This window comes from Streptomyces sp. NPDC056734, from assembly GCF_042790455.1.
Lineage (GTDB): Bacteria > Actinomycetota > Actinomycetes > Streptomycetales > Streptomycetaceae > Streptomyces.
The window spans coordinates 214332-262910 of sequence record NZ_JBHTZD010000010.1; the positions used below are offsets into that span (position 1 = coordinate 214332).

The 48579-nt window shown below is 71.0% G+C and carries 37 protein-coding genes; 16 read left to right on the forward strand and 21 right to left on the reverse strand.

The window, feature by feature from the left end:
• The first annotated feature begins 135 nt into the window (after nucleotides 1-135).
• Nucleotides 136-3393: a BTAD domain-containing putative transcriptional regulator gene (locus ACFRFC_RS17710; RefSeq protein ID WP_382686245.1), complete on the forward strand. Its 3258-nt coding sequence runs from the start codon at nucleotides 136-138 to the stop codon at nucleotides 3391-3393.
• A 22-nt stretch (nucleotides 3394-3415) separates the two neighbouring features.
• Here ACFRFC_RS17710 and ACFRFC_RS17715 read toward each other — a convergent pair whose 3' ends face one another.
• From ACFRFC_RS17715 to panB, 3 genes are all read right to left on the reverse strand, one after another.
• Nucleotides 3416-4261, reverse strand: a complete 846-nt coding sequence (locus ACFRFC_RS17715) for an ABC transporter permease (protein WP_382686246.1) — start codon at nucleotides 4259-4261, stop codon at nucleotides 3416-3418.
• Nucleotides 4258-5283, reverse strand: coding sequence for an ATP-binding cassette domain-containing protein (locus ACFRFC_RS17720; protein WP_382686249.1), 1026 nt, complete (start codon nucleotides 5281-5283; stop codon nucleotides 4258-4260). Before ACFRFC_RS17720 ends, ACFRFC_RS17715 begins: the two co-directional genes overlap by 4 nt.
• A gap of 215 nt (nucleotides 5284-5498) precedes the next feature.
• Nucleotides 5499-6365, reverse strand: coding sequence for a 3-methyl-2-oxobutanoate hydroxymethyltransferase (gene panB, locus ACFRFC_RS17725; protein WP_382686252.1), 867 nt, complete (start codon nucleotides 6363-6365; stop codon nucleotides 5499-5501).
• 197 nt (nucleotides 6366-6562) lie between these two features.
• Here panB and ACFRFC_RS17730 point away from each other — a divergent pair, with 197 nt between their 5' ends.
• From ACFRFC_RS17730 to ACFRFC_RS17740, 3 genes are all read left to right on the forward strand, one after another.
• Complete coding sequence (locus ACFRFC_RS17730) at nucleotides 6563-8200, forward strand: MFS transporter (RefSeq protein ID WP_382686254.1); 1638 nt, start codon at nucleotides 6563-6565, stop codon at nucleotides 8198-8200.
• A gap of 164 nt (nucleotides 8201-8364) precedes the next feature.
• On the forward strand, nucleotides 8365-8997 hold the full coding sequence (locus ACFRFC_RS17735) for a TetR/AcrR family transcriptional regulator (protein WP_382686257.1): 633 nt from the start codon (nucleotides 8365-8367) through the stop codon (nucleotides 8995-8997).
• Between the two features lie 341 nt (nucleotides 8998-9338).
• Nucleotides 9339-10268, forward strand: a complete 930-nt coding sequence (locus ACFRFC_RS17740) for an endonuclease/exonuclease/phosphatase family protein (protein WP_382686464.1) — start codon at nucleotides 9339-9341, stop codon at nucleotides 10266-10268.
• 139 nt (nucleotides 10269-10407) lie between these two features.
• Here ACFRFC_RS17740 and ACFRFC_RS17745 read toward each other — a convergent pair whose 3' ends face one another.
• The 3 genes from ACFRFC_RS17745 to ACFRFC_RS17755 all read right to left on the reverse strand — a co-directional run bounded on the left by ACFRFC_RS17745 (nucleotide 10408) and on the right by ACFRFC_RS17755 (nucleotide 13582).
• Complete coding sequence (locus tag ACFRFC_RS17745) at nucleotides 10408-12162, reverse strand: NAD+ synthase (protein WP_382686259.1); 1755 nt, start codon at nucleotides 12160-12162, stop codon at nucleotides 10408-10410.
• 90 nt (nucleotides 12163-12252) lie between these two features.
• Nucleotides 12253-12906, reverse strand: a complete 654-nt coding sequence (locus ACFRFC_RS17750; RefSeq protein ID WP_382686262.1) for a DUF305 domain-containing protein — start codon at nucleotides 12904-12906, stop codon at nucleotides 12253-12255.
• Between the two features lie 10 nt (nucleotides 12907-12916).
• Nucleotides 12917-13582: a DUF3105 domain-containing protein gene (locus ACFRFC_RS17755; RefSeq protein ID WP_382686264.1), complete on the reverse strand. Its 666-nt coding sequence runs from the start codon at nucleotides 13580-13582 to the stop codon at nucleotides 12917-12919.
• 394 nt (nucleotides 13583-13976) lie between these two features.
• Between ACFRFC_RS17755 and ACFRFC_RS17760 the strand changes: the two genes are divergently transcribed.
• A complete protein-coding gene (locus ACFRFC_RS17760; protein WP_382686267.1) occupies nucleotides 13977-15338 on the forward strand; it encodes a glutamine synthetase family protein in 1362 nt (453 codons plus the stop codon).
• A gap of 307 nt (nucleotides 15339-15645) precedes the next feature.
• On the opposite strand, the gene ACFRFC_RS17765 is transcribed toward ACFRFC_RS17760, so the two are convergent.
• Together ACFRFC_RS17765 and ACFRFC_RS17770 are read right to left on the reverse strand one after the other, a co-directional pair.
• A complete protein-coding gene (locus ACFRFC_RS17765; RefSeq protein ID WP_382686270.1) occupies nucleotides 15646-16095 on the reverse strand; it encodes a VOC family protein in 450 nt (149 codons plus the stop codon).
• 49 nt (nucleotides 16096-16144) lie between these two features.
• Nucleotides 16145-16657 (reverse strand): pyridoxamine 5'-phosphate oxidase family protein, encoded by a 513-nt coding sequence (locus tag ACFRFC_RS17770; RefSeq protein ID WP_382686273.1) that lies wholly within the window; start codon nucleotides 16655-16657, stop codon nucleotides 16145-16147.
• A gap of 244 nt (nucleotides 16658-16901) precedes the next feature.
• Here ACFRFC_RS17770 and ACFRFC_RS17775 point away from each other — a divergent pair, with 244 nt between their 5' ends.
• Nucleotides 16902-19904 (forward strand): bifunctional [glutamine synthetase] adenylyltransferase/[glutamine synthetase]-adenylyl-L-tyrosine phosphorylase, encoded by a 3003-nt coding sequence (locus ACFRFC_RS17775; protein ID WP_382686275.1) that lies wholly within the window; start codon nucleotides 16902-16904, stop codon nucleotides 19902-19904.
• Between the two features lie 167 nt (nucleotides 19905-20071).
• Here the strand turns inward: ACFRFC_RS17775 and ACFRFC_RS17780 are convergent, their stop codons facing one another.
• Nucleotides 20072-20932, reverse strand: a complete 861-nt coding sequence (locus tag ACFRFC_RS17780; RefSeq protein WP_382686278.1) for a phosphatase PAP2 family protein — start codon at nucleotides 20930-20932, stop codon at nucleotides 20072-20074.
• Nucleotides 20933-21053: 121 nt separating this feature from the next.
• Nucleotides 21054-22088 (reverse strand): LacI family DNA-binding transcriptional regulator, encoded by a 1035-nt coding sequence (locus ACFRFC_RS17785; RefSeq protein WP_382686281.1) that lies wholly within the window; start codon nucleotides 22086-22088, stop codon nucleotides 21054-21056.
• A 403-nt stretch (nucleotides 22089-22491) separates the two neighbouring features.
• Here ACFRFC_RS17785 and ACFRFC_RS17790 point away from each other — a divergent pair, with 403 nt between their 5' ends.
• From ACFRFC_RS17790 to ACFRFC_RS17820, 7 genes are all read left to right on the forward strand, one after another.
• Complete coding sequence (locus ACFRFC_RS17790) at nucleotides 22492-23760, forward strand: extracellular solute-binding protein (RefSeq protein ID WP_382686283.1); 1269 nt, start codon at nucleotides 22492-22494, stop codon at nucleotides 23758-23760.
• A gap of 115 nt (nucleotides 23761-23875) precedes the next feature.
• Entirely contained in the window at nucleotides 23876-24880 is a 1005-nt protein-coding gene (locus ACFRFC_RS17795; protein WP_382686286.1) for a carbohydrate ABC transporter permease, read from the forward strand.
• A gap of 13 nt (nucleotides 24881-24893) precedes the next feature.
• Nucleotides 24894-25805, forward strand: coding sequence for a sugar ABC transporter permease (locus tag ACFRFC_RS17800; protein WP_382686289.1), 912 nt, complete (start codon nucleotides 24894-24896; stop codon nucleotides 25803-25805).
• A gap of 72 nt (nucleotides 25806-25877) precedes the next feature.
• Nucleotides 25878-27539: a glycoside hydrolase family 13 protein gene (locus ACFRFC_RS17805; protein WP_382686292.1), complete on the forward strand. Its 1662-nt coding sequence runs from the start codon at nucleotides 25878-25880 to the stop codon at nucleotides 27537-27539.
• A gap of 121 nt (nucleotides 27540-27660) precedes the next feature.
• Nucleotides 27661-29034 (forward strand): alpha-amylase family protein, encoded by a 1374-nt coding sequence (locus ACFRFC_RS17810; RefSeq protein ID WP_382686294.1) that lies wholly within the window; start codon nucleotides 27661-27663, stop codon nucleotides 29032-29034.
• A 333-nt stretch (nucleotides 29035-29367) separates the two neighbouring features.
• Nucleotides 29368-30663: a lanthionine synthetase C family protein gene (locus ACFRFC_RS17815; protein ID WP_382686297.1), complete on the forward strand. Its 1296-nt coding sequence runs from the start codon at nucleotides 29368-29370 to the stop codon at nucleotides 30661-30663.
• A 43-nt stretch (nucleotides 30664-30706) separates the two neighbouring features.
• Complete coding sequence (locus ACFRFC_RS17820; protein WP_382686300.1) at nucleotides 30707-31282, forward strand: GNAT family N-acetyltransferase; 576 nt, start codon at nucleotides 30707-30709, stop codon at nucleotides 31280-31282.
• 7 nt (nucleotides 31283-31289) lie between these two features.
• Here ACFRFC_RS17820 and ACFRFC_RS17825 read toward each other — a convergent pair whose 3' ends face one another.
• From ACFRFC_RS17825 to ACFRFC_RS17840, 4 genes are all read right to left on the reverse strand, one after another.
• Nucleotides 31290-31724, reverse strand: a complete 435-nt coding sequence (locus ACFRFC_RS17825; protein ID WP_382686302.1) for an NUDIX domain-containing protein — start codon at nucleotides 31722-31724, stop codon at nucleotides 31290-31292.
• A gap of 163 nt (nucleotides 31725-31887) precedes the next feature.
• Entirely contained in the window at nucleotides 31888-32883 is a 996-nt protein-coding gene (gene galE / locus ACFRFC_RS17830) for a UDP-glucose 4-epimerase GalE (protein ID WP_382686304.1), read from the reverse strand.
• Nucleotides 32884-33036: 153 nt separating this feature from the next.
• Nucleotides 33037-33240 carry a DUF397 domain-containing protein gene (locus ACFRFC_RS17835; protein WP_382686307.1) on the reverse strand — a complete coding sequence of 68 codons (204 nt, stop codon included), beginning with the start codon at nucleotides 33238-33240 and terminating at the stop codon, nucleotides 33037-33039.
• Nucleotides 33237-34133 carry a helix-turn-helix domain-containing protein gene (locus tag ACFRFC_RS17840; RefSeq protein WP_382686310.1) on the reverse strand — a complete coding sequence of 299 codons (897 nt, stop codon included), beginning with the start codon at nucleotides 34131-34133 and terminating at the stop codon, nucleotides 33237-33239. Before ACFRFC_RS17840 ends, ACFRFC_RS17835 begins: the two co-directional genes overlap by 4 nt.
• 227 nt (nucleotides 34134-34360) lie before the next feature.
• Here ACFRFC_RS17840 and ACFRFC_RS17845 point away from each other — a divergent pair, with 227 nt between their 5' ends.
• Together ACFRFC_RS17845 and ACFRFC_RS17850 are read left to right on the forward strand one after the other, a co-directional pair.
• The gene (locus tag ACFRFC_RS17845) at nucleotides 34361-34993 is read left to right on the forward strand and encodes an ATP-binding protein (RefSeq protein ID WP_382686313.1); all 633 of its coding nucleotides are present in this window, start codon (nucleotides 34361-34363) and stop codon (nucleotides 34991-34993) included.
• 705 nt (nucleotides 34994-35698) lie between these two features.
• Nucleotides 35699-38920 carry an alpha-amylase family glycosyl hydrolase gene (locus ACFRFC_RS17850; protein ID WP_382686315.1) on the forward strand — a complete coding sequence of 1074 codons (3222 nt, stop codon included), beginning with the start codon at nucleotides 35699-35701 and terminating at the stop codon, nucleotides 38918-38920.
• A 41-nt stretch (nucleotides 38921-38961) separates the two neighbouring features.
• Here ACFRFC_RS17850 and ACFRFC_RS17855 read toward each other — a convergent pair whose 3' ends face one another.
• From ACFRFC_RS17855 to ACFRFC_RS17870, 4 genes are all read right to left on the reverse strand, one after another.
• On the reverse strand, nucleotides 38962-39651 hold the full coding sequence (locus ACFRFC_RS17855; RefSeq protein ID WP_382686318.1) for a TetR/AcrR family transcriptional regulator: 690 nt from the start codon (nucleotides 39649-39651) through the stop codon (nucleotides 38962-38964).
• Nucleotides 39652-39784: 133 nt separating this feature from the next.
• Nucleotides 39785-40819 (reverse strand): PDR/VanB family oxidoreductase, encoded by a 1035-nt coding sequence (locus ACFRFC_RS17860; protein WP_382686321.1) that lies wholly within the window; start codon nucleotides 40817-40819, stop codon nucleotides 39785-39787.
• Nucleotides 40819-41784: a metal-dependent hydrolase gene (locus ACFRFC_RS17865; protein WP_382686323.1), complete on the reverse strand. Its 966-nt coding sequence runs from the start codon at nucleotides 41782-41784 to the stop codon at nucleotides 40819-40821. The genes ACFRFC_RS17860 and ACFRFC_RS17865 overlap by 1 nt, the downstream gene beginning before the upstream one ends.
• An 82-nt stretch (nucleotides 41785-41866) precedes the next feature.
• Entirely contained in the window at nucleotides 41867-43792 is a 1926-nt protein-coding gene (locus ACFRFC_RS17870; RefSeq protein WP_382686325.1) for a hypothetical protein, read from the reverse strand.
• Nucleotides 43793-43923: 131 nt separating this feature from the next.
• Here ACFRFC_RS17870 and ACFRFC_RS17875 point away from each other — a divergent pair, with 131 nt between their 5' ends.
• Nucleotides 43924-44325, forward strand: coding sequence for a hypothetical protein (locus tag ACFRFC_RS17875; protein WP_382686328.1), 402 nt, complete (start codon nucleotides 43924-43926; stop codon nucleotides 44323-44325).
• An 89-nt stretch (nucleotides 44326-44414) separates the two neighbouring features.
• Here the strand turns inward: ACFRFC_RS17875 and ACFRFC_RS17880 are convergent, their stop codons facing one another.
• From ACFRFC_RS17880 to ACFRFC_RS17890, 3 genes are all read right to left on the reverse strand, one after another.
• Nucleotides 44415-45926 (reverse strand): DUF1996 domain-containing protein, encoded by a 1512-nt coding sequence (locus tag ACFRFC_RS17880; RefSeq protein WP_382686330.1) that lies wholly within the window; start codon nucleotides 45924-45926, stop codon nucleotides 44415-44417.
• Between the two features lie 155 nt (nucleotides 45927-46081).
• Nucleotides 46082-46735, reverse strand: a complete 654-nt coding sequence (locus tag ACFRFC_RS17885; protein ID WP_382686332.1) for a LuxR C-terminal-related transcriptional regulator — start codon at nucleotides 46733-46735, stop codon at nucleotides 46082-46084.
• Nucleotides 46720-47988: a sensor histidine kinase gene (locus tag ACFRFC_RS17890; RefSeq protein ID WP_382686334.1), complete on the reverse strand. Its 1269-nt coding sequence runs from the start codon at nucleotides 47986-47988 to the stop codon at nucleotides 46720-46722. Before ACFRFC_RS17890 ends, ACFRFC_RS17885 begins: the two co-directional genes overlap by 16 nt.
• Between the last annotated feature and the right edge of the window lie 591 nt (nucleotides 47989-48579).

The window sequence follows — 48579 nt, forward strand, 5'->3', positions numbered from 1 at the left end:
TCGACGGCACGACCCAAGAAACGCCCACCCCGACCCACCCAAGGGGCGCGGGGAACTGCGCGACCAGCCCCCACCGGCCCGCACCCGCAAAACAACCGCCCGCGCCGAACCCCCCGCACCGGCGACAATGACCCCGTGCGCTATCGGATTCTCGGCCCCACCCAAGCTTTCCGCCCCGACGGAACGCCCATCCCCCTAGGCGGCGCACGCCTCCGCGCGCTGCTGACCACGCTCGCCCTGCGCCCCGGCCGCACCGTCCCCGTGACCCACCTGATCGACCAGGTGTGGGACGGCGACCCACCCGCGGACGCGACCGGCGCCGTCCAGGCCCTGGTGGGCCGCCTGCGCCGGACGCTCGGCGCGAACGCCCTGGAGTCGGCCGACGGCGGCTACCGGCTCGCCGCCACCCCCGACGACATCGACCTGCACCGCTTCGAGCGCCTCACCGACGAGGGCCGCCGCGCCCTGGCCGACGGCGACGCCGCCAAGGCCGCCGACGTCCTGGACGACGCCCTCGCCCTGTGGCAAGGCCCCGCCCTCGCCGACCTGCCCGACCGCACCGCCGAGGCCGCCCGCTGCGAGGCCCGGCACCTGGAGGCCCGCCGCGCCCGGCTCACCGCCGCCCTCGCGCTCGGCACCGCAGACCGGGCGCTGCCCGAGCTGACCGCCCTGTGCGACGCCCACCCGCTGGACGAGCCGCTCCAGGCGCTGCGCCTGCGCGCCCTGCGCGACACCGGCCGCGCCGCCCAGGCACTGGCCGCCTACGACGACGTACGCACGCTGCTCGCGGAGCGCCTCGGCTCCGATCCGGGGCCGGAACTGCGCGCGCTGCACGCCGAGCTGCTGCGCGCCGACCCACCCCCGCTGCCCGCCGCCGCCGCGCGCCCACCCGGCAATCTCCGGGAGCGGCTGACGTCGTTCGTGGGCCGGGCCCCCGACATCGAGGCGATCCACGGGGATCTGGCCACCGCCCGGCTGGTGACGCTGCTCGGTCCCGGCGGCGCGGGCAAGACCCGGCTGTCGCAGGAGGCCGCCGAGACCGTACGGGACGCGGCCCCGGACGGGGTGTGGCTGGCCGAGCTGGCGCCCGTGGACGACCCGGCGGCCGTGCCCGAGGCGGTGCTCACCGCGCTGGGCGCCCGCCAGACCGTGCTCTACGGCGGCGGCGCCGAGGAGATACGGGCGGCGGTCGGCGACCGGCACGACAGCCCCGTGGACCGGCTGGTCGAGCACTGCGGGCCCCGCCGGATGCTGATCGTCCTCGACAACTGCGAACATGTGATCGACGCCGCCGCCCGGCTCGTGGAAGAGCTGCTGGCCCGCTGCCCCCGGCTGACCGTGCTGGCCACCAGCCGCGAGCCGCTCGGCGTCCCCGGCGAGCTGCTGCGGCCGGTCGAACCGCTGCCCGAGCCGTACGCGCTGCGGCTGCTCGCCGACCGGGGCGCCGCCGCCCGCCCCGGCTTCCGCACCGAGGACGACCCGGAGGCCGCCGCCGAGATCTGCCGCCGCCTGGACGGACTCCCGCTGGCCATCGAGCTGGCGGCGGCCCGGCTCAGGATGCTCACCCCGCGCCAGATCGCCGACCGGCTGGACGACCGCTTCCGGCTGCTGACCGCCGGCAGCCGCACCGCCCTGCCCCGCCAGCAGACCCTGCGCGCGGTCGTCGACTGGTCCTGGGACCTGCTCGACGCCGCCGAACGGGACGTACTGGGCCGGCTGTCCGTCTTCGCCGGCGGCTGCGACCTCGCCGCCGCCGAGGCCGTCTGCGGCCCCGCCGCCCTGGAGGCGCTCGGCTCCCTGGTCGACAAGTCCCTGCTCGCCGCGGCCCCCGCCGATGGCGGCGGCATGCGCTACCGGCTGCTGGAGACCGTCGCCGAGTACGCCGCCGAACGCCTGGACGAGTCCGGACAGCGCACCGGCGCCGAACGCGCCCATCTCACCCACTACCGCGAGTTCGCCCGCCGCGCCGACCGGCTGCTGCGCGGCCACGGCCAGCAGGACGCCATCGCCGGACTCGAACGCGAGTACGAGAACATCCGTACCGCCCTGCGCCGCGCGGTCACCGCCCGCGACGAGCAGGAGGCGCTCAACCTGGTCCACTCGATGATCTGGTACTGGCAGATGCGCGACCTGCGGATCGAGGCCCGCAACTGGTGCGCCGAGGTGATGGCCCTCGGCCCCGACCCGTTCACCGAGCCCGTGCGCCGCGCCCTGCCGGTGTGGGAGCGGGTCACCGACGCCCCGCCACCTCTGTCCGGCGAGGCCCTGGTCGAGGCCCGGCGCGGCGTCCACCTCGCCCATGTCGCCTGTATGGACACCGAGATGGAGTCCTGGCAGACCGAGCGGGGTCGCCACAAGCTGGCGATCATCGCCCAGGTGTACGAGCCCGGCATGCCCCAGGTCTGCCGCAGCCCCGGCATGCTCTGGTTCTACGCCGTGATGCTCTCCGGCGGCATAGAACGGCTGCGCGGCATCATCGACGCGGCGGTGCACACCGCCCGTGAGACCCCCGGCTACGAGTGGGAGCTGGCCGGCGTCCTGCACGTACGCGCCAACATCCTCGCCAACCGCAGCGACTGGGCGGGCGACGCGGTCAGGGACGCCGAGGAGTCCCTGGAGATCCACCGCCGCCTCGGTGACGCCTGGGGCATCGCGGAGGCGCTCTCCTCCCGCGCCGAGGCCCGCGAGCGCGGCGGCGACCACCAGGCCGCCGCCGCCGACTTCGAGGCCGCCATCGAGCAGGCCGAACGGCTCGGCGCCCGCAGCCAGGCGGCCGTGCTCGCCGCCCGCCTCGGCGGCACCCTGAGCGAGGCCGGCCAGCACGAACGGGCGGAGGCCGTCCTGCGGGGCGTCCTCGCGGCCCCCGACCATCTGCTCGGCGAGGCCATGCCCGCCGCCCGGCTGTTCCTGGCCGGACTGCTCGGCGCGACCGGCCGCACCGCCGAGGCCCGCGACGAGCTGCGCACCGTCCGAGAGAACTTCCACCTCGCCCACTTCGTCGTCTTCGACGCCTTCATCGTGGGCGCGGAAGCCTGGCTGGACATGACCGACGGGCGCTACGAAGCCTGTCTGGACAACTCCCGGCGGGCGCTGGAGATGGCGGGCGATCCGCTGACCCTGGTCATCCAGCCGACCACGCGGGCCGTCTACCTCGTCGTCGCCGCCATCGCGCTCGCCGAGGGCGACGGCGGTCGCCGCGCCCGCGACGCGGCCCGCTGTCTGGGCGCGGCGGCGGCCCTGCTGCCGCCCGGTCATGTGGAGGCGACCACGGAGCGGCGGTCCCGGGAGCGGGCCGAGGCCGCGACCCGGGCCGCGCTCGACGACCGGGTGTACGAGGAGGCGTTCGCCGAGGGCGGCGGCCTCTCCCCGGAGGAGGCCGCCGCCCTCCTGTGACACCAGGGCCTTGCCGACGGACTCAGCTCTTGGTGCGGAACTTGTGGATCGCCACCGGCGCCATCACCGCCGTGATCCCGATCGACCAGGCCAGCGTCATCCACAGATCGTGCGCGACCGGGCCGCCCACCATCAGCCCGCGCGCCGCGTCCGCGAGGGTGGACAGCGGGTTGTAGTCGGTGAACGCCTGGAGCCAGCCCGGCATCGAGGACGTCGGCGCGAAGATCGACGAACCGAACTGGAGCGGGAACAGCACCAGGAAGCCCATCGCCTGCACGGACTGCGCGTTCTTCAGGATCACGCCCAGGGTCAGGAACACCCACATGATCGACGAGGCGAACACCGTGGACAGTGCCACGGCCGCGAGCAGCCCGGTCCAGCTGGTGATGTCGAACCCGACCAGCACGGCGACGACCATCAGCACGGCCGTCGCGAACAGCATCCGCAGCAACTCCACGGAGATCTTCGCGAACAGCACCGAGCCGCGCCCGATCGGCAGCGACCGGAAGCGGTCCATCACCCCGGTGTTGAAGTCCTGGCTGAAGCCGGTGCCCACGCTCTGCGAGAGCGTCAGGCTCATCATCGCCAGCATGCCCGGGATGACGTACTGGACATAGCCGTCCTGCCCGCCACCCAGCGCCTGTCCGATCGAGCCGCCGAAGACGTACACGAACAGCAGGGTGAAGACGACCGGCATCAGCAGTGCGTCGAACATCGATTCGGGGTCCTGGCGGATCCACAGCAGATTGCGGCGGATCAGGGCCCCGGTGTGCCGCAGATGCCCGCGCAGCGGTATCCGGGCGTCGTCCTTGAGGGCGCCCGCCCGGCCGGCGGGGTCCTTGAGGTCGGTGGTGACGATCGCGCTCATACGGCGACCTCCTCACGGTCGTCGGCGGGCGCGGCGTCCTGCGGGGCACTCGCCCGGCGTCCGGTCAGGGACAGGAACACCTCGTCCAGGCTGGGCAGTTCGGTGACGATCGAGCTGATCGTGATACCCCGCGCGACGACCGCGCCGGTCACCGCCGTGAGCTGCTCGTCGCTCAGGATCGGCACCAGCACGCTGCCGCGCTCGGTGTCGACGGTGGTGGCGGCGAGCCCGGTCAGGCCCAGCTCGTCCAGATCGCGGGCGAGCGGGCGCAGCTGGAGCGGATCGGCCGGCCTGATCCGCAGGGTGCGTCCGCCGACCTTCGCCTTCAGCTCCTCGATACCGCCGCCCGCGATGACCTTCCCCCGGTCGACCACGGTCAGCTCGGCGGCCAGCTGCTCGGCCTCCTCCATGTACTGGGTGGTCAGCAGCACGGTCACCCCGTCGCCGACCATGGTCTTCACCTCGGCCCAGACCTCGTTCCTGGTCCGTGGATCGAGTCCCGTGGTGGGTTCGTCCAGGAAGAGGACGGAGGGCCGCCCGATCATCGACGCGGCCAGATCCAGCCGGCGGCGCATCCCGCCGGAGTACGTGCTGACCGGCCGCCGGGCCGCGTCGGTGAGCGAGAAGCGCTCCAGCAGCTCGTCGGCGCGGGCGCGGGCGTCCTTGCGGGACAGGTCCAGCAGCCTGCCGATCATGTAGAGGTTCTCCCAGCCGGGGATCTTCTCGTCCACCGAGGCGTACTGCCCGGTGAGACCTATCACCCGGCGCAGCATCCGGGGCTGGCGCACCACGTCGTACCCGGCGACGGTCGCCTGCCCGGCACTCGGGGCCAGCAGGGTGGAGAGGATCCGTACGAGGGTGGTCTTGCCGGCGCCGTTCGGCCCGAGCACACCCATCACGGTGCCCTCGCGCACATCCAGGTCGACGCCGTCCAGCGCTTTGGTCTCGCCGTAGTGCTTGACCAGTCCCCTGACGCTGACGGCGATCTCTTCGCCGCGGGGCCTTGTGTCGGTTCGTGTCATGCGACCGAGCGTGGCAGCTGCCGCCGACAAAACGCCGACAGAGCACCGACAAGCCGCCGACCACCACATCGATCCCTCACCGCGACCATCAATTGAGCAACCCCCGCGGCGAGCAACCACATCCGCGAGAGCGGCGCCGGTTTAGGCGCAAAGAGGGGCGAACGGCCCGCCGACGGGGGATGATCGGCGGGCCGCTCCGGTGGTGCCGGTAATGGCTAGTGGACGGAGTGCTCCTCCGTCGGGAACACCCCGCCGACAACATCCTCGGCGAACGCCTTCGCCGCGTTCCCCATGACCTCGCGGAGATTCGCGTACTGCTTGACGAACTTCGGCACCCGCCCCCCCGTCAGCCCCAGCATGTCCGTCCACACCAGGACCTGCGCGTCGGTCTCCGCCCCCGCCCCGATCCCGACGGTCGGGATGTGCAGCGTGCGCGTCACCTCGGCGGCCAGTTCCGCCGGGACCAGCTCCAGGACCACCGCGAACGCGCCCGCGTCCTGGACGGCCTTCGCGTCCCGCAGCAACTGGGCCGCCGCCTCCTCGCCACGGCCCTGCACCCGGTAGCCCATGGCGTTGACGGACTGCGGGGTGAGGCCGATATGGGCCATCACCGGGATGCCGGACTCCACCAGCAGCTCGATCTGCCGGTGCGAGCGCTCGCCGCCCTCCAGCTTCACCGCGCCGACCCCGGCCTCCTTGACCATCCGGGTCGCCGAGCGCAGCGCCTGCACCGGGCCCTCCTGGTAGGAGCCGAAGGGCAGGTCGCCGACGATCAGGGCCCGCCGGGTGCCGCGCACCACGGCCGCGGAGAGCATGGTCATCTCGTCGAGGGTGACGGGCACGGTGGTCTCGTAGCCGAGGTGGCAGTTGCCCGCGGAGTCGCCGACGAGCATGACCGGGATACCGGCCTCGTCGAAGACGGACGCGGTCATCGCGTCGTAGGCGGTGAGCATGGGCCACTTCTCGCCGCGCTCCTTGGCGGCGGCGAGATCACGGACGGTGATACGCCGGGTGCTCTTGCCTCCGTACAGCGCCTTGCTGCCGTCGGAGGATGAGACACGGGCAGCCGAAAGCTGCGTCATGGCAACGGCTCCTTCAAGTCATCTCGTGGCGCCCTGACGGCGTCCCCGGATCCCCTCCATGGTGGCACCTCGTCCCGGCGAGGACCAGGGGACCCACGTCACGTCCCGCCGCCCCGGCCATGGCCCGGCGTAAGAGCCGGGTAAAAGATTTACGATACGGTACGGTCTCGTATCGTAAATCGCCTACGCTCTTCCGCATGACTACTCCTGCCGTCCCCGCCTCGCGCGTCCCGGCCGAGGTGCACCGGCGCCGCTGGGCCATACTCGGCGTGCTCATGATGAGCCTGCTGATCGTGGTGCTCGACAACTCGATCCTGAACGTCGCCATCAAGACCATCTCCACCCCCGCCCCGACCGGCCTGGGCGCCACCCAGGGCGAGCTGGAGTGGGCGATCAACGCCTACACCCTGGTCTTCGCGGGCCTGCTCTTCTCCGCCGGGCTGCTCGGTGACCGGCTGGGCCGCAAGCGGGTCATGCTCGGCGGGCTCGTGGTGTTCGGCATCGGCTCGGCGCTGGCCGCCACCGCCGGATCGCCGGGCGAACTGATCGGCTTCCGCGCGCTGATGGGCCTCGGCGCCGCCTTTGTGATGCCGGCCACCCTCGCCATCCTGATGAACGTCTTCGAGCGTGACGAGCAGCCCAAGGCCATCGGCATCTGGGCCGGCGGTGTCGGTCTCGCCATCGCCATCGGCCCGATCACCGGCGGTGTTCTCCTCGACCACTTCTGGTGGGGCTCGGTCTTCCTGATCAACGTCCCGATCGTGATCGTGGCCGTCTCCCTCATGCTGTGGATGGTCCCCGACTCCCGTGACCCCGAGCCGGGCCGGATCGACCCGATCGGCGTGCTGCTGTCCGTCGTCGGACTGGTCCTGCTGGTCTACGGCATCATCCGGGGCGGCGAGCTGGCCGACTTCACGGACCCCGGCGTCCTCGCCTCCGTCGGCGGCGGACTCGCGGTGCTGGTCGCCTTCGTGCTGTTCGAGAAGCGCAGCGACCATCCCTCCATCGACGTCGGCCACTTCAGGAACAAGGTGTTCTCGGCCGCCATCGCGGTCATCGCGCTGGTCTTCTTCGCCCTCATGGGCGTCACGTTCTTCTCCGTCTTCTACACCCAGAGCGTGCGCGGCTACTCACCGCTCCAGACCGGCCTGCTGCTGCTCCCGCTGGCCATCGCCCAACTGGTCTTCGCGCCGCGCGCCCGGCTGGTCGTCAACCGGATCGGCATCCGGGCCACCACGACCGGCGCCATGCTCCTGATCGCCGCGACGCTCGGCGCGTTCGCCACGCTCGACGCCGACACGCCGATCTGGATCCTGGAGATCATCTTCTTCCTCATGGGCACCGGCATGGCCCACATCATGACCCCGATCAGCGTCGTCATCATGCAGGCGCTGCCCCGTGAGAAGGCGGGCTCCGCCTCCGCCCTCAGCAACACCTTCCGCCAGGTCGGCGGCGCCCTCGGCATCGCGGTCCTCGGCTCGGTGCTGTCCGCCGCCTACCGCACCGGCATCGAGGACAAGCTCGGCCTGGTGCCCGCCGACCTGCGGCACAGCGCCGCCGAATCCATCGAGGCCACCCTCGGCGTCGCCGCCCGCCTCGGCCCCGAGGGCCAGGCCCTGATCACCCCCGCCAACGACGCCTTCCTGCACGCCATGCACATCACCGCCCTGTGCGGCGCGGGCGTGGCCCTGCTCGGCGCCCTGGTGGTGGGCCTGTTCCTGCCCGGCAGGCAGCGGCCCGACGAGCGGGCGGACCAGGAGAGCGACGAACTGGTGGGGGCGGCCAGTGACCCGGCGATCAGTGACCCGGCGACCGGTGATCCGGCGACCCGGTGACCGAGGGCGGGCCCCCGGGGTGACATCCGGAAGACTCGCCGCCGCCGAGCGCGACGGCGTAGGACAATCACCGGAACTGGAACTGGAACCGAAACCGGAACCGAAACCGGAACCACAACGAGAACGAGAACCGGAACCACAGCCCAGCCGAAGGACGGAGTGACGTGAGCAGCCTCGCAAGCGACCGGCCGGCGTCCACCGGCGCCCCCAAGGGGCGCCCCCGCAGCGAGGCCGTGGAACGGGCCATCCTGGAGGGCGCGATGACCCTCCTGGAGGAGGGCGTCCCCTTCGCCGAACTGTCCATCGAGCGGATCGCGCGCACGGCGGGCGTCGGCAAGTCCGCCATCTACCGCCGCTGGAGCGGCAAGGAGGAACTCTTCGTCGACGTCCTGCGCGCCGCCGAGCCGGACGAGCCCGCACTGCCCGGCACCTCCATGCGCGACGACCTCGTGGTCATCCTCGAAACCCTGCGCCGGCGCGGCGTCGCCAGCCGCGACTCGGCGATCCTGCACAACGTCCACGCCCAGATGAAGAGCAACCCCCGGCTGTGGGACGAGTATCACACCTCGGTCGTCGCGCCCCGCCGCCAGCTCACCCGCGATGTGCTCAGCCGCGGCCAGCAGGGCGGCGAACTGCGCACCGACCTCGACCTGGAACTCCTCAGCGACCTGTTCATGGGCCCCATGCTGGTCCGCGCGGTGATGCGCCCCGACGGCGACCTCCCGCCCCACCTGGCGGAAGACATAGTCGACACCCTCCTGAGCGGACTACGCCCCGTCAGTTCGCCCGATCGCTAACGGGAACACCGGGAACACCCGGCCCCGCGACCGGGCCACCGTCCGCCGGGAATGTGCGCGTTTCGTCACAGAGCACGCGTTCCACCGGGTGAACCGGAACTCAGCGAACCCCCTTGTTCGTCATGGCCCCCGTACGGCCGTCGCGGGACGGCGGGATCTGGGCCGATCATCCCCTAGGGTCTGTTGGGACACAGGGTGATGACGGTGTGCATGGCAGGCAGCGAGGCGACGGTATGGCGCAGCAGGCGTACGTGACGGAGACGGTGGACGGCGGCTCGGGACCCGAGCGGCGCGGAAGTCGGCTTCGGCGCCTGTTCGGCGGCTGGCGCGACGGCCGGGGGATGTGGCGGCGCGGCATCGTGCTCGCGGTCCTCGCGGTGCTGCTCTCCCTGGTGATGGCGTCGCACGCGCAGATCCCCAACGCCGTGGGCAACCTCGGCAGCCTCATCGAGACATTCTTGCCGTGGTTCGGACTTGCCGTACCGATACTGCTGCTGCTCGCCTTCGTCCGGCGCTCCGCCACCGCCCTGATCGCCGTGCTGCTCCCGGCGATCGTCTGGGTCAACCTCTTCGGCGGCCTGCTCACCGACAAGACCGCGACCGGCGGCGACCTCACCGTCGCCACGCACAACGTCAACGCCGAGAACCCCGACCCGTCCGGCACCGCCCGTGACGTGGCCGCCTCGGGCGCCGATGTGATCGCCCTGGAGGAGCTGACCACCGACGCGGTGCCGGTCTACGAGAGCGCGCTCTCGCAGACCTATCCGTACCACTCGGTGCAGGGCACGGTCGGCCTCTGGAGCAGGTACCCGCTCACCGATGTGGCGCCCGTGGACATCGAGCTGGGCTGGACCCGGGCGATGCGCGCCACGGTCGCCGCGCCCGCCGGTCAGCTCGCCGTGTACGTGGCCCATCTGCCGTCCGTCCGGGTCAAGCTGGAGGCCGGGTTCACCGCCCGCCAGCGCGACACCAGCGCCGACGCGCTCGGCGAGGCGATCGCAGGCGAGCCCCTGGACCGGGTCGTCCTGCTCGGCGACCTCAACGGCACGATGAACGACCGCGCGCTCAACGCCGTGACCGCCCAGCTGCGTTCCACGCAGGGCGCGGCGGGCAGCGGCTTCGGCTTCAGCTGGCCCGCCGAGTTCCCGATGGCCCGCATCGACCAGATCCTGGTCAGGGGCGTGGAACCGATCAGCTCCTGGACCCTCCCCCAAACCACCAGCGACCACCTCCCCCTGGCAGCGAGGGTGGACCTGACCACAGCCTCCTAGGCGAGCGCGACGCCCTCGGGGCGGGGGCACAGGGGCGCGGGCCAATGGACACGCCCTCAGCCCCAACGCCGCCAGGGGCGCGGGGAACTGCGCGACCAGCCCCCACACACCCGCACCCGGCCACGAAACCCGAAGGCGGCTACACCGACTCCCGCCACCCATTCGTAATCGGCAACCGCCGATCCTTCCCAAACCCCTTGGGCGAGATCTTCGTCCCCGGCGGATACTGCCGCCGCTTGTACTCCGCCGTATCCACCATCCGCAGAGTCTTCGTCACCAGCCCCCGCTCGAACCCACCCGCGACAATCGCGTCCGCTCCCTCATCCCGGTCCACATACCGTTCGAGAATCGCGTCCAGCACCGGATAGTCCGGCAGCGAATCCGTATCGACCTGCCCCGGCCGCAACTCCGCACTGGGCGGCTTCGTCAGCGAGTTCTCGGGGATCGGCGGTGTCAGCCCCCGCTCCGCCGCCGCCCGGTTGCGCCACTCGGCCAGCCGGAAGACGGACGTCTTGTACAGATCCTTGATCGGCCCGTACGCCCCCACCGAGTCCCCGTACAGCGTCGAATACCCCACGGCCAGCTCCGACTTGTTGCCGGGCGCCAGCACGATGTGCCCCTCCTGGTTGGAGATCGCCATCAGCAGCGTCCCGCGCAGCCGCGACTGGAGGTTCTCCTCCGCCAGCCCCGTCAGCCCCAGGGAAGCCATATACGCGTCGAACATCGGCTCGATCGAGACCGTACGGAAATTCAGCCCCGTCCGCCGCGCCAGCTCCGCCGCGTCCCCCTTGGAGTGGTCGGAGGAGTACTTCGACGGCATGGCGACGCCGTAGACATGATCCGCCCCCAGCGCGTCGCACGCGATCGCCGCGACGAGGGCCGAGTCGATGCCGCCGGACAGACCGATCAGGACCGACTCGAAGCCGTTCTTCGTGACATACGCGCGCAGCCCCACGACCAGCGCCGAGTAGATCTCCTCGGCGTCGTCGAGCCGCGCCGCGTACCCCCCGGTGAGCACGGGCTCGTACGCCGCCACCGGGTCCTCGGACAGCACCACCCGGTCGATCCGCAGCCCGTCGTCCACCACACCCTCGGGCGCGTCGGCCCGCGCCGCCGGCAGCTCCAGGTCCAGCAGCACGCACGCCTCGGCGAACTGCGGCGCCCGCGCGATCACCGCGCCGTCCGCGTCGACCACGATCGAGTCACCGTCGTAGACCAGCTCGTCCTGCCCGCCCATCATCGCGACGTACGCCGTGGTGCAGCCGGCCTCCTGGGCCCGCTTGCGCACCAGTTCGAGCCGGGTGTCGTCCTTGTCCACCTCGTACGGGGACGCGTTGATGGAGAGCAGCAGGCCCGCGCCCGCCGAGCGCGCCGCCGGCACCCGGCCGCCGTCCTGCCACAGGTCCTCGCAGATCGCGAGGGCGACATCCACGCCGTGCACCCGCAGCACCGGCATGGTGTCGCCGGGCACGAAGTAGCGGAACTCGTCGAAGACGCCGTAGTTGGGCAGATGGTGCTTGGCGAAGGCGAGGACGACCTCACCGCCGTACAGCACCGCCGCCGCGTCCTGCGGGGCACCGGCCGGCTGGCCGTACTTGGGCTGGGCGGTCTCGGAGCGGTCGAGGTAGCCGACGACCACCGGCAGCGTGCCCAGGCCCTCGGCGGCGAGCCGGGTGGCGACCCCGCGCAGCGCGGTGCGCGACGCCTCCACGAAGGAGGGGCGCAGCGCGAGATCCTCCACGGGATACCCGGTCAGCGACATCTCCGGGAACGCCACGAGATGCGCTCCCTGCTCGGCCGCGTGCCGGGTCCACTCCAGGATCCGGTCGGTGTTCCCGGCGAGGTCGCCGACCCGGGCGTCGATCTGGTTCATGGCGAGGCGTAGTAGAGGCACGGCCCCAGTGTAATCGTCAGAGCGACGCGATGGGGGTGGTGCGAGGTGTGGCCCGCCCCACGGCACACCACGGGCGCCGCCCCCGCAGGGTTACGACCCCGCTTCGGACCCCGCCTCGGACCCGGCCTCGGCGCCCCGCTCCTCCAGCATGTCGGCCATCAGATCGATCTCCGACTGCTGCCCCTGCACCATGCCCTCCGCGAGCCGCTTCTCCGCGCCCACCGTGCAGCGCGAGACACAGCCCTCGGCCATGTGGATGCCGCCCTGGTGGTGCTCGGTCATCAGCTGGAGATAGAAGATCTCGGCCTGTACGCCGTTGAGCCGGCCCAGCTCCGCCATCTCCTCGTCGGTGGCCATGCCCGGCATCAGCGCGCCGTCGCCCTCGCTGGGCATGGAGCCCATGTCCATCCAGGTCATCGGCGGGTCCGACGACACCTTCGGCAGCGCCCACAGATCCAGCCAGCCCAGCATCATGCCGCGCTGGTTGGCCTGCGTCTGGGCGATGTCGTACGCGAGCCGGCGCACATCCTCGTCATCGGTGCGGTCCCGCACGATGTACGACATCTCGACCGCCTGCTGATGGTGGACGGCCATGTCCCGCGCGAACCCCGCGTCCGCCGAATCCGCCGTCGGCGCCTCGACCCCCGACCCGTCGTCCCCGGCGACCGCGTAGGTGACCGCCCCGGCCGCCATCAGCGCCGCCGCCACGGTCCCGGCGATCCACCCGGCCTGTGCCCGCGCCATCACGAGGGCCTCATCCCGCCAGCCCGCCCGTGCACGCGGCACCGGGCTCGGGCGTCTGCTCACCCTGGACGAACGTCTCCAGGAACGCGTCGAGGGCCGGGTCGTCCGCGCCGGTCACCGTCCGCTGGTGCCCCCAGGCGCTCAGCATGATCGGCGACGCCTGCTCCTCGTCCGGGCTCATCATCGTGTACGGGGTGCTCTTGACCTTCTCCGCCAGCGCGTCCACATCTTCCTGGGCCGCCTCGCTGGTGTACGTCACCCAGACCGCGCCGTGCTCCAGCGAGTGGACGGCGTTGACGTTCGGGACGGCCTCGGCGTAGACGTCGCCGTTGCAGTTCATCCAGACCTGATTGTGGTCGCCGCCGACCGGGGGCTCCATCGGGTAGGTGACATCCTCGGTGACATGGGTCTGGCTCAGCTCGCCGTCCCACTTCCCGACCCCGTCGGCGTCCACGACGAACGTCCCCGGGCCGCTGGAGTCGGCGGCGGCGCTGGAGGAGTCGTCGGACTGCGATCGCACCAGCACCACGCCGCCGACGACCAGACCGGCGACGACCACCGCGCTCACGGCGATGGTCAGGAACCGGTTGCGCCGCTCACGCGACTGCTCCGCGCGGCGCATCTCCTCTATTCGGGCCTTGCGCGCCGCGCTGTCTCTCTTGTTGGCGGAACCCATGGGGGCTGCCCTTCTGGGAAAATGCGATGGTCGGGTCAGCTGATCGTAGTGGGGCTGGGTGGTCGTCCCGTAGTCAGGGAGCCGGAATGGCCAGATCGACAGCCCGCGGCAACCACCAAAGGCGACAGCCACCAAAAGTCACCAGGCATCACCCCATGCGATCGATGGCCGCATGCCCCCGGTAGGCCATTACAGATACCGACCCGAACAGGCAAGATGGGCAGCAGAGCGCGACACCTGCCGTCCGCGCGGCGTTCAGCCCCGGGTCGGCGGGCCGATCGGGGTCCGCAACGCGCCGGAAACGGTGGTGTGGTGTGATGCTCGGGTGCCCGACCATTTGTTCCCGGCTCTTTCGGGACAGATGGCCTGACCAGCAAGGATGGGGAAGCGGAAGATGGACAAGCAGCAGGAGTTCGTGCTCCGTACGTTGGAGGAGCGCGACATCCGGTTCGTGCGCCTGTGGTTCACCGACGTTCTGGGCTTCCTCAAATCCGTGGCCGTGGCCCCCGCCGAGCTTGAACAGGCGTTTGACGAGGGCATCGGCTTCGACGGCTCCGCGATCGAGGGCTTCGCCCGGGTGTACGAGTCCGACATGATCGCCAAGCCCGACCCCGCCACGTTCCAGGTGCTGCCCTGGCGCGCGGAGACGCCCGGCACGGCCCGGATGTTCTGCGACATCCTGATGCCCGACGGCTCGCCGTCCTTCGCGGACCCGCGCTATGTCCTCAAGCGCGCCCTGGCCCGCGCCTCCGATCTCGGGTTCACCTTCTACACCCACCCGGAGATCGAGTTCTTCCTGCTGAAGCACAAGCCGGTCGACGGCTCGGTGCCCACCCCCGCCGACAATTCCGGCTACTTCGACCACACCCCCACCAATGTCGGCATGGACTTCCGCCGCCAGGCGATCACCATGCTGGAGTCGATGGGCATCTCGGTCGAGTTCTCCCACCACGAGGGCGCCCCCGGCCAGCAGGAGATCGACCTGAGGTACGCCGACGCGCTGTCGACGGCGGACAACGTGATGACGTTCCGGCTGGTGATGAAGCAGGTCGCGCTGGAGCAGAACCTCCAGGCCACCTTCATGCCGAAGCCGTTCTCCGAGCACCCCGGCTCGGGCATGCACACCCACCTCTCCCTCTTCGAGGGCGACCGCAACGCGTTCTACGAGTCCGGCGCCGAGTACCAGCTCTCCAAGGTCGGCCGCTCCTTCATCGCCGGGCTGCTGCGGCACGCCGGGGAGATCTCCGCGGTCACCAACCAGTGGGTGAACTCCTACAAGCGCATCTGGGGCGGCTCCGAGCGCACGGCGGGCGCGGGCGGCGAGGCGCCGTCGTACATCTGCTGGGGCCACAACAACCGCTCCGCGCTGGTCCGGGTCCCGATGTACAAGCCGGGCAAGACCGGCTCCGCCCGCGTGGAGGTGCGCTCGCTGGACGCCGGGGCGAATCCCTACCTCGCCTACGCGGTCCTGCTCGCCGCGGGCCTCAAGGGCATCGAGGAGGGGTACGAGCTTCCCCCCGGCGCCGAGGACGACGTCTGGGCCCTCTCCGACGCCGAACGCCGAGCGATGGGCATCGAGCCCCTCCCCCAGAACCTGGGCGAGGCCCTCTCCTTGATGGAACGAAGCGACCTGGTAGCCGAAACCCTGGGCGAACACGTCTTCGATTTCTTCCTCCGGAACAAGCGCCAGGAATGGTTCGAATACCGCTCAGAGGTAACAGCCTTCGAACTCCGCAAGAACCTGCCGGTCCTGTAGCAGCAGGTCAGCCCCTCGGTGCCGGTGCCGGTGCCGGTGCCGAGGCCCGGGCGGCCGGGGCCAGGGCCGGGGGCCAGGGCCTTTTGGAGTCCGAGGGCCCGGAGGCCCCTTCGGGGCCTCCGCCCCGAGGTTTTCAGGGTCGGGAGGGTCGCAGAGCCGAGCCTCTTCAGGATGACGGGCCCGAGCTTCGTCATTGGCGCCCACCCCCAGGCTTTTAGGGGCGCGGGGAACTGCGCGACCAGCCCCCACCGGGGGAAACCCGCCCCACAACCGACCCCCCCCGAACCTCCCGCGCCCCCAAACCCGGCTAGCCCCGCGCAGCGGCCCGCACGGTGAGCAGCGCATGCAACGGCTCCGCCACCCGCCGCCGATACTCCTGAACAGCCCACCCGTTCCCATCAGGATCCCGGAAGTACATAAACGTCGCCCCATCCTCCGCCGCATACCGAACCGGCTCGGAGATGTCCAGACCACGTCCGGCCAGTTCCACGCGCGCCGCCTCGATGTCGGCCACGCAGAGCTGGAGCCCCTGATAGGACCCCGGCGCGGGCGCGCTCTCGCCCTCGGACAGATTCCAGATGCCCTCACCGAGGGCGATCGAGCACCCGGACCCGGGCGGCGTCAGCTGCACGATCCGCAGGCCCGGCATGACCTCCTGGTCGATGTCCACATGGAAACCGACCTTGTCCCGGTAGAAGTCCCGGGCCCGGTCGATGTCGCTCACAGGCAGGGGGATCACTTCGAGGGTGTACTCCACGGCCGTTCCTCCGGATCGCCGTCGACGGATGGGTCAGTGGACGGATGGGTCAGCCGAACCGCCAGCGGGTCTGGCTGAACGGCTCCCCCTTACCGAAGCCGAAAACCGTCCGCGGCGCCACCGAGAAGACATAGGCATGCCCCGGCCCGTGGTGGAAGGCCCCGTCGGCCACCTCGAAGTGCCAGAACTCGCCGTACTTCGCCTCCCAGGCCGCGGCCAGCTCCCGCAGCCGGTCATCGTCGCTGACCCGGGCCGCCTCACCCTCGTACACCAGGTCATAGCCCTGGTCCCACAGGTTCACGCCCGTGGTCAGGACCACATGCGGATTGGCCGCGAGGTTGCGCGCCTTGCGTTCCTCGGGACCGGTGCAGAAATGCAGCGCACCCCCGGACCAGACCGCGGGCAGCGGCGTCACATGCGGGCGCCCGTCCGGCCGTACCGTCGAGATCCAGAACAGCTCGGCCTCCGCGAGCCGCTTCTCCGTCTCGGCCCAGGGCGGGGCGGTCGCCGCCGGATCGCTGTAGCGGGCGTCCAGGCGGGTCTCGGGTTCCAGTGCGGTCATCGAATGCCTCCAGGCGCGGGTGTCGTCCCCCATGGACGGGGAAGGTCCTCGGACACGGACGGCCCGCCGACCCCGTACACGCAAGACGCATACGCATACGCATACGCAAGACGCATACGCAAGACGCATACGACCGACCGCCGTCCCTACCCCAACAGACTCCGGGCCGCCCGGAAACTCATCGGCGCTTCCCGTGAACGCTCCGGTTAGGCTCTGAGGACGTTGATCCGAACAGGAGGGCGAAATGACGCCGGGGCGCAGGAGCAGCACCTTCACGCGACTGCTGCGGCACGGCTTCACCGACCCCTCCGCCGCCGAGCGGCTGCTGGACGGCCCCGAGCTGGCGCCCGTCCGCGACGACCCGGTCCTGCTGGAGGCGCTCGGCGCCACCGCCGACCCCGATCTCGCGCTGCACGAGCTGGTACGGCTCCTGGAGGCGCAGCCCGGCCCCGCCGGACGCCGCGAGCTGCTGGCCACGCTGATAGCCGCCAAACCCCTGCGCGACCGGCTGCTCGGCGTGCTCGGCGCCTCCCAGGCCCTCGGCGACCATCTCGCCCGGCACCCGGGCGACTGGCGGGAGCTGGTGACGTACGAGCCCCGCGATCTGCACCCGGGCGTGGCGGAGTTCGAGCGCGGCCTCGCCGAGGCCACCGACCCGGTGTCGCTGCGCGTCGCCTACCGGCGCTGTCTGCTGTCCATCGCCGCCCGGGACGTGTGCGGCACCACCGATATCGCCCAGACCGCCGCCGAACTCGCCGACCTGGCCACCGCCACCCTGCGCGCCGCCCTCGCGCTGGCCCGCGCCGCCGCGCCCGAGGACGCCGCGCTGTGCCGGCTCGCGGTGATCGCGATGGGCAAGTGCGGCGGCCACGAGCTGAACTACGTCTCCGACGTCGACGTCATCTTCGTGGGGGAGGGCGTCGAGAGCGCCGCAGGGGCCGACGAGGGCAAGGCGCTGCGCGCCGCGACCAAACTCGCCTCGCACATGATGCGGATCTGCTCCGAGACCACCGTCGAGGGCTCCATCTGGCCGGTGGACGCCAACCTCCGCCCCGAGGGCCGCAACGGCCCCCTCGTGCGCACCCTCAGCAGCCATCTCGTCTACTACCAGCGCTGGGCCAAGACCTGGGAGTTCCAGGCCCTGCTCAAGGCCCGCCCGGTGGCCGGGGACCTCACCCTGGGCGCGGAGTACGTCGACGCGCTCCAGCCGCTGGTGTGGCAGGTCGCCGAGCGCGAGAACTTCGTCACCGATGTGCAGCGGATGCGCCGCCGGGTGGTGGAGAACATCCCCCTGGACGAGGTGGACCGCGAGCTGAAACTCGGCCCCGGCGGTCTGCGGGACGTCGAGTTCGCCGTCCAGCTCCTGCAACTGGTGCACGGCCGCTCCGACACCAGCCTGCGCAGCGGCACCACCCTCGACGCCCTGCGCGCGCTCGCCGCGGGCGGCTACGTCGGCCGCTCGGACGCCGTCCAGCTGGACGAGGCGTACCGCTTCCTGCGCTCCATGGAGCACCGCATCCAGCTCTACCGGCTGCGCCGCACCCACCTCGTCCCCGAGGAGGAGTCCGATCTGCGCCGCATCGGCCGCTCCCTGGGCCTGCGCACCGACCCGGTGGCCGAGCTGAACCGCGAGTGGAAGCGGCACACCGCCGTCGTCCGCCGGCTGCACGAGAAGCTGTTCTACCGGCCGCTGCTCGACGCCGTCGCCCAGCTCGCCCCCGTCGAGGCCCGGCTCAGCCTGGCGGCGGCCCGCGCCCGGCTGGTCGCCCTCGGCTACGCCGACCCGGCCGCCGCCCTGCGCCATCTGGAGGCCCTCGCCTCCGGCGTCACCCGCAAGGCCGCCATCCAGCGCACCCTGCTGCCGGTGCTGCTGGGCTGGTTCGCCGACTCCGCCGACCCGGACGCGGGCCTGCTCAACTTCCGCAAGGTCTCCGACGCGCTCGGCAAGACGCCCTGGTATCTGCGGCTGCTGCGCGACGAGGGCGCGGCGGCGGAGAACCTCGCCCGTGTCCTGTCCGCCGGGCGCCTCGCCCCCGACCTCCTGATGCGCGCCCCCGAGGCGGTCGCCCTGCTCGGCGACGGCGCCGGACTCGCCCCGCGCCCGCGCGCGCATCTGGAACAGGAGATCCTCGCCGCCGTCAGCCGCGCCGCCGACGGCGAACAGGCGGTCACCGTCGCCCGGGGCGTGCGCCGCCGCGAACTGTTCCGTACGTCCGCCGGTGACATCGTCGGCTCCTACGGCACCGAGGCCCAGCCCGCCGAGGCCGACCAGGGCGCCCTGGTGGACCGGGTCGGCGCCGCCGTCTCCGACCTCACGGCCGCCACCGTCGCCGGCACCCTGCGCGCGGTCGTCCGCGACCACTGGGGCGACGAACTCCCCACCCGCTTCGCCGTCATCGGCATGGGCCGCTTCGGCGGCCACGAACTGGGCTACGGCTCCGACGCCGACGTCCTCTTCGTGCACGAGCCGAGGGACGGCGTCGGCGAGGAGGAGGCGGCGAAGGCGGCGGGCAGGGTCGTCTCCGAGATGCGCCGTCTGCTCCAGCTCCCCAGCTCCGACCCGCCCCTGCTGATCGACGCCGACCTGCGCCCGGAGGGCAAGTCCGGCCCGCTGGTGCGCACCCTGAACTCCTACGAGGCGTACTACCGCCGCTGGTCCCTGATCTGGGAGTCGCAGGCCCTGCTACGGGCCGAACCGGTCGCCGGGGACGAGGATCTCGGGCGCCGCTTCATCGCCCTCGTCGACCCCCTGCGCTACCCGAAGGCGGGCCTCACCGAGGACGCCGTGCGCGAGATCAGGCGCCTGAAGGCCCGCATGGAGTCGGAGCGCATGCCGCGTGGCGTCGACCCGAAGCTGCACACCAAACTGGGCCCCGGCGGACTCTCCGACGTCGAGTGGACCGTCCAGCTCCTCCAACTGCGCCACGGCGCCCACCAGCCCGCCCTGCGCACCACCCGCACCCGCGAGGCCCTCGCCGCCGCCCGGGACGCCGCCCTCATCACCCCCGAGGACGCCGCCACCCTGGACGAGTCCTGGGTCCTGGCGACCCGCGTCCGCAACGCCGTGATGCTGGTCCGGGGCCGCGCCGGAGACACCTTCCCCACCGACTCCCGGGAACTGGCCGCCGTGGGCCGCTACCTCGGCTACACCTCGGGCCACGCAGGCGACATGCTCGACGCCTACCGCCGCACGGCCCGCAGGGCAAGAGCGGTAGTGGAAAACATCTTCTACGGAACGGAACACTGAGAGCGCGGCGAGCAAGGGGGCCGCTCTCGGGGGCGCCTGAACCCGCCGCGAGGGCCAACGCCCATCTTTTCAGGGGCGCGGGGCTGTGCTCGATCTGCGGCTCCGCCGCGGGGCGCGACCAGCCACAACGCACCCGCAGCGGCCAAAGCACCGCAACCACACAACCCCTAAACCTGCTTAGGCACCAACCGCCGCTTGGCCGTCGCCCCCGCCACCACCCGAGGCAACCGATAGGGAAGCGCCCCGTACCACACCCGAGCCACCCCGTACCCAAAGCCCAGACACGCCATCCCCCCCACCGCGTCCAGCCAGAAATGATTCGCCGTGGCCACAATCACCACCAGCGTCAGCACCGGGTACAAAAGCCCCAGCACCTTCACCCACGGCACCGAGGCCAACGCGAAAACAGTCAACCCGCACCACACCGACCACCCGATATGCATGGACGGCATCGCGGCGTACTGGTTCGACATGTTCTTCAGATCCCCGGAGGCCATCGACCCCCAGGTCTGATGCACCACCACGGTGTCCACGAACCGGGTGTCGTTCATCAGCCGGGGAGGCGCCAGCGGATACAGGTAGTAACCGAGCAGCGCCACACCGGTCGTCGCGAACAACACCATCCGCGTGGCCGCGTACCGCCCCGGATGCCAGCGGAACAGCCACACCAGAACACCCAGTGTCACCACGAAATGCAGCGTGGCGTAGTAGTAGTTCATTCCGACGATGAGCCAAGAGACGGAGTTCACCGCGTGATTGATGGACTGCTCGACCGCGATCCCGAGCTGATGCTCGGCCCGCCAGATCCAGTCCGCATTGCGCAGCGCCTGTTCCTTCTGCTCCGGGACCGCGTTGCGGATCAGTGAGTACGTCCAGTAACTCACCGCGATCAGCAGGATCTCGAACCACAGCCGGGGCCGCCGGGGAGTGCGCAGCCGCCGCAGGAAGCCCGGCGCGGGCCGGTCCGCGACGGGGTTCGGGGAGACCTCTGCGTGGTCTTCCCTCGTCGTCACGGTCGTCTCGCCCATGGACACAGAGTCTGCCAGAAAAGACATCCTCGTCCGATCATCCCCTGGTCGGGTTCGGGTCGCACCCGCTACTCCCTGCGGACGAGGTTCCCCCTGATCAGCGCCTACGGGATCGCCCTGATCAGGCCCGCGCGCGCTCCCCGGGAGCCGAGGCCGTCGACCCCCGCACCACCAGCTCCGGCATGAACACGAACTCACTGTGGGGCGCGGGTGTCCCGCCGATCTCCTCCAGCAGCGTACGCACCGCGGCCTGTCCCATCGCCGGGACCGGCTTGCGGACCGTGGTGAGCGGCGGGTCGGTGAACGCGATCAGCGGCGAGTCGTCGAACCCGACCACCGAGATGTCCGTCGGCACCTCCAGACCGCGCTGCCGCGCCGCCCGGATCGCGCCCAGCGCCATCATGTCGCTGGCGCACACCACGGCCGTGCAGTCCCGCTCGATGAGCGCGGCGGCCGCCGCCTGCCCGCCCTCCAGCGTGTACAGCGAGTGCTGGATCAGCTCGGCCTCGATGGCCGGAGCGGGCAGCCCCAACTGGTCGCGCACCGCCCGCACGAAGCCCTCGATCTTGCGCTGCACCGGCACGAACCGCTTCGGCCCGAGCGCCAGCCCGATCCGGGTGTGCCCCAGCGAGACGAGATGGGTCACCGCCAGCGTCATCGCCGCCCGGTCGTCGGGCGAGATGAACGGCGCCTGCACCTTGGGCGAGAAGCCGTCCACCAGCACGTAGGGCACGCCCTGCGCGCGCAGCTGCTCGTAGCGCTGCATGTCGGCGGTGGTGTCGGCGTGCAGCCCGGAGACATAGATGATCCCGGCGACCCCGCGGTCCACCAGCATCTCGGTCAGCTCGTCCTCCGTGGAGCCGCCCGGGGTCTGGGTGGCGAGCACCGGGGTGTAGCCCTGCCGGGTCAGCGCCTGCCCGATGACCTGGGCCAGCGCCGGGAAGATGGGGTTCTCCAGCTCGGGGGTGATCAGGCCCACCAGTCCGGCGCTGCGCTGCCGCAGCCGTACCGGGCGCTCGTAGCCGAGCACGTCCAGCGCGGCGAGCACGGATTGGCGGGTGGTGGCGGCGACGCCCGGCTTGCCGTTGAGGACCCGGCTGACGGTCGCCTCGCTCACCCCCGCCTGCGCGGCGATGTCCGCGAGCCGTGTGGTCACGGCACCGGACTGTACCGGCCGTATGCCGCCCTGGGCCCCCATCGGACGCCGGGCGCGGGCGGTCGCGCGTCCGGGGGAGGGTTGCTGCGGCATGGCGTCCCCTTGAGGTGGTGATCGGGCATCGAGTGAAACGTCTGGCAAGACCTTGCAGAGTCTTGCACAACACCGTATGTCCCCGCCCGTTCCTGGCCCCAGCGGGTCTCATGGCGGGCAGAGGGAGGTCACGCGAGGATAACTTCAGTGGTGTCTTGCGGTCTTTTTCTGCAAGGTCTTTCGCAACGCTTACATCGCTGTTACGTTCACGTCGCCCGGCGGCAGCAACGACGCAGTCGGTAAGTCGACAGGAGTGGTGGACGGGACCGCCTCCTGTAGCTACCCGGGCATTCACCCTCAAGGAGAACTCATGCGGCGTGGCATAGCGGCCACCGCGCTGGTGGCCTCCCTCGCCCTCGCGGCGACGGCCTGCGGCGGAAGCGACAGCGGAGACTCGGCGGACGGCCCGGTCACCATCACCTGGTGGGACACCTCGAACGCCACCAACGAGGCGCCCACGTACCAGGCCCTGGTCAAGGAGTTCGAGGCCGCCCACCAGGACATCAAGGTCGACTACGTCAACGTCCCCTTCGACCAGGCGCAGAACAAGTTCGACACCGCCGCCGGTTCCCAGGGCGCCCCCGATGTGCTGCGCTCCGAGGTCGGCTGGACCCCCGCCTTCGCCAAGAAGGGCTTCTTCCTGCCGCTGGACGGCACCGAGGCCCTCGCCGACCAGGACCAGTTCCAGCCCAGCCTGATCGAGCAGGCCACCTACGAGGACAAGGTCTACGGCGTCCCCTTCACCACGGACACCCTCGCCCTCGTCTACAACAAGGAACTGTTCGAGCAGGCCGGCGTCGAGGCCCCCACCACCTGGGACGAGCTGAAGACGGCCGCCGCCACCATCAAGGACGAGACCGGCGTCGACGGCTACTGGGGCTCCACCCAGGCTTACTACGCCCAGTCCTTCCTCTACGGCGAGGGCGCCGACACCGTCGACGCCGAGGCCCAGAAGATCACCGTCACCTCGCCCGAGGCCAAGAAGGGCTACGAGACCTGGCAGGGCCTCTTCGACGGCAAGGGCCTGCACAAGGCCGACACCACCGCCGACGCCTACGCCCACATCCAGGACGCGTTCGTGAGCGGCGAGGTCGCCTCGATCATCCAGGGCCCCTGGGAGATCACCAACTTCTACAAGGGCTCCGCGTTCGCCGACAAGAACAACCTCGGCATCGCCACCGTCCCGGCCGGCTCCTCCGGCGCGGCGGGCGCCCCGACCGGCGGCCACAACCTCTCCGTGTACGCCGGCTCCGACGCCGCCCACCAGGAAGCGGCCCTGAAGTTCGTGAACTTCATGACCTCGGCGACCGCGCAGGAGACCATCGCGCTGAAGAACTCCACACTCCCCACCCGTGACGACGCCTACACCGACGAGGTCAAGGCCGACCCGGGCATCGCCGGCTACCAGGGCGTCCTCGCCGCCGCCCAGCCGCGCCCGGCGCTGCCCGAGTACAGCTCCCTGTGGGGCCCGCTGGACGACGAGCTGCTCGCCGTGGCCGGTGGGGACAAGTCCCTGGACGAGGGGCTGGACAGCGCCGAGACCGCCATCGCCAAGCTGGTCCCGGACTTCAGCAAGTGACCCCCGGTGGCCGCCGGACGCCCCTTCGGGGAGGCACCGGCGGCCACCGCCCGCGCGCCGCTGACCCCGCCCGCGGGGCCGGGCTCCCCCCTGATCTTCCAGAAGGTGCCGCACCATGACAGTCGCCATCGACCGAGCCACCGGCAAGCGGCTCGGTGACCGCCCACCCCGGCCAGGACCGGCCGGGCGCCTGCGGCGCAGCTACCAGAAGTACTGGTACGCCTACGCGATGATCGCCCCGGTGATCGTCGTGCTGGGCGTTCTCGTGCTGTATCCGCTCGCGTACGGCTTCTATCTCACCCTCACCGACGCCAACAGCCTCAACACCGGCCGCACCATCGGCGTCAACGAGATCGAGGCGACGTACCAGTTCATCGGGTTCGACAACTACGCCGACATCCTGTGGGGCGAGACCGCCTACGACCGCTTCTGGTCCCACTTCGTCTGGACCATCGTCTGGACGGCCGCCTGTGTCTTCCTGCACTACACCATCGGTCTCGGCCTCGCCCTGCTGCTCGACCAGAAGCTGCGCGGGCGCACCCTGTACCGGCTGCTGATGGTGCTGCCCTGGGCGGTGCCGACCTTCGTCACCGTCTTCGGCTGGCGGTTCATGCTCGCCGACGGCGGCATCATCAACCTGGGCCTGGACAGCCTGGGCCTGCCCAGCCCGGCCTGGCTGGAGGACAGCTTCTGGCAGCGGTCCGCCGCCATCATGGTCAACACCTGGTGCGGCGTCCCGTTCATGATGGTCTCCCTGCTCGGCGGCCTCCAGTCCATCGACAACACCCTGTACGAGGCGGCCGAGATGGACGGCGCGAGCGCCTGGCAGCGGTTCTGGTACGTGACTCTGCCCGGCCTGCGCTCGGTCAGCTCCACCGTCGTCCTGCTCGGGGTGATCTGGACGTTCAACCAGTTCGCGGTGATCTTCCTGCTGTTCGGCAACACCGCCCCGGACGCGCAGATCCTCGTCACCTGGGCCTATCAGCTCGGCTTCGGGCAGCAGCCGCGCGACTTCGCGCAGTCCGCCGCCTACGGGATGCTGCTGCTGGCCATCCTGATCGTCTTCACCTCCGTCTACCGCCGCTGGCTGAACCGCAATGACCAGCAGCTCGCGATCTGAGGCAGGAGCCACCATGAGCACCCCGACCGTCCAGAAGTCCGCCGGAGCGAACCCGGCCCCCGCTCCCGCCCCCGCGCGCCCCACCTCCCGCCGCCGCGGCGAGCCCGGCCCCCTCCAGGCCCTCGCCTCGCACGGCGTGCTGATCGCGGCCAGCCTCATCGCGCTGTTCCCGATCGCCTGGCTGGTCTTCCTGTCGCTGGGCCCCGACGCGGACGACTATCTCCACCCCGGCGGCATCTGGTCGAAGATGACCCTCGCCAACTACAGCCATGTCCTGACGGAGACCAACTTCTTCGACTGGCTGAAGAGTTCGCTGATCGTCTCCCTCGGCACCACCCTGATCGGCGTGATCATCGCCGCCAGCACCGGCTACGCGGTGTCCCGGATGCGCTTCCCCGGCTACCGCAAGTTCATGTGGGTGCTGCTGGTCACCCAGATGTTCCCGGTCGCCGTCCTCATGGTGCCGATGTACCAGCTGCTGTCCGAACTCCAGCTGATCGACACCTACCTCGGCCTCATCCTGGTGTACTGCTCGACCGCCGTGCCGTACTGCGCCTGGCTGATGAAGGGGTACTTCGACACCATTCCCTTCGAGATCGACGAGGCCGGGCGCGTCGACGGGCTCTCGCCCTTCGGCACCTTCCTGCGCCTGGTCCTGCCGCTGGCCCGGCCCGGACTCGCGGTCGCCGCGTTCTACAGCTTCATCACCGCGTTCGGCGAGGTCGCCTTCGCCACGACCTTCCTGCTGGACGACGAGAAGTACACGTTCGCCGTGGGGTTGCAGAGCTTCGTCAGCGAGCACGACGCCCAGCGCAACCTGATGGCGGCGACGGCCGTGCTGATCGCGATCCCGGTGTCCGCGTTCTTCTACTTCGTACAGAAGAACCTGGTCACGGGGCTCACGTCCGGCGGCACCAAGGGGTGACGCCGTCGACGCTCACCGTCGTATCCGTCGTATCCGTCGTATCCGTTGAATCCGTCACGCATCAAGGAAGCCATGACCCAGCATTCCTCAGCGCCGCACGCCGTCGTCGCCACCGCCGCCCAGCACCGGGACTGGTGGCGGGACGCGGTGATCTACCAGGTCTATCCGCGCAGCTTCGCCGACAGCAACGGCGACGGCATGGGTGATCTGGAAGGCGTACGGTCCCGTCTGCCGTATCTGCGCGACCTCGGCGTGGACGCGGTGTGGCTCAGCCCCTTCTACTCCTCGCCGCAGGCCGACGCCGGGTACGACGTCGCCGACTACCGGGCCGTCGACCCGATGTTCGGCTCGCTGCTGGACGCGGACGCCCTGATCCGCGACGCGCATGCGCACGGTCTGCGGATCATCGTCGACCTGGTGCCCAACCACTCCTCCGACCAGCACGAGTGGTTCAAGCGGGCGCTCGCCGAAGGGCCCGGCTCGCCGTCGCGCGACCGCTACCACTTCCGCCCCGGCCAGGGCGCGGACGGCGAACTGCCGCCCAACGACTGGGAGTCCATCTTCGGCGGCCCGGCCTGGACGCGGGTGCCCGACGGCGACTGGTACCTGCACCTCTTCGCGCCCGAGCAGCCCGACTTCAACTGGGAGCACCCGGCGGTCGGCGACGAGTTCCGCTCGATCCTGCGGTTCTGGCTGGACATGGGCGTCGACGGTTTCCGGATCGATGTGGCCCACGGCCTGGTGAAGGCGCAGGGCCTGCCCGACCTTGGATCCCACAGCCAGCTGACGCTGCTGGGCAACGACGTCATGCCGTTCTTCGACCAGGACGGCGTGCACGACATCTACCGGCAGTGGCGGATCGTCCTCGACGAGTACGCCGGGGAACGCATCTTCGTGGCGGAGGCGTGGACCCCGACCGTCGAGCGCACCGCGAACTACGTCCGCCCGGACGAACTCCACCAGGCGTTCAACTTCCAGTACCTGAGCACGGCTTGGGACGCCGCGGAACTCCGTACGGTCATCGACGCGACCCTCGCGGCCATGCGCCCGGTCGGCGCCCCGGCCACCTGGGTGCTCTCCAACCACGATGTCACCCGGCACGCCACCCGGTTCGCCAACCCGCCCGGCCTCGGCACCCAGATCCGTACGGCCGGTGACCGCGACCTGGGCCTGAGAAGGGCCCGCGCCGCCACCCTGCTGATGCTCGCGCTGCCCGGCTCGGCCTACGTCTACCAGGGCGAGGAACTGGGCCTGCCGGACGTCGTGGACCTGCCCGACGAAGTGCGCCAGGACCCGGCGTACTTCCGGGGCGCGGGCCAGGACGGCTTCCGGGACGGCTGCCGGGTACCGATCCCCTGGACCCGCACCGGATCGGCGTACGGCTTCGGCGGCGGGAGCAGCTGGCTGCCGCAGCCGCAGGGGTGGGGCGAGCTGAGCGTGGAGGCGCAGAGCGGGGTCGCGGGCTCGACGCTGGAGCTGTACCGCGAGGCCCTCGCCGTGCGCCGGGCCCGGCGCGACCTGGGCGCGGGTGACGCCGTGGAGTGGCTGCGGGCGCCGGAGGGCGTGCTGGCCTTCCGGCGCGGCGAGTTCGTGTGCGTCGCGAACACCACGGGGGAGTCGGTGACCGTGCCGGCCTACGGGCCGCTGCTGCTCACCAGCGGTGAGGTGGGCGAGGCGGACGGCGAGACGAAGGTGCCGGGCGACACCACGGTGTGGTTCACCACGGCTCGGTAATTCCGTCCCTCAACTTTCGTCGGCCCGCTGCCCTTTTGGGCGGCGGGCCTCTACCATCGCCCCACTGCAAGAAATTTTGACGACTTGCAGCAAGACCCTTCAACGATGAAGGAACCCCCACATGGCCAGCAGAATCGTTTCCGGCGCGCTGGTGCTCGCGGCGGCCGGAGTCTTCCTCGCACCCGGTACGGCGAACGCCTCCCCGCCCGGCACCAAGGACGTCACCGCCGTCCTCTTCGAGTGGACATTCGCCTCGGTCGCCACCGAGTGCACCAGCCGCCTGGGCCCCGCGGGCTACGGCTACGTCCAGGTCTCCCCGCCCGCCGAGCACATAACCGGCGCTCAGTGGTGGACGTCGTACCAGCCCGTCAGCTACAAGATCGCCGGGCGGCTCGGTGACCGCACCGCGTTCCAGAACATGGTGAACACCTGTCACGCGGCCGGAGTGAAGGTCGTGGTGGACACGGTGATCAACCACATGTCGGCGGGCAGCGGCACCGGCACCGGCGGCTCGACGTACACCAAGTACAACTACCCCGGCCTGTACGCGTCGGCCGACTTCGACAACTGCACCGCGCAGATCACCAACTACCAGGACCGCTGGAACGTCCAGCAGTGCGAGCTGCTCGGCCTGGCCGACCTGGACACCGGCGAGGAGAACGTCCGCGCCGACATCGCCGCCTACCTGAACGACCTGCTGTCCCTCGGCGTCGACGGCTTCCGGATCGACGCCGCCAAGCACATACCGGCCGCCGACCTCGCGAACATCAAGTCCCGGCTGACCAACCCGGCGGTGTACTGGAAGCAGGAGGTCATCCACGGCGCCGGGGAGGCCGTCCAGCCGACCGAGTACACCGGGAACGGGGACGTCCAGGAGTTCCGCTACGCGTACGACCTCAAGCGGGTCTTCAACAGCGAGAGCCTCGCCTATCTGAAGAACTACGGCGAGGGCTGGGGCTATATGAGCAGCGGGGTGTCGGGCGTCTTCGTCGACAACCACGACACCGAGCGCAACGGCTCCACCCTCAGCTACAAGGACGGCGCGAACTACACCCTCGCCCATGTCTTCATGCTGGCCTGGCCGTACGGCGCCCCCGACATCAACTCCGGCTACGAGTTCACGAACGTCGACACCGGGCCGCCCAGCGGCGGTCAGGTCAGCGCCTGCTATCAGGACGGCTGGAAGTGCCAGCACGCCTGGCCGGAGATCCAGCGCATGGTCGCCTTCCGCAACGCCACGCGCGGCGAGGCCGTCACCAACTGGTGGGACAACGGCGCCGACGCCATCGCCTTCGGCCGGGGCGCCAAGGGATTCGTGGCCATCAACCATGAATCCACCGCCCTCACCCGCACCTATCAGACCTCACTCCCGGCCGGTACGTACTGCAATGTGCAGAACAATACGACGGTGACGGTGAATGCGTCCGGTCAGCTCACGGCGACGCTCGCTTCGAATACCGCACTTTCTGTTTATGCGGGAAAGGGCAGTTGCTGATTCGGTTCTCCGATCCGGACCGGGTGCGCGGAAAAAGCCGTGTGAACCCGTGGATCCGTAAACCCGTGAACCCATGCGACTCATGGTTGCAGTATTCAACCAACTCGGCCAACTGCAACCGGCTCCCCGACTCCTGTGATTTTATCGAAAGCGCCGGTGCGCTCCCGCCTTTACCCGGTCTTGGTTTCCGGGGTGGTTTTCCGGTGTGATCGTTTAGGTAAGTCGGGGAGGTCGCCGGCAGGGGAGTCGTATGTCCGAAGTATGTGTTCACCCGTTCGAAATCGCTCACTCCGTGAGGCCGTCGGCGCACACGGACCGAAAGCGGGCGCGAGCATGACCGGTCTGAAAGCCAGTTGCGCACCCCCCGCGCCCGTCACCGGCCCGATCGCCATCCGGGCCACGGCCGTCGCCCGCGAGGTCGCCCGCCGGCTCGCCGACCCGGCCACGGTCCGCCGTACCACGGACGCCTCCTGCGGCCCCGACGGCTGGTCGCCCGGTTCGCTCGGTGACGGTCACGCCGGGATCGCCCTGCTGTACACGGGCAACGCCCCGGCGTGCGACGCCCGCAGCACCGCGCACGCCCACCTGCTGGCCGCCGCCCGGCACCGCACGGGGACGGACGGGGGCCTGTTCACCGGGGACACCGGCATCGCCTTCGCCGCCCTGGTGGCGTCCCACGGCGGGAACGCCTACCGGGCCCTGCGCCAGACCCTCGACGAAACGGCCGTCCGCGCGGTGGCCGCCCTGACGGTGGCCGCGCGCAGCCGCCGGGAGGTGAGCGGATCGGACCTGGCCTCCGGCCTCACCGGCCTGGGCCGCCACCTCCTCGCGGCCGGCCGCCACGACGCCGTACGCCACATCCTGACCACCCTGATCGACGTGGCCCGCCCGCACCGGGTGCACGGCCGCCGGGTCCCCGGCTGGTGGATCGCGGGCCCACCCACGTGGGACGCCCCGCAACACCCCGCCACCCGGGGCCACTTCAACTTGGGCCTGGCCCACGGAGTGTCCGGCCAACTGGCGCTCCTGGCCGCCGCCACCCGAGCCGAGGTGACCGTGCCGGACCAGTACCGCACGGCCACGACCATCGCCGAGTGGCTCATCGACCAGCTCCGCTACGACGAGCAGGGCCCGCGCTGGCCCGCCTACCTCCCCTTCACCACGGGTGAGGACATCGGCCCCGCCCGAGCCGCCTGGTGCTACGGCACGCCGGGCGTGGCCCGCGCTCTCCACCTCGCCGGACGCGCCTTCGACCGACCCGACTGGTCCGCCCTGGCGCTGGCCGCCCTGCGCGCGCTGCTCACCCGCCCGCCCGCCGACTGGCTGATCGGCGACGCCTCCCTGTGCCACGGCGCCGCGGGCCTGCTCCGCATCACCCACCGCATGGCCCAGGACACGGCGGATACGGCCCTGACGGCAGCCCTCTCACCCCTGACCGAACGGGTCCTGGCCCACTACGCCCCCGAGGCCCCGTTCGGCTTCCGCCACACCGACCCGAACGGCACGACCGTCGAGAACCGCCCCGGCTTCCTGGAGGGCGCGGCGGGAGTGGCACTGACCTTGACGGCCGTCACCACCCCTCCGCCCTCGGACCCCACCCCCTGGGACACCTGCCTGGCCCTGGTATGAGCCGTTACGCCCGTATCGGCACCCCTCATGGCAGGGTGACCCCATGCCCGTCACCGCCGTCCGCCCCGCCACTGCCTTCGAGGACGTCCGCACCCTGGTGGGCCCGAAGTCCCCGACCGCCACTGTCTGCTGGTGCCTGAGCTATCGCATCCCCTCCAAGCTCAACCAGCAGCTACGGGGCCCGGCCCGAGGCGAGTACGTCGCCGACCTGTGCCGCCAGGACCCACCCCCCGGAGTCCTGGCCTACGACGGCGACGAACCCGTCGGCTGGGCGGCGGTGGCCCCCCGCACGGCCACCGCCTTCGCCCGCAACCGCAAGATCCCCCACGTGGACGACCTCCCGGTCTGGTCCCTGTGGTGCCTCAGAGTCCGCCCCGGCCACCGCAAACAGGGCGTCTCCCACCACCTGATCACCGGCGCGATCGCCTTCGCCCGAGAGCGGGGCGCCCCGGCGATCGAGGCGTACCCCCTGGACAACGGCGACGCGAGGGTCGACCTCACGATGGCCTACCCGGGCCTGCGCAAGAACTTCGAGCGGGCGGGGTTCGTGCACGCGGCGGACACGACGTCGGTGCTGTCGGGGCATCGGAGGGTGCTTATGCGGCTGGACCTGCGATGAGACCGGGTCAGGGGCGGTGGCGGACGGGCCGGTCGGCCAGATAGCGGTGGATCCCGGTGCGGATGAACGGGGGGATCGTGAGGGCGCCGAGCCGCTCGGGGGCGAAGAACTGAAGCCTGACGCCCTCCGCGAGCGGCAGCCGGGCCGCGTCGCCGTCCCAGTCGGCGGCGAAGAAGGTGATCAGCTGGCCCGAGCCACACTCGTCCCGAATCTCGAACAACTCGGCCAGGTGCCCGACGTCAAGCCCCGCTTCCTCGTACAGCTCACGGACGATCGCGTCGGCCGGGGCCTCGCCGGGGTCGCAGCCACCCCCGAGGACGGACCAGTGGTTCGGCCAGGCGATGACGCCGGGCAGATCGTCGCGGAGGTGGAGAAGGAGTTCACCCTGGCGGTTGGCGATGACGGCGACGGCTCCGCGGGCGGTGGGGGTGTCCTGGTGCATTCGGACACGGTAGTGGGGCGGTTGGCAGGGGCAGCCCCTTGCTGTGGGTCGGCCGCAGTACGGCCGGAAAGGGAGAGCAGCGCGGTCCTTGAGGCGCTGAAGACTGTTCAGGTCTCCGATCCCTCCTCTGCGAGAACGCGGTAGACGGAGGCAACGGGCGGGGTCAGTCCTTCAACAGCGCGTCGCGCACCGGAATCCAGTCCAGGGCCGATCGGATGCCGTCCTCCAGAGACAGCTTCGGCGTCCACCCCAGCAGCTCGGCCGCCCGGTCGCTCTTGGTGTAGCCACCGGCGACGTCCCCAGGACGGGGGTCGGTGTCGATGGTGGCCAGGGGCGTGCTGACGACGTTGTTGAACGCGGCGCACAACTCCCGGACCGTGGTGCCGGAGCCGGTGCCCAGGTTGATCGCGATCGACCGCTTCGGCCCCACGAGAACGGAGTCGAAGCGCTCGATCGCCGCGATGTGGGCTGCGGCGAGATCCCAGACATGCACGTAGTCCCGGATACCGCTGCCGTCGCGGGTCGGGTAGTCCGTCCCGGTGACCGGGAACGGGCGTCCTTCCCGGTGGGCCTGGATGAGCACGCCCACGGCGTGGGTGGGCCGCTTGAGCTGGAGCCCGGTACGCAGCTCGGGGTCGGCCCCCACCGGATTGAAGTACCGCAGCGACAGCACGCGCGGCCCCGCCACGGCGATGTCGGCGAACATCTCCTCGCACACGGCCTTGGTCCGCGCGTAGGGGCTCTGCGGCGCCAGCGGGGAGTCCTCGTCGACGGGCGAGCCGTCCTCGGCCCGGTAGATGGATGCCGAACTGCTGAAGATGACGCGGTCGCAGCCGTTGCGGTGGAGGTGGGTGACGAAGGCCAGGCTCTTGGCCACGTTCGCCTCGTAGTAGCCGATCGGGTCCGCCACGGACTCGGGCACCACGATCAGCGCCGCGCAGTGCACCACGGCGGAGATGTCCGGGTGCTCGGAGAAGATCCGGTCGACCAGCGCGCCGTCCGCGATGTCGCCCTCGTAGAAGGTCCGGCCCTCGGTGAACTCGCGGCGGCCCCGAACGAGGCTGTCGAGGATCACGGGGGTGACGCCCGCGTCCAGGCAGGCCGAGGCGACAGTGCTGCCGATGTAACCGGCTCCCCCGGCGATCAGGACCTTCACCACGATGTTTCTTCTCCCGGCCTCGTCCCAGCCCCAGCAAACGACCGGCAGCAGGCTAGCGGAGAACCCAGGCGGGGAAGGACGGCCGCCGCCTGCCCCGCCGATCCGCGCCGGACACGGAAAGGGGCCCCGAAGGGCCCCTGCGGAGCGTGGGCTTCAGCTCAGGTGACCGGCCTTCAGGCTTTCGACGAACGTGTTGAATGCACAGGCCGACATCGGGACGTGCCCCCGGGTGGGGTCCTTCGAGTCGCGGAAGGCAGTGGTTCCCGGGACGGCGGCAACCTCTACGCAGTTGTTGCCGCCACTGGAGTAGGTGCTCTTAGTGAACACGGCGGTGCTGAGGTCGCTCTGGGTCATCATGCGTAGTGTTCCTTGATCGTGTCGGTGATCAACTTGCGGGACGCATCGGTGTCGAGTGCCTCGGTACGAAGGTAGTTGAACCCTGTCTCGTAGCGCCCGATGTCTCCATCGTCCTCCAAATAGAGGGAGGTTGTCATCGGCTCGACCACAGCGACTGGAGGTCCGGCTGTGAAGTAGAGGATGTGGAACGCTCCGTCGACGGCAGCATGCGCACCACGGCTGAACGGCAGGATCTGCAAGCTGATGTTCCGCTGATCCTCGCTGATGTCGAGAAGCTGCTGGAGTTGGTCCTTCATGACCTCCTTGCCACCCACTTCCCGGCGCAGAGCAGCTTCGTCGAGAATGCACCACAGTTGGAGAGGGGCATCGCGCGTGAGGACGTGCTGTCGGGCCATGCGGAGGTCAACGAAGTTGGCGACTTCACGCCGGGTCTGCCACTGCCTGCTGCGCTCTACAACAGCGTGGGCATAGGGTTCAGTCTGAAGGAGGCCCGGAATGATCAGGGAGTAGAACTCGGATCGTATGGCCAGGTCTTCGAGGTGCAGATACTCGGCGAACGGGTCCGAGACGGGCCCCGTGTACTCACGCAGGACGTTCGCCCGTCGGCCGGATGCCGCAAGGGACGCCAGCTGTCGCAACTCTTGCTTCTTGGTGTCGCTCGTCACCTCGTAGGCATCGAAGAAGCTGTCCAACTGGCTCAGTGGAACCCGTTGTTTGCCCAGCTCGATCTTGCTGATCGCGGAGGCGCCTGACATGCCGAGCCGTTCTGCGGCCTCCGTGGTGGTCAGCCCTGGCCTGCGCCCTTCGTGATCAAGTCGTTCCGCACTCAGTCGCAAACTCCTGAGCGCGAGGCCGAGTCGCCTGCGGTGCAGGTTGGGCAAGGCATCCGGCATCTTGTGGGACCTCCTCCTTTGGACGAGCAGCCTACCCAGTGGTGTCGCGGCGGCGTGTGCCAAGAGCGCTCCATCGGGGGAAATTTGGCGGGACTGCTTGCGAGACAATTGTCTAGCACACAACATGGGTTCAGCGTCGGACACCAAGCGCTTCCTCAAACTGACGCCTGTTCAACTCATCTGCGTGCTAACGACGTTCACCATGGAGTCGTCACATGGACATGCGTATGGCCGAGACCCCCCACCCCGCCCGCTGGAGTCTCATCTCTCTCACTCCCCAGGCCGTGACCGGCGTACGCCGCGACGCCCGCCACCGCATCACCGATTGGGGCTACGAGGCCGACGACGCTGAACTGGTCGTCTCGGAGTTGCTCGCGAACGTCATCCGGCATGCAGGCGGTCGCTGCGTGCTCGCCGTGACCGTCAACGGTGGCGAGATCCTCGTGACCTGCGCCGACAGATCCCCCCGCCGGCCCCGGCTGCGAAAGCCCGACTGGGAGAGCGGCACAGGTCGCGGCATTCAGCTCATCGCCGAACTGTCCCTCGCCTGGGGGTGCGAGCCGCTCAGGGGCGGGAAGCGTGTGTGGGTGCGGCTGAGGGGCGTTCGGGTCCCGCCGCCCGAGGTCACCGCGCGCGAGGACCTGATCCGGGCCCTGCGCGGAGAAGAGCCGCTGCGCGTCATTGACCGGTGCTGGTTCGGGTGTGGCCGCGCCAAGATTCCCGGTGTGCTCACCGGCGTCGCATCCTCCGACTTCGGCGACGCCCAGATGTTCGCCTGCGCCAAGTGCGTCGGGCGGCTTTCACGGTGGATTCGCGACGACGTGCGGAATAGGGACGCACAGGGGTTGCGCGCGAAGTAGTCCAGTCCAGAATCTCGCGCCCCCGCGCAACCCCTTCCGGATGTCACGAAGCGGATGGTCGGTCGTTGGTCATCGCGTCACCGGCAAGCCCGGCAAGCCCGGCGAACCAAGTAAGTCCCGCCAGCCCAGCAAGTCCCACCGAGGGGATACGAAAAGCGTGGCCGCGATCTGCCCCGACTGCCATCACCCAGAGGCAGTCGCGTATCTCGTCAATAGCGAGGGAATTCACCCTTTCCCCTGCCTGGAATGCAACTACAGCACCATTCACTCCCGGCACAGAGAAATCCTCTCCGGCGCCGCCCCCTGCGCAACCCCCGCCTGCACCGGCTCGGTCAGTGACGAATACGCGTACAACGCCAAGGGGCGCCTCACCCGCCTCAAGAGGCAGCGGTGCCACCTGTGCGGGAGTCGCGAGGCGAGAAAGGCGGTTCAGGACGGGAGCTGGACAACCCGCCCCGCGCCCGACCCCCGCTTGCAGCGGCAGTGAGCCGCGCGGGCGGCGTGGTCACCAGCCTCACCCCACCCCATCCCCTCTGAAAGAGTTTGCTACTTCTTGCAACCCTCTTGCTGCAACCCTTTCCCCGACGATACGGTCACGCCCACACCCGGCAAGGAAGCCGCGTCGCGTCGCGCCGCGCCGCAGGGTTCGGCCCCGAGCGGCCGTAGCCACAAGGAATCGCCAGGAATCGCAAGGAGTTCACGCCCGTGATACCGAGATGGCCGGCGCCCCGCACGCGCCACGCGCCCCGCACCGCCCAGGGCAGACGGATCGCGGCAGTCGCCGTCGCCGCGCTCGCCGCGACCTTGGTCCAGCCGCTGGGCGCGCGGGCCGCGAGCCCGCCTCCGCCGCCGTCCGACAAGAAGCTCGCCGCCGAGCCCGCCCGGCACGATCTCACCCGCGAGCAGTTCTACTTCGTCCTTCCGGACCGGTTCGCCAACGGCGACACCACCAACGACCTCGGCGGACTGACCGGTACCCGCCTCGAAACCGGCTACGACCCCACCGACAAGGGCTTCTACCAGGGCGGCGACCTCAAGGGCCTCACCCAGAAGCTCGACTACATCAAGGGCCTGGGCACCACCGCCATCTGGATGGCCCCCCTCTTCAAGAACCAGCCCGTGCAGGGCACCGGAGCTGATGCCTCGGCCGGTTACCACGGGTACTGGATCACCGACTTCACCCAGGTCGACCCGCACTTCGGCACCAACCAGGACCTCGAAATCCTCATCGACAAGGCCCACGACAAGGGCATGAAGGTGTTCTTCGACGTCATCACCAACCACTCCGCGGACGTCGTCGACTACGAGGAGCAGTCCTACAGCTATCTCTCCAAGGGAGCCTTCCCCTATCTGACCGAGGACGGCGAGCCCTTCGACGACTCCGACTACGCGGACGGGGACACGGACTTCCCCGAGGTCGACGAGGACTCCTTCCCCCGTACCCCCGTCGTCCCCGCCGCCAAGAGCGACGTAAAGGTCCCCTCCTGGCTCAACGACCCCACCCTGTACCACAACCGCGGCGACTCCACCTGGGCCGGTGAGTCCGAGACCTACGGCGACTTCTTCGGCCTGGACGACCTGTGGACCGAACGGCCCGAGGTCGTCGAGGGCATGGAGAAGATCTACCAGCGCTGGGTCAAGGACTTCGACATCGACGGCTTCCGCATCGACACCGTCAAGCATGTCAACATCGAGTTCTGGACCCAGTGGGCCACCGCCCTGGACTCCTACGCCGCCAAGCAGGGCCGCGACGACTTCTTCATGTTCGGCGAGGTCTACTCCGCCGACACCGACATCACCGCGCCCTACGTCACCGAGGGCAAGCTCGACTCCACCCTCGACTTCCCCTTCCAGGAAGCGGCCCGCGCCTACGCTTCCCAGGACGGCAGCGCCCAGCGGCTGAGTGAGGTCTTCGGCGACGACTACAAGTACACGTCCGGCACCGCCAACGCGTACGAACAGGTCACCTTCCTCGGCAACCACGACATGGGCCGCATCGGGACCTTCCTCCAGCAGGATGCTCCGGACGACACCGACGCCGAACTCCTTCAGAAGGCCGAGCTGGCCAATGAGCTGATGTTCCTCAACCGCGGCAACCCGGTCATCTACTACGGCGACGAACAGGGCTTCACCGGCCCCGGCGGCGACAAGGACGCCCGCCAGACCATGTTCGCCTCCCAGGTCCCCGACTACCTGGACGACGACAAGCTCGGCACCGACACCACCCACGCCACCGACTCCTACGACACCAACGCCCCGCTCTACCAGCAGATCAGCGAACTCGCCGCGCTCCGCAAGGCCCACCCGGCCCTCGCCGACGGCGTCCAGACCGAGCGCTACGCCGCTGACGGACCCGGCGTCTACGCCGTCTCCCGCACGGACCTCAAGACCGGCACCGAATACCTCGTCGCCTTCAACAACGCCGGGCAGCCGCAGACGGCCACCTTCACCGCCGGGTCGGCGAACATGACCTACCGGGGCCTCTACGGCACCCGGGCCACCGCCCGCTCCGCCACCGACGGCAAGCTCACCGTCACCGTCCCGGCCGGCTCGGCGATCGTCCTCAAGGCGAGCGCCAAGCCCGCCGCCCCCGCCGCCAAGCCGTCCCTCACCCTCGACGCCCCCGCCCCCGGCGCCACCGGCACCGTCGAGCTGACCGCCGATGTCCCGGCCGGCGGCGTCAACCGGGTCGTCTTCGCCGCCCAGACCGGCAATGGCAAGTGGCAGACCCTCGGCTCCGCCGACCACGCCCCCTACCAGGTCACCCAGACCATCGACGAGGACACACCCCCCGGCACCGCCCTGCGCTACAAGGCCGTCGTGGTCAACGCCTCCGGACGTACCGCCTCCACCACCGCCGCCTCCACCACCGGCACCCCACCCGTCATCGAGCCCCCGGTCGCCACCTCCCGCGAGTACGCGATCGTCCACTACAACCGGCCCGACGGGAACTACGACGACTGGGGCGTCTACGCCTGGGGCGACCTCGCCGACGGCGAGTCCACCACCTGGCCGGACAGCCACCCCTTCATCGGCCGGGACGCGTACGGCGCCTTCGCCTACGTCAAGCTCAAGCCCGGCGCCACCGACGTCAGCTTCCTGGTCATCGACAAGGACGGCAACAAGGACGTCTCCGTGGACCGGTCCATCGACGTCACCCAGACCGGCGAGATCTGGATCGAGCAGGGCAAACCCGAGGTCGCCACCGAGCGGCCCGACCACCCGCCGCAGGACCAGTCCAAGGCCGTCCTGAACTACCACCGGGCCGACGGCGACTACGACGGCTGGGGCCTGCACGTCTGGACCGGCGCCGCCCAGCCCACCGACTGGTCCAACCCCCTGATGCCCGCCAGGATCGACTCCTTCGGCGCGGTTTACGAGGTACCGCTCACCGAGGGTGCCACCAGCCTCAGCTACATCATCCACAACGGCGACGAGAAGGATCTCCCCACCGATCAGTCACTCGACCTCCAGGCCGGTGGCCACGAGGCGTGGCTGTTGAGCGGCCAGGAGAACCATCTGCTGCCACAGCCCGCCGGTTCCGCCGCCGCGCTCGACCTCACCACCTCCGACGCCACCTGGATCGACCGCGACACGGTTGTCTGGAACGCCTCCGAGACCGCCGCCGCCACCCAGCTCCTCACCTCCCTCACCGGCTCCATCAAGGCCGAGAACGGCGTCCTGACCGGTACGGACATCCGGGTGCTGCGGCTGTCGAGGACCACCCTCACCGACGCCCAGAAGGCCGCGTTCCCCGACCTCCAGGACTCCACCGCCTGGTCCGTCGACCCCCGTGACCGCGACCGCGTCGACGAGGCCCTGCGCGGCCAGATCGTCGCCGCCCAGCGCACCGCCAACGGCGCCGCGCTCGCCGCGACCGGCGTCCGGCTCGCCGGCGAACTCGACGGCGCCCTCCTCACCGGATGACCCGGCGTGCCCGGCACCGGCCCGGTCCACGTCCTCGCGGTCTACGACGCGAGCGCGATCAGCCGGGCCACCAGGTCGGTGAACGGGCCGTCGGCCGGCTCACCCTTCAGCGCCCGGCGCATCAGCGCGGCCATCTCCTCGTCATAGGCCGCGCTGATCGCCGCCAGCGCCGCGAAGTCATGGACGAGCTGGATCTCCAGTTCCTCGCGCGGAATGCGCCGCCCGTCCAGCCAGATCAGGGCGGTCGACTCGGCCAGCGACACCCAGGAACGCACGACCAGTTCCAGCCGCGCGGGCGGATCACCGACCCCGAGATGGGACACGATCTGCTCGTACGCGGCCTGCCGTACGGAGTCCACGAGCGCGTTGGTGGTCGAGGAGCCCACCGCCGGGCCGCCGCGCATCAGGGCCGAGAAACCGGGGCCGTGATCGTCCACGAAGTCGAAGTAGCGGCCCATCACCCGCAGCAGCCGGGCGCCCAGCGGGCCCTCGCGCGGCTCGATGAACCGGTCCGCCAGATCGTCGGAGGCCCGCTTCAACGCGGCCTCGTACAGGCTCAGTTTGCCGGGGAAGTAGTGGTAGACCAGAGGCCGGGAAATACCGGCCGCCGACGCTATCTCGTCGATCGAGACCTCGTCGGGCGAACGGCGGCTGAACAGTTCGAGCGCGACGCCGATCAACTGCTGACGCCGCTCCTCGACACCCATCCTGCGGCGAACCCCGGTAGACATGCGAACACCTTACCGATCGGTTTGCGAACACCCTACCGATCGGTTCCAGCCGCATAGGGACGGGAGCGACACGGGAGCATCACGGGAGCAACAGGGCGGACCGCCGGCCTCCGCCCCTGACACCCCCGCCGGCTCACATGTCCAGCACCAGCCGCCCCCCGCGCGCCCGGGACACACAGATCAGCATCGAGTCGCCCCGCTCCCCGTCGCCGAGCAGCTCGTCGCGGTGATCCACCTCGCCCTCCAGCACCCGCTGTTGGCAGGTCCCGCAGAACCCCTGCCGACACGAGTACGGGGTGCCCGGCAGCTCGGCCCGGATCGCCGCCAGCGCCGACGTCCCGGCCGGCACACCCACCGTCCGCCCGCTGCGCCGCAGTTCGACCTCGAAGGCGGCGCCCTCCCCGGCCGGGCCCGGCGGCGCGAACCGTTCGAGCCGCACCCCCGGGAACCGCTCCTGAACCGCCGCCATGAGCCCCTCGGGCCCACAGCAGTACACGGCCGCCCCCTCCGGTACCCGAGCGCGAAGCCCGTCCAGATCCGGCCGCCCGGCCACCACCGTCACGCGCCCCAGCCCCTGCCCCAGCCCCGCCAGCTCATCGAGAAACGGCATCGACGCCCGCGACCGCCCGCAGTACAGCAACCGCCACTCGGCCCCCGCCGGCAGCGCCCGCACCATCGGCAGCAGCGGCGCGATCCCGATACCGCCCGCGACAAAGACGTACGACCCCGCCCCGGGGACCAGCGGGAAACGGTTGCGCGGCCCGCGCACCGTCAGTCGCGTCCCCTCGGCCAGCCGCTCGTGCACCTCCCGCGAGCCACCCCGCCCGTCCGCCACCAGCCGGACCGCCACCGTGTACGACGAGGTGTCCGCCGGGTCCCCGCACAGCGAGTACTGCCGGACCAGCCCCGACGGCAGGACCAGATCCAGATGCGCCCCCGGCTCCCAGCGCGGCAGGTCATGTCCCTCGAAGCGCAGCAGGAGCACCCCGTCGGCGACCTGCTCGCGCGCGGTCAGCAGCAGCCGCAGCGCCCGAGAGCGGGGCCGCCCCGAGGTCGGCTCCGCCAGCGCGGGCAGCGGCCACAGCGGCGACTCCTCGATCCGGCGCCGCAGCGCCCGCCGGGCCAGCACCGCCGCGCCCGCGACCACCACCGTCCGCAGCCCCGCCATCACCCGGCCTCCCGCTCGGCAGCGGCAGAGCCAGAGGCGGGAGAGACAGAGGCGGGAGAGCCAGAGGCAGCGGCGGCAGCGGCCCGCGCCGCCGGGGAGATGGCCAGATAGGCCACGGCCTGCGCGGTCGAGCCCTCCTGCGAGGGGTGGTAGGCACGGTTCAGATAGCGCGGGATCGCGCGGACCAGCGCGCCCGTCGACGGCAGCACCCCGCGCCGCCCTCGCGTGTAGAAGTCCCAAAAGCTCGCCCGGCCGTCGCTCAGCGTCGGATCGTTCGCCATGAAGAAGCGCGCCCCGCGCTGCCACAGGAACACCAGAGCGGTGAACGCCAGCGCCCAGGTGCGCACCCGGCGCCCGTAGCCGCCGTCGACATGCCGGAACAGGTCGAACGCCACCGACCGGTGCTCGACCTCCTCGGCGCCGTGCCAGCGCAGCAGATCCAGCATCGTCGGATCGGCGCCCCGCCGGTCCAGTTCCCCGGCGTTGAGCACCCAGTCGCCGAGGAACGCGGTGAAGTGCTCGATCGCCGCGATCAGCGCCACCCGCTCCTTCAGCCACCAGCGCCGCGCCCGCCCCGGCGGCAGCGTCCGGTCACCGAGCAGCTTCTCGAAGAACCAGTCGACCTGAGCGGTGTACGGCGTCGGGTCGAGCCCCAGTTCCCGCAGTCGCGGCAGCACCTCGTCGTGCGCCCGCGAGTGCGTCGCCTCCTGCCCGATGAACCCGATGACGTCCGCGCGCAGCCGCTCGTCCCGGATGTACGGCAGCACCTGCTTGTAGACCCGCACGAACCAGCGTTCACCGGCCGGCAGCAGCAGATGCAGCACATTGATGGTGTGCGAGGCGAAGGGGTCCCCGGGCACCCAGTGCAGCGGGGTGCCCTCCCAGGAGAACGACACGTTCCGCGCCGTGAGCGCGATCCGCTCGGACGGGATCGGCGCGGGCCGCCGGACCTGCTTGTCAGACATGGCGTCAAGATACTGATGGGTAAAGCGCCGGGGGAACCCCTCACGCGCAGACTGGCCGAAGGGTACCGGCCGCTGTCACCCGCTAGTGCAGCGCCTCGATGGTCCGCCCGTCCTCCAGCGTCCCCTCCAGCCCTGCCTGCGCGCCCTGTTCGGTGCGCACGGACAGCAGATTGCCCTCGGCGGACGCCTCGACACCGCCCGTGGTGGCGATCGACGCGGTGTCCCGGCCGCCCGCCGCGAGCAGATACCAGGACCCGGCCCCGGACTTCCACAGCACCCCGGCCAGCACCTGCGGATCGCGCGCCCCGCACGCCGGGACGTTCTCCCCCTTCGCCGCGACCGCCCCGTACGTCCCGCCCGGCGTGTGGAACTGCGCCAGCACCCGCTCGCCGCCGCCCCGCCAGGTCTCCGCACGCGTGCACACCCAGCTCGCCGTGCCACCCGACTCGGGCAGCGGCTGCTCGGCGAAGCTCCACGCGTTCACCGTCCGCACGCCCTGCCCCTGCACCGCCGCCAGCGAGCAGGCGTACGGCGACCAGGTGCGCAGCGCCTCCGCGCCCGACGCGTCATGGGCCGCGCCGGGGTGCCCGGTGGTGAGCCGGGCCGGGACCAGCTCACCGAGGTCGGAGGCGATCCGGGTGCCGTCGGCGGTGGTCAGTTTCAGCGCGTTCCAGGAGGTGCAGTCGCCGGTCCGGGTGGCGGGGCTGGACATCGGCGAGGTGACCCCCTCGGTCACCGTCAGCTCCATCGCGCCGGAGCCGGGCCTGACCAGGTCCAGCTCGGCCGCGCCGGTCACCCAGGGGGCGGTCAGATAGCGGACGTTGCCGTCGGTCCGGTTGAGCACCACGGCGGTGGCCTCGGTGGCCGTCGCGCCGTCGAGCCGCGCGAGGTCCAGCGCGGCCCCTGCCTGTCCGTCCTTCGGCTCGGCGTACCGGGCGAGGCGCAGACCGTCGTACAGGATCACCACGCGCGCGTTGTCGACGACGTCCGCGTACAGCAGCTGGGGCGGGCCCGCCGGGCCGCCGGTGGCCGTGCCGGGGGTGGCCGAGACCTGCACGGACTCGCCGGGGCGGGCCCAGACCGCGAGGGCGCGGCGCAGCAGATCGGAGTCGCCGGTGAGTTCGCCGCGCGCGGGCCAGACGGTGAAGTCGGTGCGGGTGGCGGACTTCCAGGCGGCGGGGGAGACCTTCACCAGCCGGGCCGGGTCCAGCGCCGCCTGCGCGGCCGGGTTCTGCGCGTACGCGGGGGCGGCGGCGCCGTCCGGGCCCCAGCCGTCGCCGGGCAGCCCCAGCAGCGCGCCGCACACCAGGAGCGCGGCGCCCGCCGCCACGGCCGCCTTCAGATGCTGGCGGCGCCGCATCAGATCGGTGGGCCGGACCTGCAACGAACAGGGGTCGAACTCGGGCGAGTCCAGCAGCGCGTACTGCGCGGGCACCCCGTCCGCCTCGGCGAGCGCCGCCGCCGGCTCCTTCACCCCGGCGTCCGCGAGCACCTCGCGTACGTCGTCGTCGGCCAGCCGCTCCAGCCCGCGCAGGGCGTACACGGCACGGGCGGGGGCGGACAGCGCGGCCAGCCGCTGGTCCAGGGCGAGTTCATCGGCGCCGCCCGAGCGCGGGAACATCCGCAGCCCCCACACCTGCGGCAGCAGCGGCGGCAGTTGCGCCCGCTTCGGCCACGCCCGGCGCCGCAGCGGCAGCCCCGCCTCCAGCGCGGTACGCACCACCCGCAGCCGTACGTACGCGTAGCCCGGGTCGCCGTCGCGGTCGCCGGTCGACTGGGCGGGGATCACCGGCGCGGCGGTCCGGCCGCGCGGCAGCGCCCGCTGGGCCAGCGCGTGCGCGCTCAGCACCCGGCGACCCCGGTTCAGGCTCGGCGGCAGCACCAGATAGGCCAGCCGCACCAGCCGCGGATAGTGCTCGACGAGCGCGGCCTCCGCCTGCTCGACATCGACGACGGGACCGCCGGAGCCGGCGGACGCGGGGCGGGGGGCGACATCCTGTGACTGCACGTCGGTGAGAACGAGCGGGACGGTGGTTGGTCACCGCGGGGAAGGCGAGGGCGCCGGGATTGAGCACGCGGCCTACGGCAGCCGTATCGAAGGACGGTACGTGTGTCTCCCTGCCCGACCCGGAGGAACTGATGAGACCGACCCGACCGATGCTCGCCCTGGGCGGTGGCCTGGCGGTGATCGTGCTCGCGGGGTGCGGCGGCCCCGGCGACGGTGGTCAGGAGGCGGTCCCGGCGACGGCGACCGGCAGCCTGGAGCACCTGGCCGCCGAGGTGCGCTGCGAGCCCGACATCCAGACCGACGCCGACGAACTCCGCCAGGCGATCTGCGAGAACGGCGACGGCAGATTCGTCCTCGCCACCTTCGCCACGGACCGCGGACAGCGCGAGTGGATCAACGGGGCCAAGGACTACGGCGGTCACTATCTCGTCGGCCGCAAGTGGGTGGCCGTGGGGGAGACGAAGGTGGTGACGGCACTGCGGACCACGCTGGGCGGGGAGCTGGAGGAGGGCACGGACCATTCGGCGCACTGACGGCGGCCGGCGAAAAGGGAATGGCGGCGGAGACCGGCGGTGGGACATCCCACCGCCGGTCTCCTTTACCGCCCGCCAGTTCTATGACCTCACTGGCAACGCCTGCCCGAATTGATGCAGTCGACCATCTTCTTCATCGTCTTGGTGGAGAAGAAGTTGATGAAATCATTGTGGTCGGTGATCGGTTTGTGCAGTTGCTCGGGGAACGAGTCCACCGCGAACGGATTCTGCACCACCCCGTTCTCGATGGTCGGCGCCGGCACGTCGTAGACCAGCCGCACCTGGAGCTGCGGGATCGCCTGGAAGCCATTGGCGCAGGTGCCGTCGGCCTGGACGAACGCCACATGGGTGCGGTGGTTGGCGCTGTCGATGTTCTGTCCGTCCCAGCAGCTCTGGAAGTTGGACAGCCGCACCACGCCACTGCCCTCGGGGCACAGCGGGTACTTGTCGGTCAGCTGCCGGTCCTCGAAGCCGGTGCAGGTCCAGGCGGTGTTTGCGTTGGCGAGGCCGTTGACGAACGCCTTGGCGTCACCGGTGATGATGCGCAGGGCCTGCGGCATCGCGACCACGGGCCCGGTCCGGTTGCCGACGAACTTCAGCTGGGCCTGCTCGGGCTCCAGGATCCGGCCCACATTGCCCTCGGTGCCACCCCCGGCGGCGTTCTGGTCGAAGTCCTGCGTGCCGTCCTGGAGACGCAGCACCGGCCAGAAGTACGAGGAGCGGTCGCCCTGGTTCTGGCAGGTCGTCTCGGCGTCGGCGAGGACGTCGTCACTGGCGAAGGCGTCGTTGCTCTGGTTGCCGACGTAGTCGTGCAGATGGTGGGCGCCGTTGGTGACACCCGGGGCCACGATCACATTGTCCGTGTTGTGGTTGTCGTTCGCGTTGGTGCCGCACTTGGTGGTGAAGGTGCCCTTCGAACCGCTCCGGCCGTTCGCGGCCAGACCGCCCGGCAACTCCCGGGAGTTCGGCTCGACGGTGGTGATGTCCTGGAAGTCCGCCGCGACCGGGCCGTTGCCGCCCTGGCCCCCGTTGCCCGGCTCCTGACCGCCGCCGTCACCGTCACCGCCGTTGTCCCCGCCGCCGTCCCCGTTGTCGCCGTCGCCCTGGCCGTCGTCGGTCTCGGGCTGTTCCGCCGGGGTGCCGGTGCAGCCGGCGAGATCGTCCAGGCTGTTCGAGGCGTTGCCGCCGGCCCGGTCGATCTCCAGCTTGATCCGGTCGATCAGCACCTTCCGGTTGTCCTTGAGCGGCTGAAGGATGGCGTTCTGCACATAGCCGGCGTCCTGCGCCTGCGCGTCGCGCGTGCTCGCCAGCCGCTGGTACGCCTCGGTGATCTGCCGGTCCATCGAGGCCAGCTCGCCGTCCACCTCCCCCCGGGCCTGGTCCGGCACCTCGGACAGTTGCTGGCCGACGTCCGGGCAGTCGATGGTGGCCACCTGGGTGCCCGCCGAACTGGTCCGGTTCTGCCGGCCGTTGCCGTCCTCGTGCGCCGAGGCGTAGAAGTTCGCCCAGATCAGCCCGCCCCCACCGAGCGCTAGGGCCGCCGATGCGGCAATGGCCTTGGTGGCCAGCGGCGTACGGCGTTTTCGTGTGTTGCGTCCCATGGAACTCCTCTGACTTCCTTGCGGGGCAGCATCGAGGCGCCCGACAGGAGTGAAGCGGCGCCCCTTTGTACGGAGGGCGCCGCAGAGGTGTTCAGCCGTCCCGGGAATTACCGCGAGATTTACGCAACGGGATTCAGTGTCCCTGGTCGAGAGATTCAGCGGCCCCGGTCCAGATAGGCGAGAACCGCGAGGACGCGCCGGTTGTCGTCGTCCGAGACCTCCAGGCCCAGTTTGGCGAAGATGTTGGAGGTGTGTTTCGCGATCGCCCGTTCCGTCACCACCAGCCGCTCCGCGATCGCCGCGTTGGACCGGCCCTGCGCCATCAGCTCCAGCACCTCCCGCTCGCGCGGGGTGAGCCGGGCCAGCGGCTGATCGCCCGCCGCGCGCCGGCTCAGCAACTGCTGGATGACCTGTGGATCCATCGCCGTACCGCCCTTCGCCACCCGTCGTACCGCGTCCACGAACTGGGCCGCGTCGAACACCCGGTCCTTCAGCAGATAGCCGACCCCGCCCGTGCCGTCGGCGAGCAGCTCGCGCGCGTACAGCTGCTCCACATGCTGCGACAGCACCAGCACCGGCAGCCCCGGCCGCTCCCGGCGGGCCGCGAGCGCGCACTGCAACCCCTCGTCGGTGTGCGTGGGCGGCAGCCGCACGTCCACCACCGCAACGTCCGGCGACAGCTCGGCCAGCGCCCGGGTCAGCTCGGGGCCGCTCTCCACGGCCGCCGCGATCTCGAAGTCATGGGCTTCGAGCAGCCGGACCAGTCCGTCACGCAGCAGGAACAGATCTTCGGCTAGGACAACACGCACGGAATCTCCATGGTCACCATGGTGGGACCGCCCGCCGGGGAGCTGACGGCCAGGACGCCGTCGAATGTACCGAGCCGCCGCTCCACCCCGGCCAGACCGGAGCCCGCGCCGATCGCCGCGCCGCCCCGGCCGTTGTCGGTGACCGCGATCCGCAGACACCCGTCGGCGTGGTGCAGATCGACCCAGATCCGGTCGGCCCCGGCGTGCTTGACCGCGTTGGTGAGCACCTCGCTGACCGCGAAGTACGCCGCCGACTCCACCGGCGCGTCCGCCCGGCCCGCGAGTTCCACCGTCACCTCGGACGGCACCGGCAGCCGCAGCGCCAGCGCCCGTACGGCGTCGCCCAGGCCCCGCTCGGCGAGGACCGGGGGATGGATGCCACGGACCAGGTCGCGCAGTTCGGTGAGGGCGTCGGCGGAGGACCGCCGGGCCTGTCCGAGCAGTTCCCTGGCCTTCGCCGGGTCCTTCTCGATCAGCGCCTCGATCGTGCCGAGGTCCATGCCCATCGCCACCAGCCGGGCCTGCGCCCCGTCGTGCAGATCGCGTTCGATGCGGCGCAGTTCGGCGGCCGAGGTGTCCACCGCGTCCCGCCGGGTCTCGGTGAGCACCCGCACCCGCTCCGCCAGCTCCCCCTCGCCGGGCGCGAGCAGCGCCCGGCTGAGCAGGAAGTGCCCCCGCAGCAGCCGGGGGGTGCCGTACCGGGCGACGACGAGCAGGACGGCTCCGAGCCCGGCGGCGGCGAACGCCGACAGCGGGCCGCTGACCGGCACGAAGCCGTACCAGTACGGGTCGGGCAGGACCGCCCACAGCCCGGCCGCCAGCACGAACCCCTCCAGCGGATAGAGCGTCAGCGCGAACGCCAGCACCCCGAGGACGAACCCGGCCGTCATGTCCACCGTCAGCCACCGCAGATCCCGCCAGGTCGCCCGGTCCCCGAGCATCCCGAACGTACGGGTCCACGGATTGGCCCCGGCGGGCAGCGGCCGGTACGACGCCGGGATCGTCACCCCGCCCCAGCGCGCCGCCAGCGCCCGCCGCGTATCCGCGAGCGCCCGGACCCCGGTCAGCACCCAGGGCGTGGTGACGATCCCGACCCCGATCGGGATCAGCGCGAGGGACACCACGCTCAGCACGAAGCAGACCAGCGCCCCGGGCAGCCCCATCAGCGCGAGCGCCAGCCCCCGCACCCCCGCCGTCCCGACCTCCCGGGCCTCGCCCGCCCACGTCCCACCGTTCCCGCCACCGCTGTCCATACGGCCAGTCTCGCGGAGCGGACGGGGGGAGACACGGGGGAGGGGGCCCGGGTTGGGGGTGGGGCTACCTACACCCCCCTCGGCTGGGGCGGGGCTGTTCCGGGGCGTCCGGGGCGGGGGTCTGCCTCCCTGGGGGGTCCGCGTCCCCGGGTCCCGATCGCGGGGGCGGGGGTGCCGGCGCCCCGGGGGCCGGTCGGAGGGGTGGAGGGGGGAGGGGTGGAGGTGCGGGGGTGTTCGTGGGTGTTCGCGCTCCCGGGTCCTGGTCGGCGGCGGGGTGTCTGCGCCCCCCGGTCCCGGGCTGAGGGACGGGACCGGGAGTGTCCGCGCCCTCGGGTCCCGATCGCGGGGGCGGGGACGGGGCAACTGCGCCCCGGCGTCCGGTCGGAGGGGACGGAGGCTGCCACGACGGCTTCCCAGGCATCCAGGTCCCCAGGCCCGGTGGTGTCGGCGCGCGCGCCGAGCCCGGTCCCTGCGGTGGGGGGACCCGGGGGGGGGCCCCACCCCCCCCGGGGGGGGGGCCGGGCCCGGACCCGATCCCGGGGGCCCGGGGGGCCGGGCCCCCCCCCGGACACCAAACCACACCCCCCCCCC

Excerpts from the sequence above, each read along its gene's own strand:
- ACFRFC_RS17715 (WP_382686246.1), bottom strand. The coding sequence starts at position 4,261 with ATGAGCGCGATCGTCACCACCGACCTCAAGGACCCCGCCGGCCGGGCG.
- ACFRFC_RS17720 (WP_382686249.1), bottom strand. The coding sequence starts at position 5,283 with ATGACACGAACCGACACAAGGCCCCGCGGCGAAGAGATCGCCGTCAGC.
- panB (WP_382686252.1), bottom strand. The coding sequence starts at position 6,365 with ATGACGCAGCTTTCGGCTGCCCGTGTCTCATCCTCCGACGGCAGCAAG.
- ACFRFC_RS17730 (WP_382686254.1), top strand. The coding sequence starts at position 6,563 with ATGACTACTCCTGCCGTCCCCGCCTCGCGCGTCCCGGCCGAGGTGCAC.
- ACFRFC_RS17740 (WP_382686464.1), top strand. The coding sequence starts at position 9,339 with ATGTGGCGGCGCGGCATCGTGCTCGCGGTCCTCGCGGTGCTGCTCTCC.
- ACFRFC_RS17750 (WP_382686262.1), bottom strand. The coding sequence starts at position 12,906 with ATGGCGCGGGCACAGGCCGGGTGGATCGCCGGGACCGTGGCGGCGGCG.
- ACFRFC_RS17755 (WP_382686264.1), bottom strand. The coding sequence starts at position 13,582 with ATGGGTTCCGCCAACAAGAGAGACAGCGCGGCGCGCAAGGCCCGAATA.
- ACFRFC_RS17760 (WP_382686267.1), top strand. The coding sequence starts at position 13,977 with ATGGACAAGCAGCAGGAGTTCGTGCTCCGTACGTTGGAGGAGCGCGAC.
- ACFRFC_RS17770 (WP_382686273.1), bottom strand. The coding sequence starts at position 16,657 with ATGACCGCACTGGAACCCGAGACCCGCCTGGACGCCCGCTACAGCGAT.
- ACFRFC_RS17775 (WP_382686275.1), top strand. The coding sequence starts at position 16,902 with ATGACGCCGGGGCGCAGGAGCAGCACCTTCACGCGACTGCTGCGGCAC.
- ACFRFC_RS17780 (WP_382686278.1), bottom strand. The coding sequence starts at position 20,932 with ATGGGCGAGACGACCGTGACGACGAGGGAAGACCACGCAGAGGTCTCC.
- ACFRFC_RS17790 (WP_382686283.1), top strand. The coding sequence starts at position 22,492 with ATGCGGCGTGGCATAGCGGCCACCGCGCTGGTGGCCTCCCTCGCCCTC.
- ACFRFC_RS17795 (WP_382686286.1), top strand. The coding sequence starts at position 23,876 with ATGACAGTCGCCATCGACCGAGCCACCGGCAAGCGGCTCGGTGACCGC.
- ACFRFC_RS17800 (WP_382686289.1), top strand. The coding sequence starts at position 24,894 with ATGAGCACCCCGACCGTCCAGAAGTCCGCCGGAGCGAACCCGGCCCCC.
- ACFRFC_RS17805 (WP_382686292.1), top strand. The coding sequence starts at position 25,878 with ATGACCCAGCATTCCTCAGCGCCGCACGCCGTCGTCGCCACCGCCGCC.
- ACFRFC_RS17810 (WP_382686294.1), top strand. The coding sequence starts at position 27,661 with ATGGCCAGCAGAATCGTTTCCGGCGCGCTGGTGCTCGCGGCGGCCGGA.
- ACFRFC_RS17815 (WP_382686297.1), top strand. The coding sequence starts at position 29,368 with ATGACCGGTCTGAAAGCCAGTTGCGCACCCCCCGCGCCCGTCACCGGC.
- ACFRFC_RS17820 (WP_382686300.1), top strand. The coding sequence starts at position 30,707 with ATGCCCGTCACCGCCGTCCGCCCCGCCACTGCCTTCGAGGACGTCCGC.
- ACFRFC_RS17825 (WP_382686302.1), bottom strand. The coding sequence starts at position 31,724 with ATGCACCAGGACACCCCCACCGCCCGCGGAGCCGTCGCCGTCATCGCC.
- ACFRFC_RS17835 (WP_382686307.1), bottom strand. The coding sequence starts at position 33,240 with ATGATGACCCAGAGCGACCTCAGCACCGCCGTGTTCACTAAGAGCACC.
- ACFRFC_RS17840 (WP_382686310.1), bottom strand. The coding sequence starts at position 34,133 with ATGCCGGATGCCTTGCCCAACCTGCACCGCAGGCGACTCGGCCTCGCG.
- ACFRFC_RS17845 (WP_382686313.1), top strand. The coding sequence starts at position 34,361 with ATGGCCGAGACCCCCCACCCCGCCCGCTGGAGTCTCATCTCTCTCACT.
- ACFRFC_RS17855 (WP_382686318.1), bottom strand. The coding sequence starts at position 39,651 with ATGTCTACCGGGGTTCGCCGCAGGATGGGTGTCGAGGAGCGGCGTCAG.
- ACFRFC_RS17860 (WP_382686321.1), bottom strand. The coding sequence starts at position 40,819 with ATGGCGGGGCTGCGGACGGTGGTGGTCGCGGGCGCGGCGGTGCTGGCC.
- ACFRFC_RS17865 (WP_382686323.1), bottom strand. The coding sequence starts at position 41,784 with ATGTCTGACAAGCAGGTCCGGCGGCCCGCGCCGATCCCGTCCGAGCGG.
- ACFRFC_RS17875 (WP_382686328.1), top strand. The coding sequence starts at position 43,924 with ATGAGACCGACCCGACCGATGCTCGCCCTGGGCGGTGGCCTGGCGGTG.
- ACFRFC_RS17880 (WP_382686330.1), bottom strand. The coding sequence starts at position 45,926 with ATGGGACGCAACACACGAAAACGCCGTACGCCGCTGGCCACCAAGGCC.
- ACFRFC_RS17890 (WP_382686334.1), bottom strand. The coding sequence starts at position 47,988 with ATGGACAGCGGTGGCGGGAACGGTGGGACGTGGGCGGGCGAGGCCCGG.